Origin of the sequence: Curtobacterium pusillum (genome assembly GCF_007673235.1) — a bacterium.
Taxonomy (GTDB): Bacteria; Actinomycetota; Actinomycetes; order Actinomycetales; family Microbacteriaceae; genus Curtobacterium; species Curtobacterium pusillum_C.
The window spans coordinates 436,709-491,101 of record NZ_VDZH01000002.1 but is presented as its reverse complement, the minus strand read 5'-3'; the positions used below and the strand labels follow the sequence as shown (position 1 = coordinate 491,101).

The 54,393-nt window shown below is 72.1% G+C and carries 62 protein-coding genes (2 of these 62 only partly in view); 29 read left to right on the top strand and 33 right to left on the bottom strand.

What is annotated here, in order from left to right; genetic code table 11:
* The 4 genes from FS532_RS07075 to FS532_RS07060 all read right to left on the bottom strand — a co-directional run.
* Positions 1 to 503: the 5' portion of a DNA-3-methyladenine glycosylase I gene (locus FS532_RS07075; RefSeq protein WP_144751890.1), read on the bottom strand. The gene continues 112 nt to the left of window position 1, outside the view; the window shows 503 of its 615 coding nt (coding positions 1–503); its start codon is at positions 501 to 503; its stop codon lies beyond the left edge, outside the window.
* Between the two features lie 48 nt (positions 504 to 551).
* The gene (locus tag FS532_RS07070) at positions 552 to 968 is read right to left on the bottom strand and encodes a VOC family protein (protein ID WP_144751887.1); all 417 of its coding nucleotides are present in this window, start codon (positions 966 to 968) and stop codon (positions 552 to 554) included.
* A gap of 286 nt (positions 969 to 1,254) precedes the next feature.
* The gene (locus FS532_RS07065) at positions 1,255 to 1,584 is read right to left on the bottom strand and encodes a hypothetical protein (RefSeq protein ID WP_222121951.1); all 330 of its coding nucleotides are present in this window, start codon (positions 1,582 to 1,584) and stop codon (positions 1,255 to 1,257) included.
* A 19-nt stretch (positions 1,585 to 1,603) separates the two neighbouring features.
* On the bottom strand, positions 1,604 to 3,274 hold the full coding sequence (locus FS532_RS07060) for a sodium:solute symporter family protein (protein WP_144751884.1): 1,671 nt from the start codon (positions 3,272 to 3,274) through the stop codon (positions 1,604 to 1,606).
* 139 nt (positions 3,275 to 3,413) lie between these two features.
* Here FS532_RS07060 and aroQ point away from each other — a divergent pair, with 139 nt between their 5' ends.
* Positions 3,414 to 3,857 (top strand): type II 3-dehydroquinate dehydratase, encoded by a 444-nt coding sequence (aroQ, locus tag FS532_RS07055; protein ID WP_144751881.1) that lies wholly within the window; start codon positions 3,414 to 3,416, stop codon positions 3,855 to 3,857.
* Positions 3,858 to 3,957: 100 nt separating this feature from the next.
* On the top strand, positions 3,958 to 5,010 hold the full coding sequence (locus tag FS532_RS07050; protein ID WP_144751878.1) for a Gfo/Idh/MocA family protein: 1,053 nt from the start codon (positions 3,958 to 3,960) through the stop codon (positions 5,008 to 5,010).
* A gap of 110 nt (positions 5,011 to 5,120) precedes the next feature.
* Here the strand turns inward: FS532_RS07050 and FS532_RS07045 are convergent, their stop codons facing one another.
* Complete coding sequence (locus FS532_RS07045) at positions 5,121 to 5,717, bottom strand: NAD(P)H-dependent oxidoreductase (protein ID WP_186321944.1); 597 nt, start codon at positions 5,715 to 5,717, stop codon at positions 5,121 to 5,123.
* Between the two features lie 89 nt (positions 5,718 to 5,806).
* Here FS532_RS07045 and FS532_RS07040 point away from each other — a divergent pair, with 89 nt between their 5' ends.
* Entirely contained in the window at positions 5,807 to 6,283 is a 477-nt protein-coding gene (locus FS532_RS07040; RefSeq protein WP_144751872.1) for an MSMEG_6728 family protein, read from the top strand.
* Here the strand turns inward: FS532_RS07040 and FS532_RS07035 are convergent.
* The 7 genes from FS532_RS07035 to FS532_RS07005 form a co-directional block, all read right to left on the bottom strand.
* Entirely contained in the window at positions 6,243 to 6,533 is a 291-nt protein-coding gene (locus tag FS532_RS07035; RefSeq protein WP_144751868.1) for a hypothetical protein, read from the bottom strand. The two genes, FS532_RS07040 and FS532_RS07035, sit on opposite strands and share 41 nt — an antisense overlap.
* 225 nt (positions 6,534 to 6,758) lie before the next feature.
* The gene (locus FS532_RS07030) at positions 6,759 to 7,025 is read right to left on the bottom strand and encodes a hypothetical protein (RefSeq protein WP_133518835.1); all 267 of its coding nucleotides are present in this window, start codon (positions 7,023 to 7,025) and stop codon (positions 6,759 to 6,761) included.
* A gap of 89 nt (positions 7,026 to 7,114) precedes the next feature.
* Positions 7,115 to 8,254: a cysteine desulfurase family protein gene (locus tag FS532_RS07025; protein WP_144751866.1), complete on the bottom strand. Its 1,140-nt coding sequence runs from the start codon at positions 8,252 to 8,254 to the stop codon at positions 7,115 to 7,117.
* Positions 8,255 to 8,262: 8 nt separating this feature from the next.
* Positions 8,263 to 9,141: a carboxylating nicotinate-nucleotide diphosphorylase gene (nadC, locus tag FS532_RS07020; RefSeq protein WP_144751863.1), complete on the bottom strand. Its 879-nt coding sequence runs from the start codon at positions 9,139 to 9,141 to the stop codon at positions 8,263 to 8,265.
* Complete coding sequence (gene nadB / locus FS532_RS07015) at positions 9,138 to 10,757, bottom strand: L-aspartate oxidase (RefSeq protein WP_144751860.1); 1,620 nt, start codon at positions 10,755 to 10,757, stop codon at positions 9,138 to 9,140. The genes nadC and nadB overlap by 4 nt, the downstream gene beginning before the upstream one ends.
* 10 nt (positions 10,758 to 10,767) lie before the next feature.
* The gene (nadA, locus tag FS532_RS07010) at positions 10,768 to 12,039 is read right to left on the bottom strand and encodes a quinolinate synthase NadA (protein WP_144751857.1); all 1,272 of its coding nucleotides are present in this window, start codon (positions 12,037 to 12,039) and stop codon (positions 10,768 to 10,770) included.
* A gap of 10 nt (positions 12,040 to 12,049) precedes the next feature.
* Entirely contained in the window at positions 12,050 to 12,766 is a 717-nt protein-coding gene (locus FS532_RS07005) for an NUDIX hydrolase (RefSeq protein WP_144751854.1), read from the bottom strand.
* Between the two features lie 104 nt (positions 12,767 to 12,870).
* Here FS532_RS07005 and FS532_RS07000 point away from each other — a divergent pair, with 104 nt between their 5' ends.
* From FS532_RS07000 to FS532_RS06990, 3 genes are all read left to right on the top strand, one after another.
* Complete coding sequence (locus tag FS532_RS07000; RefSeq protein WP_186321943.1) at positions 12,871 to 13,152, top strand: acylphosphatase; 282 nt, start codon at positions 12,871 to 12,873, stop codon at positions 13,150 to 13,152.
* A gap of 146 nt (positions 13,153 to 13,298) precedes the next feature.
* Positions 13,299 to 14,777: an MDR family MFS transporter gene (locus FS532_RS06995; RefSeq protein ID WP_144751851.1), complete on the top strand. Its 1,479-nt coding sequence runs from the start codon at positions 13,299 to 13,301 to the stop codon at positions 14,775 to 14,777.
* Positions 14,778 to 14,901: 124 nt separating this feature from the next.
* A complete protein-coding gene (locus FS532_RS06990) occupies positions 14,902 to 16,149 on the top strand; it encodes an FAD-binding protein (protein WP_144751848.1) in 1,248 nt (415 codons plus the stop codon).
* A gap of 5 nt (positions 16,150 to 16,154) precedes the next feature.
* Here FS532_RS06990 and FS532_RS06985 read toward each other — a convergent pair whose 3' ends face one another.
* Positions 16,155 to 16,652: a 2'-5' RNA ligase family protein gene (locus FS532_RS06985; RefSeq protein WP_144751845.1), complete on the bottom strand. Its 498-nt coding sequence runs from the start codon at positions 16,650 to 16,652 to the stop codon at positions 16,155 to 16,157.
* A 453-nt stretch (positions 16,653 to 17,105) separates the two neighbouring features.
* Between FS532_RS06985 and FS532_RS06980 the strand changes: the two genes are divergently transcribed.
* The 3 genes from FS532_RS06980 to FS532_RS06970 all read left to right on the top strand — a co-directional run bounded on the left by FS532_RS06980 (position 17,106) and on the right by FS532_RS06970 (position 19,767).
* A complete protein-coding gene (locus FS532_RS06980; RefSeq protein ID WP_144751842.1) occupies positions 17,106 to 18,059 on the top strand; it encodes a MetQ/NlpA family ABC transporter substrate-binding protein in 954 nt (317 codons plus the stop codon).
* The gene (locus FS532_RS06975; RefSeq protein WP_144751839.1) at positions 18,059 to 19,099 is read left to right on the top strand and encodes a methionine ABC transporter ATP-binding protein; all 1,041 of its coding nucleotides are present in this window, start codon (positions 18,059 to 18,061) and stop codon (positions 19,097 to 19,099) included. The genes FS532_RS06980 and FS532_RS06975 overlap by 1 nt, the downstream gene beginning before the upstream one ends.
* 68 nt (positions 19,100 to 19,167) lie before the next feature.
* Positions 19,168 to 19,767, top strand: coding sequence for an ABC transporter permease subunit (locus tag FS532_RS06970; protein WP_144752646.1), 600 nt, complete (start codon positions 19,168 to 19,170; stop codon positions 19,765 to 19,767).
* A 316-nt stretch (positions 19,768 to 20,083) separates the two neighbouring features.
* On the opposite strand, the gene FS532_RS06965 is transcribed toward FS532_RS06970, so the two are convergent.
* Positions 20,084 to 20,860 (bottom strand): endonuclease/exonuclease/phosphatase family protein, encoded by a 777-nt coding sequence (locus tag FS532_RS06965; protein WP_144751836.1) that lies wholly within the window; start codon positions 20,858 to 20,860, stop codon positions 20,084 to 20,086.
* A gap of 147 nt (positions 20,861 to 21,007) precedes the next feature.
* The gene (locus tag FS532_RS06960; protein WP_222121950.1) at positions 21,008 to 22,411 is read right to left on the bottom strand and encodes an MFS transporter; all 1,404 of its coding nucleotides are present in this window, start codon (positions 22,409 to 22,411) and stop codon (positions 21,008 to 21,010) included.
* A gap of 121 nt (positions 22,412 to 22,532) precedes the next feature.
* On the opposite strand from FS532_RS06960, the gene FS532_RS06955 reads away from it, so the two are divergent.
* Genes FS532_RS06955 through FS532_RS06935 form a run of 5 tightly spaced genes read left to right on the top strand, consistent with a single transcriptional unit; the run spans position 22,533 to position 27,883 of the window.
* Positions 22,533 to 23,756 (top strand): alanine racemase, encoded by a 1,224-nt coding sequence (locus FS532_RS06955; RefSeq protein WP_186321942.1) that lies wholly within the window; start codon positions 22,533 to 22,535, stop codon positions 23,754 to 23,756.
* Entirely contained in the window at positions 23,756 to 24,607 is an 852-nt protein-coding gene (locus FS532_RS06950) for an IclR family transcriptional regulator (protein ID WP_144751830.1), read from the top strand. The genes FS532_RS06955 and FS532_RS06950 overlap by 1 nt, the downstream gene beginning before the upstream one ends.
* Entirely contained in the window at positions 24,604 to 25,593 is a 990-nt protein-coding gene (locus tag FS532_RS06945) for a sugar kinase (protein ID WP_144751826.1), read from the top strand. Before FS532_RS06950 ends, FS532_RS06945 begins: the two co-directional genes overlap by 4 nt.
* 47 nt (positions 25,594 to 25,640) lie before the next feature.
* Positions 25,641 to 26,297 carry a bifunctional 4-hydroxy-2-oxoglutarate aldolase/2-dehydro-3-deoxy-phosphogluconate aldolase gene (locus FS532_RS06940; RefSeq protein ID WP_144751824.1) on the top strand — a complete coding sequence of 219 codons (657 nt, stop codon included), beginning with the start codon at positions 25,641 to 25,643 and terminating at the stop codon, positions 26,295 to 26,297.
* A complete protein-coding gene (locus FS532_RS06935; protein ID WP_144751821.1) occupies positions 26,294 to 27,883 on the top strand; it encodes an N-acyl-D-amino-acid deacylase family protein in 1,590 nt (529 codons plus the stop codon). Before FS532_RS06940 ends, FS532_RS06935 begins: the two co-directional genes overlap by 4 nt.
* Before the next feature lie 24 nt (positions 27,884 to 27,907).
* Here the strand turns inward: FS532_RS06935 and FS532_RS06930 are convergent, their stop codons facing one another.
* A complete protein-coding gene (locus tag FS532_RS06930) occupies positions 27,908 to 28,309 on the bottom strand; it encodes a RidA family protein (protein ID WP_079236681.1) in 402 nt (133 codons plus the stop codon).
* Positions 28,310 to 28,508: 199 nt separating this feature from the next.
* On the opposite strand from FS532_RS06930, the gene FS532_RS06925 reads away from it, so the two are divergent.
* Positions 28,509 to 29,753 (top strand): hypothetical protein, encoded by a 1,245-nt coding sequence (locus FS532_RS06925; RefSeq protein WP_260852602.1) that lies wholly within the window; start codon positions 28,509 to 28,511, stop codon positions 29,751 to 29,753.
* 22 nt (positions 29,754 to 29,775) lie between these two features.
* Here FS532_RS06925 and FS532_RS06920 read toward each other — a convergent pair whose 3' ends face one another.
* From FS532_RS06920 to FS532_RS06910, 3 genes are all read right to left on the bottom strand, one after another.
* A complete protein-coding gene (locus tag FS532_RS06920; RefSeq protein WP_079236683.1) occupies positions 29,776 to 30,267 on the bottom strand; it encodes a pyridoxamine 5'-phosphate oxidase family protein in 492 nt (163 codons plus the stop codon).
* 227 nt (positions 30,268 to 30,494) lie between these two features.
* Complete coding sequence (locus tag FS532_RS06915; protein WP_144751818.1) at positions 30,495 to 31,124, bottom strand: hypothetical protein; 630 nt, start codon at positions 31,122 to 31,124, stop codon at positions 30,495 to 30,497.
* 100 nt (positions 31,125 to 31,224) lie between these two features.
* Positions 31,225 to 32,334, bottom strand: a complete 1,110-nt coding sequence (locus FS532_RS06910) for an LLM class flavin-dependent oxidoreductase (RefSeq protein WP_260852601.1) — start codon at positions 32,332 to 32,334, stop codon at positions 31,225 to 31,227.
* An 83-nt stretch (positions 32,335 to 32,417) separates the two neighbouring features.
* Between FS532_RS06910 and FS532_RS06905 the strand changes: the two genes are divergently transcribed.
* Entirely contained in the window at positions 32,418 to 33,326 is a 909-nt protein-coding gene (locus tag FS532_RS06905) for an SDR family oxidoreductase (protein ID WP_144751815.1), read from the top strand.
* 52 nt (positions 33,327 to 33,378) lie between these two features.
* Here the strand turns inward: FS532_RS06905 and FS532_RS06900 are convergent, their stop codons facing one another.
* A complete protein-coding gene (locus tag FS532_RS06900; protein ID WP_144751812.1) occupies positions 33,379 to 34,107 on the bottom strand; it encodes an SGNH/GDSL hydrolase family protein in 729 nt (242 codons plus the stop codon).
* A 56-nt stretch (positions 34,108 to 34,163) separates the two neighbouring features.
* On the bottom strand, positions 34,164 to 34,952 hold the full coding sequence (locus FS532_RS06895; protein ID WP_144751809.1) for an NRDE family protein: 789 nt from the start codon (positions 34,950 to 34,952) through the stop codon (positions 34,164 to 34,166).
* Positions 34,953 to 35,017: 65 nt separating this feature from the next.
* On the opposite strand from FS532_RS06895, the gene coaBC reads away from it, so the two are divergent.
* The 8 genes from coaBC (at position 35,018) to FS532_RS06855 (ending at position 41,795) form a co-directional block, all read left to right on the top strand.
* Positions 35,018 to 36,265 carry a bifunctional phosphopantothenoylcysteine decarboxylase/phosphopantothenate--cysteine ligase CoaBC gene (gene coaBC / locus FS532_RS06890; RefSeq protein WP_144752634.1) on the top strand — a complete coding sequence of 416 codons (1,248 nt, stop codon included), beginning with the start codon at positions 35,018 to 35,020 and terminating at the stop codon, positions 36,263 to 36,265.
* Positions 36,266 to 36,325: 60 nt separating this feature from the next.
* Positions 36,326 to 36,724: a DoxX family protein gene (locus FS532_RS06885; RefSeq protein ID WP_144751806.1), complete on the top strand. Its 399-nt coding sequence runs from the start codon at positions 36,326 to 36,328 to the stop codon at positions 36,722 to 36,724.
* Entirely contained in the window at positions 36,721 to 37,569 is an 849-nt protein-coding gene (locus tag FS532_RS06880; RefSeq protein WP_186321941.1) for a YqjF family protein, read from the top strand. Before FS532_RS06885 ends, FS532_RS06880 begins: the two co-directional genes overlap by 4 nt.
* Positions 37,566 to 38,000 (top strand): DUF1810 domain-containing protein, encoded by a 435-nt coding sequence (locus FS532_RS06875; RefSeq protein WP_144751800.1) that lies wholly within the window; start codon positions 37,566 to 37,568, stop codon positions 37,998 to 38,000. The genes FS532_RS06880 and FS532_RS06875 overlap by 4 nt, the downstream gene beginning before the upstream one ends.
* Positions 38,001 to 38,136: 136 nt before the next feature.
* On the top strand, positions 38,137 to 38,787 hold the full coding sequence (locus FS532_RS06870; RefSeq protein ID WP_144751797.1) for a GntR family transcriptional regulator: 651 nt from the start codon (positions 38,137 to 38,139) through the stop codon (positions 38,785 to 38,787).
* A 173-nt stretch (positions 38,788 to 38,960) separates the two neighbouring features.
* Complete coding sequence (locus FS532_RS06865; protein ID WP_144751794.1) at positions 38,961 to 39,422, top strand: MarR family winged helix-turn-helix transcriptional regulator; 462 nt, start codon at positions 38,961 to 38,963, stop codon at positions 39,420 to 39,422.
* A 283-nt stretch (positions 39,423 to 39,705) separates the two neighbouring features.
* Entirely contained in the window at positions 39,706 to 40,569 is an 864-nt protein-coding gene (locus FS532_RS06860; protein WP_144751791.1) for a phospholipase, read from the top strand.
* A 77-nt stretch (positions 40,570 to 40,646) separates the two neighbouring features.
* Positions 40,647 to 41,795, top strand: a complete 1,149-nt coding sequence (locus tag FS532_RS06855) for a low temperature requirement protein A (RefSeq protein WP_260852600.1) — start codon at positions 40,647 to 40,649, stop codon at positions 41,793 to 41,795.
* Between the two features lie 70 nt (positions 41,796 to 41,865).
* Here the strand turns inward: FS532_RS06855 and FS532_RS06850 are convergent, their stop codons facing one another.
* Genes FS532_RS06850 through FS532_RS18650 form a run of 4 tightly spaced genes read right to left on the bottom strand, consistent with a single transcriptional unit; the run spans position 41,866 to position 43,525 of the window.
* On the bottom strand, positions 41,866 to 42,174 hold the full coding sequence (locus FS532_RS06850; protein ID WP_144751788.1) for a hypothetical protein: 309 nt from the start codon (positions 42,172 to 42,174) through the stop codon (positions 41,866 to 41,868).
* Positions 42,171 to 42,812 (bottom strand): hypothetical protein, encoded by a 642-nt coding sequence (locus FS532_RS06845; RefSeq protein ID WP_144751785.1) that lies wholly within the window; start codon positions 42,810 to 42,812, stop codon positions 42,171 to 42,173. The genes FS532_RS06850 and FS532_RS06845 overlap by 4 nt, the downstream gene beginning before the upstream one ends.
* Entirely contained in the window at positions 42,809 to 43,363 is a 555-nt protein-coding gene (locus FS532_RS06840; protein WP_079236696.1) for an RNA polymerase sigma factor, read from the bottom strand. Before FS532_RS06840 ends, FS532_RS06845 begins: the two co-directional genes overlap by 4 nt.
* A gap of 9 nt (positions 43,364 to 43,372) precedes the next feature.
* Entirely contained in the window at positions 43,373 to 43,525 is a 153-nt protein-coding gene (locus FS532_RS18650) for a hypothetical protein (protein ID WP_186321940.1), read from the bottom strand.
* A gap of 162 nt (positions 43,526 to 43,687) precedes the next feature.
* Here FS532_RS18650 and FS532_RS06835 point away from each other — a divergent pair, with 162 nt between their 5' ends.
* On the top strand, positions 43,688 to 44,350 hold the full coding sequence (locus tag FS532_RS06835; protein WP_144751781.1) for an MOSC domain-containing protein: 663 nt from the start codon (positions 43,688 to 43,690) through the stop codon (positions 44,348 to 44,350).
* A gap of 39 nt (positions 44,351 to 44,389) precedes the next feature.
* Here FS532_RS06835 and FS532_RS06830 read toward each other — a convergent pair whose 3' ends face one another.
* On the bottom strand, positions 44,390 to 44,773 hold the full coding sequence (locus FS532_RS06830; RefSeq protein WP_144751778.1) for an MmcQ/YjbR family DNA-binding protein: 384 nt from the start codon (positions 44,771 to 44,773) through the stop codon (positions 44,390 to 44,392).
* Between the two features lie 62 nt (positions 44,774 to 44,835).
* Between FS532_RS06830 and FS532_RS06825 the strand changes: the two genes are divergently transcribed.
* Entirely contained in the window at positions 44,836 to 45,165 is a 330-nt protein-coding gene (locus FS532_RS06825; protein ID WP_222121949.1) for an excalibur calcium-binding domain-containing protein, read from the top strand.
* 36 nt (positions 45,166 to 45,201) lie between these two features.
* Here FS532_RS06825 and epsC read toward each other — a convergent pair whose 3' ends face one another.
* Positions 45,202 to 45,786: a serine O-acetyltransferase EpsC gene (epsC, locus tag FS532_RS06820; RefSeq protein ID WP_260852599.1), complete on the bottom strand. Its 585-nt coding sequence runs from the start codon at positions 45,784 to 45,786 to the stop codon at positions 45,202 to 45,204.
* The gene (gene cysK / locus FS532_RS06815; protein ID WP_144751775.1) at positions 45,783 to 46,721 is read right to left on the bottom strand and encodes a cysteine synthase A; all 939 of its coding nucleotides are present in this window, start codon (positions 46,719 to 46,721) and stop codon (positions 45,783 to 45,785) included. The genes epsC and cysK overlap by 4 nt, the downstream gene beginning before the upstream one ends.
* A gap of 151 nt (positions 46,722 to 46,872) precedes the next feature.
* On the opposite strand from cysK, the gene FS532_RS06810 reads away from it, so the two are divergent.
* A complete protein-coding gene (locus FS532_RS06810) occupies positions 46,873 to 47,544 on the top strand; it encodes a DUF899 family protein (protein WP_144751772.1) in 672 nt (223 codons plus the stop codon).
* 101 nt (positions 47,545 to 47,645) lie between these two features.
* On the opposite strand, the gene FS532_RS06805 is transcribed toward FS532_RS06810, so the two are convergent.
* On the bottom strand, positions 47,646 to 48,683 hold the full coding sequence (locus FS532_RS06805; protein WP_144751769.1) for a dipeptidase: 1,038 nt from the start codon (positions 48,681 to 48,683) through the stop codon (positions 47,646 to 47,648).
* 38 nt (positions 48,684 to 48,721) lie between these two features.
* Here FS532_RS06805 and FS532_RS06800 point away from each other — a divergent pair, with 38 nt between their 5' ends.
* Together FS532_RS06800 and FS532_RS06795 are read left to right on the top strand one after the other, a co-directional pair.
* A complete protein-coding gene (locus FS532_RS06800) occupies positions 48,722 to 49,297 on the top strand; it encodes a GNAT family N-acetyltransferase (RefSeq protein ID WP_144751766.1) in 576 nt (191 codons plus the stop codon).
* The gene (locus FS532_RS06795; RefSeq protein WP_144751763.1) at positions 49,294 to 49,791 is read left to right on the top strand and encodes an SRPBCC family protein; all 498 of its coding nucleotides are present in this window, start codon (positions 49,294 to 49,296) and stop codon (positions 49,789 to 49,791) included. The genes FS532_RS06800 and FS532_RS06795 overlap by 4 nt, the downstream gene beginning before the upstream one ends.
* Here FS532_RS06795 and FS532_RS06790 read toward each other — a convergent pair.
* The 4 genes in view from FS532_RS06790 to allB are tightly spaced (at most 43 nt apart) and all read right to left on the bottom strand, a layout consistent with a single transcriptional unit that may run on beyond the window.
* Positions 49,758 to 50,591: a MurR/RpiR family transcriptional regulator gene (locus tag FS532_RS06790; RefSeq protein ID WP_144751760.1), complete on the bottom strand. Its 834-nt coding sequence runs from the start codon at positions 50,589 to 50,591 to the stop codon at positions 49,758 to 49,760. The two genes, FS532_RS06795 and FS532_RS06790, sit on opposite strands and share 34 nt — an antisense overlap.
* On the bottom strand, positions 50,588 to 51,847 hold the full coding sequence (locus tag FS532_RS06785; protein WP_144751757.1) for an allantoate amidohydrolase: 1,260 nt from the start codon (positions 51,845 to 51,847) through the stop codon (positions 50,588 to 50,590). The genes FS532_RS06790 and FS532_RS06785 overlap by 4 nt, the downstream gene beginning before the upstream one ends.
* The gene (locus FS532_RS06780; protein WP_144751754.1) at positions 51,844 to 53,100 is read right to left on the bottom strand and encodes a pyridoxal-phosphate-dependent aminotransferase family protein; all 1,257 of its coding nucleotides are present in this window, start codon (positions 53,098 to 53,100) and stop codon (positions 51,844 to 51,846) included. Before FS532_RS06780 ends, FS532_RS06785 begins: the two co-directional genes overlap by 4 nt.
* A gap of 43 nt (positions 53,101 to 53,143) precedes the next feature.
* Positions 53,144 to 54,393, bottom strand: partial view of an allantoinase AllB gene (gene allB, locus FS532_RS06775; RefSeq protein WP_144751751.1) — the 3' portion only. 118 nt of this gene lie beyond the right edge of the window; only the last 1,250 of its 1,368 coding nucleotides appear in the window; its start codon lies beyond the right edge, outside the window; its stop codon occupies positions 53,144 to 53,146.

Below are 54,393 nucleotides of genomic sequence, written 5' to 3'. Positions count from 1 at the left end.
CCGCGCTTCCGGAGCGCCTTCGACAGTGCCACGGACTCGTCGGACTTCGTCGGGACCTCGGCGTACGAGTGCGGCTCGGGCGTCGTCGCCGGCCGGAACGACCAGACGAAGTCGCTCAGCCCGCCGTCGTCACGCAGGGCGATCGTCGCGTTCGCGTTCGTGATCGTCGCGAGGACCTTCGCCCGGTTCCGGACGATGCCCGCGTCGGCCATCAGGCGTGCGACGTCGTCCTCGCCGAACTGCGCCACGGTGTCGGCGTCGAAGTCCGCGAAGGCAGCACGGAACGCCGGGCGCTTCGCGAGGATCGTCCGCCACGACAGACCGGACTGGAACGCCTCGAGCGAGAGCCGTTCGAACACGCCACGCTCATCACGCACGGGCATGCCCCACTCGGTGTCGTAGTAGCTCCGGAGCAGCTCGTCCGTCGACGCCCACACCGGCCGGGCGAGTCCGTCGTCCCCGACCACGAGGTCCGACGGTGGCAGTGCGGGTTCAGCGCTCATGGCACCATCCTGGCGCGGGCCGCCGACAGCCGACGCCACGGCCCTCGGTCACTCGGCGGGCGGTCCGTCCTGCGCGGCCTGCGGGTCCATCCACACGTACTCCCAGCGGTGCCCGTCCGGGTCGACGAAGCTCCGCTGGTACATGAACCCGAGGTCCATCTCCGGGCGGTCCTCGGCGCCCCCGGACATCACCGCGGCGTCGACGATGCGGTGGACCTCGTCCTTCGACGGCGCACTGAGCGAGTTGATGACCTCGATCGTCCCCGCATCGGCGATGGTCTTGTCGGTGAACTCGGCGAACTTGGCGTGCGTGAGGACCATGACGTAGATCGTGTCGCTCACCACGACGCACGCGGCGGTGTCGTCACTGAACGCCGGGTTGATCGAGTAGCCGAGTGCCTCGTAGAACGCCTTCGAGCGCTCGAGGTCGGCGACGGGCAGGTTGATGAAGACCATCGTGTCCATGGGGAGGATCCTTTCGTCGTGGTCAACCTGGCGCGACGGAGGGCCGAGCGCAACCGTTTCATCGGCGAAGCAAGTGGAACGCAATGTACTGGACGGATGCGACATATCAATGCAGGTAGCGGTGGGTCCCGGCTGCCAACCGCGCCGCGCCGGACGTTCGCCGCCTCGACAACCGGCACCGCGCCTCCAGGCCGACCGCCGTGGAACGACGAAACCGCCGTCGCATGACAGCGGTTTCGTCGTTCCGGGTCGGGAGGAGCCACTCCACTCCACCCGACCCAAGGCGTCAGGCGAGCTCGCGCCCCTCGCCGGCAGCCTTCTGGTGCGCTTCGGCCTCGGCCTGGCCGATGATGTCCTCCGCCGGGACGGGGTTCAGCCGGTCCCAGAGGAAGAAGAGCAGCCCGCCGACGAGCATCGACAACCCGACCCACAGGTTGATGTGGATGCCGCCGGTCTTCTCCGGGTCGGTGTCCCAGTGGACGATGCCGACGATGGTCGTGATCACGCCGTACAGGACGAACAGACCACCGAGGATGCGACGCAGGTCGAGTCGGCGGGTGGAACGGACGAGGGCGGCCTTCTGCTCCTCGGTCATGGCGGTGTTGGTGTCGCTCATGGGAGATCTCCTTCGGTGATCAGAGGAACGGGAGGTAGAGGACGACGCACAGCACGAGTGCGACGGTGCCGAGCAGCGCGGGCGAGCGGTACCAGGCCGTGTCGGTCGCCACGGAGTCGCCGTGCAGGTCGATCTTGCCGATGCCGTAGACCAGGCCGCCGAGTTCCTTCTCGGCCTTCGGCTTGGTGAACATCGACACGACGAACCCGACGACGAGCACGGTGACGAACGAGATGATCGCGCCGTACAGCGTCTCGGCGGTCGCGGTGGCGAACAGCTTCGGGTTCACCAGGTAGGCGATCCAGGTGATCGTCGGCGTGACGATGCCGAGGATGTAGCCCCAGAGTGCTCCGGCGGTGGTCATCCGCTTCCAGAGCAGACCGAGGATGAACACGGCGAACAGCGGCGCGTTGAAGAACGAGAACAGCGTCTGCATGTACGTCATGATGTTCGACGCCTGTGCGGCGATGAACGCGGTCGCGATGCCGACGAGCACGCCGACGACGGTCACCCAGCGACCGGTCTTCAGGTAGTGCACGTCGGGCATGTTCGGCTTGATGTAGCGCTGCCAGATGTCGTACGTGAAGACCGTGTTGAAGGACGACACGTTCGCCGCCATGCCGGCCATGAACGAGGCGAGCAGACCGGTGACCGCGACGCCGAGCACGCCGGTCGGCAGGTACATCTGGATGAGCTTCGGGATCGCGTCGTTGTAGTCCAGCGCACCGGAGGCGAACTGGTTGCCGACGACAGCCGCGGCGATCAGGCCGGGGATGACGACGATCGCGGGGATGAAGAGCTTCGGGATCGCGGCGATGAGCGGAGTGCGGCGGGCGGCGGACATGTTCTTCGCCGAGAACGCGCGCTGGACCTCGGTGAAGTTCGTCGTCCAGTAGCCGAAGCCGAGGACGAAGCCCAGGCCGAGCACGATGGCGAGCCAGTTCGCGCCGATCGGGTTGGTGACGTCGCCGAAGCCGGTGCCGGCCCACGCCTGCAGGTGCTGCACGCCCTGGGTCTTCACGATGGCGGACGACAGGCCGTCCCAGCCGCCGACGCGGTGCAGACCGACGATCGTCAGCGGGATGAGCCCGGCGATGATCACGAAGAACTGCATGACCTCGTTGTAGATCGCGCTGCTCAGGCCGCCCAGGGTGATGTAGACGAGCACGAAGCCGGCGGAGACGACGATCGCGAGCCACTCGGGCCAGCCGAGCATGGCCTCGATGACGATCGCCATCGCGTACAGGTTGATGCCCGCGATGAGGACGTTCGACACCGCGAAGGCGATCGAGTTCACCAGGTGCGGGGCCTTGCCGAAGCGGCGGAGCATGAACTCCGGCACCGAACGGACCTTTGACCCGTAGTAGAAGGGCATCATCACGAGCCCGAGGAACACCATCGCCGGCACCGCGCCGACGAGGTAGTAGTGCAGGGTCGCCATGCCGATCTGGGCACCGTTGGCGGCCATGCCGAGGATCTCGGTCGCGCCGAGGTTCGCGGACACGAACGCCAGGCCCGTGATCCACGCGGGCATCGAGCGGCCCGACAGGAAGAAGTCCATGCTCGTCCGGACCTGCTTCCGGGCGGTGAAACCGATCCCGATGACGACCGCGAAGTACACGATGATCATCAGGTAGTCGACCCAGCCCAGATCGAGCCGGATCCCGTTGTTCGCTGCAGCGAGAACCATTCAAACTCCACGTCAGTGTGTTGCGATCGACAACTCCGCCGACCCGGACGGGAACGTTACACCGATTTGTGACCGTTCACATAGCCGAGGTATGCATCACGCCCGCAAGGGCCACGAGCGGCGTCGGTAGGCTCGCTCCATGACCGAGCAGTCGCGCATCCTCGTCCTCAACGGCCCGAACCTCGACATCCTCGGGCGGCGCGACCCGACGCAGTACGGCACGGTGACGCTCGCCGAGATCGAGGCGATCGTCCACACCGAGGCGGCGGTCCACGGCTTCGACGCCGACTTCCGGCAGACGAACCGCGAGGGCGAGCTCGTCGAGTGGTTGCACGAGGCGCTCGACGACTTCGTCGGGGTGGTCATCAACCCCGCCGCGTACGCGCACACCTCGGTCGCGCTGCACGACGCGGTCGAGGCGCTGTCCGTCCCGGTCGTCGAGGTGCACCTGTCGAACACGTGGAGGCGCGAACCGTTCCGGCACGTCGACCACGTCGCGACGGCGGCGACCGCCGTCATCGCCGGCGCCGGCCCGGACGGCTACCGTCTGGCGGTCGCGCACGTCGCGTCCCTGCAGGGCTGACCCCACTGCGGACGGGAGGCTCGGGGCGCGCCCGCCACGCGCCTCCCATCCGATGGCTGGAACGTTCCGTTCGTGAGCATCTCGCGCTAGGTTCGAATGTATGGACAAAGTGCGCATCGGTCTCGTCGGCTACGGCATCGGCGGGCGGGCCTTCCACCGGCCGTTCCTCCTCGACGCCGAGGGCGTTGAACTGGTGGGCGTCGTCGCCCGCTCGGCCGACAAGCGGGAGCAGCTCGCGGCCGACCTGCCCGGGGTCCCGGTGCACGACTCGCTCGGCGACCTGCTGGCAGCCGGGGTCGACGCCGTCGTGATCACCACTCCCCCGTCGACGCGGCGTGACCTCGCGCTCGAGGCGATCGCTGCCGGGGTCGCAGTGGTGGCGGACAAGCCCTTCGCGCCCGACCCGGCGACCGCACGCGAGATCCGTGACGCCGCAGCGGCAGCCGGCGTGGTCATCGCGCCCTTCCACAACCGACGCTGGGACACCGACCTCGCGACACTCCGTGGCGTGCTCGACGACGAGCGCGTCGGGGCGCCGCTGCGGTTCTGGTCCCGGTTCGACCTGGTCGAGCGGCACGGCATCGCGACCGGGGTCGGCGGCGGCGTGCTCTCCGACATCGGGTCGCACCTGGTCGACCAGGCGGTGTCGCTGTTCGGCCCGATCGCGCGGGTGTCCTGCACGCTCGACGTCAGGGACGCCCGCGCACTCGGACGCGACCAGGACGGCGACATCGACGCCGGGTTCACCCTGTCGGCGACGCACGTCTCCGGTGTGGAGTCCGTGCTGACGTCGAACAAGGCCGGCTGGCTGGGCGCTCGACGCCTCCGCGTGGACGGGGTCGACGGCACGTACGAGGCCTCGAGCACCGACGTGCAGGCACAGGCCGCGGTCGCGGGGCACTCGCCGTCAGACGACCGTTCCGGATGGGGCATCGAGCCGGTCGGCGGGACGCTCACGACGTCGTCAGGGACCGTCGACGTCCCTTCTGCGCAGAGCTCGTACACGGACTACTACGAGCGGTTCGCCCGTGCGGTCCGCGGGCTCGGGCCGGTGCCGGTCCCGGCGGACGACGCCGTGCACGTGGTGGACGTGCTCGACGCGGCGCGCCGCTCGGCCGCAACGGGCGAGACGGTCGCGGTCCCCGCACCCTGACGACCGACGAGGTCGCGTGACCTGCCGCTCGCGGTCGACGCGGGCGGCAGTTCGCGCGACCTCGGCGGCGGGCCCGCGGCGTGTCGTGCGACCTCGCGCTCGCCCCGGTCTCAGAAGTCGGCGGGGCGGCGGACGTCGCCGACGCCGGCCGTGGCGAAGCCGCCGCGGATGATCGGCAGGGCACGGTGCACGGCCTGGTCGATGCGCAGCTCGAGGTCGACGTTCGCGATGTCGTAGCCGCCCTCGCGCTTCGTGAAGTCCCGCTCGTTCCCGAAGACGCCGATGGGCAACGTGGTCGACTGGAAGAACCCGAACAACGGCCGCATCTGGTGCTCGACGAGCAGCGCGTGCCGGTCACTCCCACCCGTCGCGGTCAGGAGCACCGGGGTGTCGACGAGGTCGTACTGCCCGATCCAGTCGAAGAAGAGCTTGAACGCACCGGAGTACGCGGCACGGAACGCCGGGCTGCCCACGACGAGCACGTCAGCGGCCTCGACGGTCTCGAGGGCACGGCGGGTGCGATCGGACATCGCCTCGCGGGACGGCGCGGCACCGAGGTCGGCGAGCAGCGGGCCGATCTCCACCGTCTCGGTCCGGGCGTCCTCGATCTCCTGCCCGAGGCGCGCCACGGTCGCAGCCACCAGGGTGGACGTCCGCGAGGGGTCCGATGGGCTGCCGCTCACGCCGACGACGAGTTCTCCGCTCATGCGGTCGATCGTCACACGCATGCTGCCCGGGCGGCTCGGTTGTGACGACATGTGTCGGGTTCCAGCGCGCGGCGCGTACCGTCCGCGCCATGCAGACGTTCCTGCCGTTCCCGGACTTCCGCGCCTCGGCCGAGGTGCTCGACGACCGGCGGCTCGGCAAGCAGCGGGTCGAGACGCTGCAGGTGATGCGCGCGCTGACGCTGCCGGACTACGGCTGGCAGCACCACCCGGTCGTCGCGATGTGGCGTGGGTACCGTCCGGCGCTGATGGCCTACCAGGACGCGACGTGCCGGACGTGGACCGAGCGCGGGTACGCAGACACCTGTCTCGACAAGACACTCGCCGACCTCGGGCTCGTGCCGGAAGATCGCGAGGCGTACGAGCGCGGCGACTTCCCGACACCGCCGTGGAACGACGACCCGGCGGTGCACCGGTCACATCGCTCGAAGCTCGTGCAGAAGGCCCCGGAGCACTACCGGCCGCTCTTCCCCGACGTGCCAGACGACCTGGACTACGTGTGGCCGGTCAGCCCACGGGCGTCCACCGGGGCCCGTCGCGCCGGGTGACGGCGGCTGACCGGACCTCGGCGGTCGCAGCGAGTCCGTCCGCGGCGTGCGATCCGACGGCCGAGGCGATCTCGTCCGACGGTGCCTCGAACCGCACGACGGCGCACGGCACGCCCCGGAGCAGCTGGACGTCCTTCGCCTCGACGACGGTGAGTTCGGCGACCAGGCGAGCGGCCTCGGGCAGGACGGCGTCGGGGGTCGCGCCGGGAGCGAGTGCCCCGACGGCCAGGGTCACACGGTACGAGGGCATGCGCCCACGCTAGCGGGAGCACGGGCAGGATCCGGGACCCGCCGTGGGCGGAGGGGGCGGCGTCGCACAGGGGAAGCGACGCCCACGCCCACGACGGGTCGCGGGATCCAGCGGGGCACGACGATTCAGGGGGTGCCGTGCCCCGCGCCGGACGCAGATCAGGGGCAGCGTCCGGTCATCGCACCGTCGGGTCCGCAGGGGAAACGGACCCGTCGGCGCTGGTCCTCAAGGGTGTTCGGTGTCCTCTCGGTACCGGTCCGTCTCGGTCGGTGCGGGCATCGACCGTCGGGCCGCCGCGGGTCGGACCATGGGGAGGAGGGCACTCCCGATGGTCGCCAGCGCACCGACGACGGCGATCAGCCCGAGCGGGGCGGTGCCGAGGTCGTGCTGTGCGGCCAGGACGAGCGCGACGACCGTCGCTGGTGCGGGGAGGAGTTGGACCGCCCGGAAGTGGTCCTCCTGCCGGACCCGAGTCGTCATCGCGTTTGCCATGTGAACACTCTGACGCAGATCGGCTGTCCGCAGAAGGGGGGACACGACCCCACTCATGGAGTAGAACGTCTAGTACACCATGAGAGGGCTCAAGCGAGCGTCCGCACGGCCGCGACCGACTCGGCGACCGCCCCGACCACGACGGGCACCTCCGCCTCGGTCAGGCTCGCGTCGAAGGTCAGTCGGAGCGCCGTGCGCGCGACCTCGTCCGGCAGCCCGAGCGCCGTGAGCACGTGGGACGCCTCGGTGCTGCCGGCGGCGCAGGCACTCCCCGACGACGACACGACGTCACGCTGTTCCAGCTCGAGCAGCACCGTCTCGCCGTTCACGCCGGGGAAGCAGAACGACGCGTGTCCCGGCAGCCGCGCGGTCCGCGAACCGGTGACGAACGCGCCGGGGACGGCCGCGAGGACCCCGTCGAGCACGGCTTCGCGGGTCACGGTGGCCTGCGCCGCGGAGTCCGATCGCGTGGCGGCCAGCAGGGTCAGCGCCGTCGCGACCGCCACGGCACCGGCGACGTCCTCGGTGCCGGACCGCCTCCCCCGCTCCTGTCCACCGCCGTGCAGGAGCGGCTCGAGCGCCACGCCCGACCGGATCGCCAGCACGCCGGTGCCCTTCGGCGCGCCGACCTTGTGTCCCGACAGCGAGAGGGCGTCGACGCCGAGCTCGTCGAGGCCGACCGGCAGCCACGGCGCGGACTGGACCGCGTCGGTGTGGAACCGGGCGCCGACCTCGTGAGCGACCGCGGCGAGCGCCCGGACGTCCTGCACGGTCCCGATCTCGTTGTCGGCGTGCGCGATCGACACGAGCGTCGTGTCCGGGCGGAGTGCAGCTCGCAACGCCGAGGGGTCCACGACCCCGAGCGCGTCGACGGGCAGCACGGTGACCTCGAACCCGTGGAAGCGTTCGAGGTACCGGCAGCTCTCGAGCACCGCCTCGTGCTCGATCGCACTCGTCACGACGTGCCGACCCCGGGGCGACGCGAGCGCCATGCCCTTCACCGCGGTGTTCGCTCCCTCGGTGCCCCCGGTGGTGAAGACGACCTCGGCCGGTCGGCACCCCAGGACCCGGGCGACCGCTGCCCGGGCGTCGGCGAGCCCACGGGCAGCCGCGTCACCGACGCCGTGCGTCGACGACGGGTTGCCGAACGTGCCCGTCAGGTACGGCCACATGGCTTCGAGCACCTCACGGCGTATTGGGGTCGTCGCCGCCCGGTCGAGGTAGAACACGGGCCCGGTCAGACCGCGACGTCGATGTCGAGCCCGAGGTCGAGCGCCCGGGCCGAGTGCGTGAGGGCCCCGACGGAGATGACGTCCACCCCGGTCGCGGCGATCGCGGCGACGGTGTCGAGCGAGACGCCCCCGGAGGCTTCGACGAGCGCACGGCCGGCGACGAGCGCGATGCCCTCGACGAGCATGTCCGGCGTGAAGTTGTCGAGCATGATCGTGTCGACGCCGGCAGCGACGACTGGTTCGATCTGGTCGAGACGGTCCACCTCGACCTCCAGGTGGACGGTGTGCCCGAGGCGCTTCCGGGCCGCGCCGATGGCGTCGCCGATGGCCGTCCCGCCCGCCAGCAGCAGCGCGAGGTGGTTGTCCTTGGCGAGCACGGCGTCCGACAGCGAGGTCCGGTGGTTGTGGCCGCCGCCGCAGCGCACCGCGTACCGCTCGATCGCTCGGAGCCCCGGGGTCGTCTTCCGGGTGTCGACGATCCGCGCACGGGTGCCCGCGACCGCTGCGACGTAGCTGGCCGTCGCGGTCGCGATGCCGGACATCCGCTGCACGAGGTTCAGCGCGACCCGCTCGGCACGCAGGACCGAGCGGGCGTTGCCCGTCACGGTCGCGAGCAGGGTCCCAGCCGTGAAGGACGCCCCGTCGGGGACGTGCAGGACGACCTCGATCGACGGGTCGACCGTGTGCACCACGTCGACGAACACGCCGCCGCCGCTCAGTACGCCGGGTTCCCGCGCTGCGAGCGTCGCGGTCGCGGTCGCGTCGGCCGGGATCAGGGTCTCGCTCGTGACGTCACCCCAGGGCGCGTCCTCCTCCAGAGCGGTGTCGATCACCCGGCGCAGGGCGTGCGGCGGGATGGTCCCCGGATCGATCGGTGCGGTCATGCGGGTACCTCCTGCGGGACGGCTGCGTGCTGGGCGACCCACGCGTACGACGCGGGTGCGGTCGGGTCGGTGTCGGGGTGGTCGGTGCGGGCGTGGGCACCGCGGGACTCGATACGGGTCTCGGCGGCGAGCGCGACGATCCGTGCGAGGTCGAGCAGTGCACGGTCCTCGTGGTCGCGCACCCCGGTGGGGTCCGCGACGCGCAGGGCGTCGAGTTCGCGGCGTGCGGTCGCGAGTCCGGTCGCGTCGCGGAGCAGGCCCACGCGGTCCGTCATGACGGACTGGACCGCCTGGCGGACGTCGGTGACGTCGGTGCGGCGATCCGCGCCTCCAGGCAGGGTCGGACGGCAGGCGCGGATCACGTCGGCCGCACCGCTGACGGTGGTGACGTGGAGACCTGCGTCACCCCGCAGGCGCAGCCGGCCGGGGCGCGTCACGTCGAGCGCGTCCGCTGCACGGACGGCGAAGACGAGACCCTCGAGGAGCGAGTTCGAGGCGAGCCGGTTCGCACCGTGCACGCCGGTGCAGGCGACCTCGCCGACGGCGAGCAGTCCGGGGAGGCTGGTGCGCCCCTCGGCATCGGTGGCGATCCCGCCCATCGAGTAGTGCGCGGCGGGCGAGACGGGGACGCCCTCGCGGGTCCAGTCGAAGCCGGCTGCCCGGGTTGCGCGGGTGAGTCCGGGGAAGCGTCGGACCAGGAACCCGGCGTCGAGCGCGGTCGCGTCCAGCAGCACCGGCGCGCCGCCCTGGTCGCGCACCGCGGCGGCGATCCCGCGGGCCACCACGTCCCGCGGGGCGAGCTCGGCGTCCGGGTGCACGTCGGTCATGAAGCGCCGGCCGCGAGCGTCGCGGAGCACGGCGCCCTCGCCACGGACGGCCTCTGACACGAGTCCACCGCCCGGCACCGCGAGGCGGGTCGGGTGGAACTGCACGAACTCCAGATCGGCGAGGACCGCTCCGGCCCGCCACGCGGCAGCCACGCCGTCCCCCGTCGCGACGAGTGGGTTCGTCGTCTCGCGGTACAGGTGCCCCGCACCCCCGGAGGCGAGCAGGACCGCGTCGGCGTCGAGTCGCCGCGGTTCGCCGAGCAGGTCGAGCACGTCGACCCCGACCACGGCGCCGTCACGGACGACGAGGTCGGTGAGGCAGGTGCGCTCGAGGATCGTGACGTGGCGGCGGTGCAGGGCGTCGATGAGGGTGCGCTCGATCGCTGCCCCGGTGGCGTCGCCGTCCGCGTGCACGACCCGCCACCGGCCGTGCGCTGCCTCGCGCCCGCGGGCGAGGTCGTCGCCGTAGCGGTCGAGGCTCGACGGATCTGCCGTGCGGTCGAACGGGACACCGAGGGACAGCAAGTCGCGGACGCGTGCCGGGCCGTCCGTGCAGAGCACCTCGACCGCGCGGGCGTCCGCGCTGCCGGCGGCCGCGACGTGCGTGTCGGCCTGGTGGAGCGACGACGAGTCGTCGGCGCCGAGCGCGACCGCGACGCCGCCCTGGGCGTACGCGGTCGCGCTGTCGGCGAGGGCGCCCTTCGTCACCAGGGTGACGTCGTGGCGGGCGCTCGCGCGGATCGCTGCGGTCAGCCCGGCGATGCCGGAGCCGACGATGACGACGTGCACGGCCTCCGCCTCAGTCTCGCGGCTTCGCGGCGAGCATGCGCTCGAGGGCGACCTTGGCGTCGGCCTGGACGCCGGCGGGGACGACGATCTCGTTGAGGACCTCGCCGTCGACGAGCGCCTCGAGCACCCACGCCAGGTACCCCGGGTGGATCCGGTACATCGTCGAGCAGGGGCACACCACGGGGTCGAGGCAGAAGATCGTGTGCTGCGGGTACTCGGCCGCGAGCCGGTTCACCATGTTGATCTCGGTGCCGATCGCGAACGTCGTCGGTTCGGTCGCCGCCGCCACCGTCTTCCGGATGAGGTCCGTGCTGCCGGCCGCGTCCGCCGCGTCGACCACGGCCATCGGGCACTCGGGGTGGACGATCACCTGGACGCCCGGGTGGTCGCGACGGGCCTGCTCGATCTGGTCGACCGTGAAGCGGCGGTGCACCGAGCAGAAGCCGTGCCAGAGGACGACCTTCGCGTCCTGCAGGGTCTGCGCGTTGTTGCCGCCCAGGGCCTTCCTCGGGTTCCACATCGGCATCAGGTCCGTGCTGATCCCCATGGCCTTGGCGGTGTTCCGGCCGAGGTGCTGGTCCGGGAAGAAGAGGACGCGCTGGCCGCGCTCGAACGCCCATTCGAGGACGGTCGCCGCGTTCGACGACGTGCACACGATGCCGCCGTTCCGCCCGCAGAACGCCTTGAGGTCGGCCGCGGAGTTCATGTAGGTGACGGGGATGATCGGGACCCGGCCGTCCTCGTCCGGCTCGGCGCCGTAGACCGCGGTCAGCTCGGCCCAGGCGGCCTCGACGCTGTCGATGTCGGCCATGTCCGCCATCGAGCACCCGGCGGCGAGGTTCGGCAGGATGACGCGCTGGTCGTCGCGGGCGAGGATGTCGGCCGTCTCCGCCATGAAGTGCACGCCGCAGAACACGATCGCCTCGGCGTCGGGCTTCGTCAGGGCCGCGTTGGCGAGCTGGAAGGAGTCACCGAGGAAGTCCGCGTGCCGCACGACCTCGTCCCGCTGGTAGAAGTGCCCGAGCACCACGACCCGGTCCCCCAGGGTCGCCTTCGCCCGCTCGATCCGCTCGTGGAGTTCGTCCACCGGCGCGTTCTTGTACTCGTCCGGGATCACGCCCTGTCGCGGAGCGGACGTCGGGATGACGTCGGACATCGACGAGCCGGGGCCGTACCCGGGCCGGGAGTCGAAGTCCCACGTCGGCATGGCGAGGTCGGGCGTGCAGGTGCTGCCGGCGGCCTGGCCGTTGGAGATGAGTTCGATGGTCGTTGCGATGGACACTGCGGTGTTCCTATCGGTTCTGCGGTCGTGTGCCCTGCTGCAGCGGGCCGTTGTCCGCGTAGGCCAGGTCGGGGTTCGAGCGGTACAGCCGGGCCGGACGGTGCCGGTCCCCGCTCGTGGTCTCGTCGGTCGGCAGGATCGCGTCGGTCTTCTCGACCTGCCGCCGGAAGTTCGCCGGGTCGAGCGCACGCCCGAGCACGGCCTCGTACACCCCGCGGAGCTCGGCGAGGGTGAACCGGTCCCCCAGGAACGCCTGGGCGATCCGGGAGTACGACATCTTGTTGCGCAGTCGCCAGAGGGCGTACTCGACGATGCGGTCGTGGTCGAACGCGAGCGGCGGGTGCTCATCCGCCAGGAACCAACGCACGTTCCAGTCGTCGGGGACCGAGCTCGCCTCGTCCGGGTGCACCAGGGCCCAGTACACGATCGAGACGACCCGGCTCGGGGAGCGGTCGACGTCACCGAAGGCGTAGAGCTGCTCGAGGTAGCGCGGCTGCACGTTCGTCGTCTCGCGGAGGCGTGCGGCGGCGGAGTCCTCGAGCCCCTCGTCCGGCTGCACCCACCCACCCGGGAGCGCCCAGGAACCCTCGAACGGTTCGGCGACCCGGCGGACGAGCGGCATCCAGAGCGCCGGCGCACCGGTGTCGGGGTGCGGGCGCAGCGCGACGATCACGGTCGAGACCGCGACGCGGATGCGGAGATCGGTGGGTTCGTCTGTTTGTGTCATGTTGACTCGAAGTGTTCGGGTTGCAATGACACTATCACCGGGTTTCACGAGACGGAAACAGCGACGAAAACTCCTGGTCCGGCCGCGCGCCTACATTGAGCCGCATGACAACGGTGACGAGGATGCACGCCGTCGTGTCGGGGACGGTCCAGGGGGTCGGTTTCCGGTACTGGACCGCGCGGAAGGCCGACGGACTGGAGCTCGCCGGGTACGCGCGGAACCTGTTCGACGGGACGGTCGAGGTCGAGGCGGAGGGGCCTGCTCCGGCGGTCGACGCGCTGATGACCTTCATCCGGACCGGCCCGCCCTCGGCGACCGTGACGGACGTGGCGTGCCGGACGGTCGTGCCGCACGGAGACGTCGAGGGGTTCGCGATCCTGCACTGAGGTCGTCGGGTGGGTGTCCCGGTGCGGATGTCGGAGCGAAGCGGAATAATCGAATCCACTCAGGCGGTTGCCCTGTCTGCGCGTTCTGCGCACCCCGCGTTCTGCGCCCCCTCGTTCCACCAGTCGTGATCCACCAGGAGCCCCGCATGTCCCAGGCCGTCGATTCCGCACCCCGCACCGGGAGCGTCGCACAGCCCTCCCCCGGCGAGACCCGACTCGTGATCGGGCTGCTCCTCGTCTCGGCGTTCGTGGTCATCCTCAACGAGACGATCATGGGCGTCGCCCTGCCCCGGCTGATGGACGACCTCGACATCAGCGCCGCGACCGGCCAGTGGCTGACGACCGGGTTCCTCCTCACCATGGCGGTCGTGATCCCGATCACCGGGTTCCTGCTGCAGCGGTTCAACACCCGGCCGGTGTTCGTGTGGGCGATGAGCCTGTTCTCCGCCGGCACGCTCATCGCACTGCTCGCGCCCGGGTTCACGATGCTGCTGCTCGGCCGGATCGTGCAGGCGAGCGGGACGGCGATCATGATGCCGCTGCTCATGACGACGGTGCTCACGCTCGTCGAGCCAGCCCACCGCGGCCGCGTGATGGGAAACATCTCGATCGTCATCTCCGTCGCCCCGGCGATCGGTCCGACGATCTCGGGCCTCATCCTCAACGCGTTCTCGTGGCGCTGGCTGTTCGGGTTCGTCCTGCCGATCGCCCTCGCCGCGCTGGTCCTCGGCATGGTGAAGGTCGCGAACGTCTCGACGCCGCGCAAGGCACCGCTCGACGTGCTCTCGGTGATCCTGTCGGCCTTCGCGTTCGGCGGGATCGTCTACGGACTCTCGAGCATCGGCGAGATCGCGACCACCGGCCCCGTCGTGCCGGTCACCGCCCTGGTCGTCGGCGTCGTCGCCCTCGCGGTGTTCGTCCTCCGCCAGACCCGGCTGCAGCGCAGCGACAGCGCCCTGCTCGACCTGCGCACCTTCCAGACGAAGGGCTTCACGATCCCGATCGTCGCGATGGCGCTGAGCTTCATGGCGATGTTCGGCACGCTCATCCTGCTGCCGATCTACCTCGAGCGGGTGCTGGGGCTCGAGGTCCTGCAGGTCGGGCTGCTCCTGCTCCCCGGCGGGCTGCTCATGGGGCTGCTCTCCCCCGTCGTCGGCCGGATCTACGACCGTCGTGGCCCGCGCGTGCTCCTCATCCCCGGCTCGATCATCGTCAGTGCCGTGCTCTGGGCACTGTCCACGGTCGGCGTCGACACGAGCGTGTGGTTCGTCCTCGGCGCCCACGTGGTCCTGAGCATCGGGCTCGCCCTGACGTTCACGCCGCTCTTCACGGCGGCGCTCGGCGGGCTGCCCCCGAAGCTCTACTCGCACGGCAGCGCCGTCCTCGGCACGGCGCAGCAGCTCGCCGGAGCCGCCGGCACCGCGCTGTTCGTCACGCTCCTCACCATCGGCGCGTCGACGGCGGTGGCCGGCAGCGGGGCGGACGGGCTGGCCGCTGCGACCGCCTCGGGCGTGAAGACGGCGTTCCTGGTCGGCGCGATCATCTCGCTGTTCGGCATCGCGACCTCCGCGATGGTCCGGCGTCCGGCGACGCCCGAGGGCGCGCCGGCACCCTCGATGCACTGACCCACGGACGTCGGGTCGCGCGCGCTCCGGTTCGCGCCCCCTTCCGAACATCGCGCCCCGTTCCTCCGGGGCGCGATGTCCGTCCGGGGGCGCGAACCGAGCCGCTCGTGGCATCGTGGGCGCCATGCGGTCGACGACGAGCGAACTGAACTGGTCCGGCACGGTCACCTACACGGCCGAGCGGGTCCTCCGCCCGACGTCCGTCGACGAAGCAGCCGAGATCGTCGCCCGGTCGCCTCGGGTGCACGGACTCGGGACGCGGCACTCGTTCAACGACTCCGCCGACTCCCCCGGGGTCCTGCTCGACCTGACCGGGATCCCGACCGACCTCGAGGTCGACAGGGTCCACCACACCGTGACGATGGGAGCGGGCACCCGGTACGGCGCCGTCGCTCCGGAGATCGACCGCGCCGGGTTCGGCCTGCACAACATGGGCTCGCTGCCGCACATCTCGCTCGGCGGCGCGATCGCGACCGGGACCCACGGCTCCGGGAGCGCGCTCGGGTCGCTCAGCACCGCGGTGCGCTCCTTCGAGGTGCTCGGGCCGGACGGAGCCGCGCGGACGATCGACCGCGACGACCCGTCGTTCCCGGGGTCGGTACTGCACCTCGGGTTGCTCGGCATCGTCACCCGCGTCACCCTCGACGTCGAGCCGACCTACGGTATGCGGCAGGACTCGTACGGCCCGGTCCCGTGGGACGTCTTCACCGCGAACGTCGCCACGATCCACGCCGCCGCCACCTCGGTCTGCTCGTACACCGTCTTCGGTGACGAGATCAGCGAGGTCCTGCTGAAGTCGCGCGTCCCCGACGGCGCCGAGGACGTGGCCGTGCCCGAGGAACTCTTCGGCGCTCCGAAGCTGCCCGGTTCCCCCGGCGACGGACACCACACCGCCCGGGACGGCTCGGTCGGACCGTGGTGGGACCGCCTGCCGCACTTCCCGATCGAGTCGGTCCCGAGCCACGGGTCCGAGGTGCAGAGCGAGCACTTCGTCCCGATCCGGCACGCGGCAGCCGCACTCGACGCCGTCCGGACCATGGCCGATCGCATCCAGCCGCACCTGCACGTGTGCGAGCTCCGGACGATGGCGGCGGACCCGTTCTGGCTCAGCCCGACGCAGGGCGAGGACGTCCTCTGCATCGCCTTCACGTGGAAGAAGCACCCGGCCGAGGTCGCGGCGCTGCTGCCGGACCTCGAGCAGCGGCTCGCCCCGTTCGACGGGCGACCGCACTGGGGGAAGATGAGCTCCGTGGGACGCGACGCGATCGACGGGCTGTACCCGCGCCTCCAGGCCTTCCGCGACCTCGTCGCCGCAGCCGACCCCGACCGGACGTTCGCGTCCGCGTTCGGCGAGCGCGTGCTCGGGGTCTGACCGACTCAGCCGATCGGCGTCACCGTCCGCGTCTCCCCATCCCAGTGCCGGACCCCGGCGACCTGCAGGGTCGACGGCAACGGGGCGTCGCGGAGCGCTTCGACCGCGCGGGGCAGGTCGGCGTCGCGCACCCGGCGGGCGAAGGAGACGTGCGGCGACCAGCGACCGGGCAGCGTGGTGTCGAGGGCGTCCGGCGTGGTCCGGTGCAGCGCGGCGTGGAACGCGGCGAGCACCGGGTCCAGCACGACCGACCGGACGAGGACCGACCTGCCCGGGCCGGCGGGGAAGAGCAGCACGCCGCCGAGCAGCAACGAGTCCGGCACCGGTGCGTCGAACGTCGTGGGCACGGGCAGCGTCGCCCCCGCCGCGAGCGTCACGTGCGGAGCGTTCGACGGCGACGGGTGCCGACCGAGGCTCGGGAGCCCGGCATCGACGAGCGCGGCCCACACCGCCCGCACCGCAGCGTCGGACGAGGGTTCGAGGACGAGTTCGATGCTCCGCACGCCTCCAGTGAACCGCCCGACTGCCCTGCGTGCTGCGCCGAGCGGCGCATCGTGACCGCTCGACGGCCGGCGGGCGGACGTGTTCCGGGCAGTTCCCACCACCGGACTGGAGGCGCGGGTCGGCCCCGCCCCGCGCCTCCAGTCCGTCACCCGGTCGCCGCCGCCTGACGCCCGCCGCCCGCCGCCGAACGGGCGATGTACGTCGCGCTCGCGCCGCCCGCGCGGCGTGTGCCGCCCTCTCGGCGAGACCCGCGCGGCGTGTTCCGCCCGCTCGCGGACGGAACGGACCGGCGGGACAGCGGGGCGGCCCGTGTGACACGGATGTAACACGGCGGAACGGAACTCGCACGGCGCCGGGCGGCCCGTCACACTCGACTGCACGCCGCGGACCACCGCGGTCACGGCCGCGGCCACCGCGGCACCCCCACAGCACTGCCCACGAGGAGCACCAGCATGTCCGCAGCACCCGCACTGCCCGAGAAGCCGAAGGGCAAGCGCCCGATCGGCTGGATCATCGCCGCCGCGGCGGTCGTCGTCGCGATCGTCGTCGCCCTCATCGTCGGAGCCGTCCGTTCGGGCAGCAACGACGACGGAGCCGGCGCGTCCGGTGACGCGCCGAAGACCGTCACGATCGGCGTCGCGGACAAGTCGCTCTCGTACTGGAGCACCTACACGAAGCTCGCGAAGTCGAAGCTCAACGTCACGGTGAAGCTCACGAACTTCGCGGACTACTCGCTGCCGAACCCGGCACTCAAGGACGAGCAGCTGGACCTCAACCAGTTCCAGCACATCCAGTACCTCGCGGACTACAACGTCACCTCGAACGACGACCTGCAGCCGATCGGCTCGACCGCCGTCTACCCGCTGCCGCTCTACGCGACGAAGTACGACAAGGCGTCGGCGATCCCCGAGGACTCGAAGATCGCGATCCCGAACGACTCGATCAACCAGGCGCGAGCGCTCCTCGTGCTGCAGGGCGCGAAGCTCATCACGCTGAAGGACGGCGGCTCGGCCTTCTCGACCACCTCGGACATCGAGACGAAGAAGGTAGACGTCGAACCGCTCGAGGCCTCGCAGACCGCGAACGCCCTGCAGCAGGGTTCCGTCGCCGGCGCCGTCGTGAACAACAACTTCGCCACGGCCGCCGGTCTCCCGACGAGCGACATCGTGTACCAGGACGACCCATCCAGCGCGAACGCCGCCCCGTACGTGAACGTCTTCGCCGCCCGCGACGCGGACAAGGACAACAAGACGTACCTCGCCCTCGCGAAGCTCTTCCAGGACGACGCCGTGCAGAAGGTCTTCCTCAAGGACAACCCCGACGCGGTCGTCCGCGACGAGAGCGCCTCCTCGCTGCAGGACGAGCTCGCCAAGGTCGAGAAGGACGCGAAGGCGGCCAAGCAGTAGTGACAGTCCTCGTCGAACTCCGCGGCGTCTCGAAGCACTACCGCCGCGCCGACACCGGCGAGACCGTGGTGGCCGTCGAGGACGTCTCCCTGGACGTGCACCAGGGAGAGGTCCTCGGCGTCATCGGGTACTCCGGTGCCGGCAAGTCCACCCTGGTCCGCCTCGTGAACGCCCTGGAGCTGCCGAGCTCCGGGAGCGTCACCGTGGCGGGCCAGGAGCTGACGGCGATCCCCGAGCGGGATCGCCGTCTGGCGCGTCGGCGTATCGGGATGATCTTCCAGCAGTTCAACCTGTTCCGCTCCCGCACCATCGCCGGCAACGTCGCGTACCCGCTCAAGGTCGCAGGTGTGGCGAAGGCCGAGCGAGAGCGACGCGTCGCCGAGCTGCTCGACTTCGTCGGCCTGCTCGACCGCGCGTACGCCTACCCGGAGCAGTTGTCCGGCGGTCAGAAGCAGCGCGTGGGCATCGCCCGCGCGCTCGCCTCGAACCCGGAGCTCCTGCTCGCCGACGAGGCCACGAGCGCCCTCGACCCGGAGACCACCTCGGAGGTCCTCGCGCTGCTGCGCCGGGTCAACCGAGAACTCGGCGTCACCATCATCGTCATCACGCACGAGATGGACGCCGTCCGGCAGATCGCCGACCGGGTCGCCGTCATGGAGCAGGGCCGCGTGGTCGAGGTCGGGGACGTGTACGACGTCTTCTCGACCCCGCAGACCGACGCCGCCCAGCGGTTCGTCCGCACCGCGCTGCACGACCGACCCTCCCCCGAGACGCTCACACGTCTGCGGGAGCGGCACCCCGGTCGGCTCGTCACGGTGCAGATCACCGACGAGGCCGGGCTCCAGAACCGCATCGACGCCGCGTTCCGCGCCGCCGGTGTCACCGCCGAGCTCGTCTACGGCGGGGTCGGGGAGATCCGGGAGCGGCGGATCGGCTCGCTGACGTACGAACTCAGCGCGGCCTCTCCGACCGGTGTCGACGATGCCATCGACGCCCTCCGCTCCGCGGGCGTCACGACCGACGAGGAGGCAGCAGCGTGAACAACAGCTTCCAGAGCGTGATCGACACGTTCGACGTCTTCCTCACCTCGATCCGCGACACCATCGTGATGTCGCTCATCTCGCTGGTGATCGCCGGGATCATCGGGCTCGCACTGGGCCTGCTCCTGTACGCGACCCGTCCGGGCAACCTGCTCGGCAGCCGCACCGGGTACACGATCCTCAACGTGGTCGTGAACCTGGTCCGCCCGATCCCGTTCGTGATCTTCCTCGCGGCGATCGCCCCGCTGTCCCGGGTCGTCGTGCAGACCACGATCGGCGTGCCGGCGGTGACGTTCGCGATCTCGCTCGCGGCGTCGTTCGCCGTGGCGCGGATCGTCGAGCAGAACCTCCTGGCGATCGACCCCGGCGTCGTCGAGGCGGCTCGGGCATCGGGCGCGCACCCGGTGTCGATCCTGCTCACCGTGCTCATCCCCGAGGGCCTCGGCCCGCTGATCCTCGGCTACACGTTCATCTACATCGGCATCGTCGACATGACGGCGCAGGGTGCGCTGATCGGTGGCGGTGGCCTCGGCGAGTACGCGATCACGTACGGATCGCAGCGCTACGACTGGTGGATCGTCTACGTGTCGGTGGCGGCGATCGTCGTCATCGTGCAACTCGGCCAGTTCATCGGCAACCGGTTGGCCCGCGCGACCCTGCGTCGCTGACGCGGGCCGCGCGCTGCGCGGTGGTCGAGGTCGCACGAAGTGCCGCCTCGGCCGCCGCGCAGCGGCACTTCGTGCGACCGGCGCGTCCACGACACGGCGCGTCCTGCGACCTCGGCACGTGCCCTGGACGCAACCGCCTGGAGGCCCGGTGCCGGTTCCTGGAACCGGTACCGGGCCTCCAGTGCGTGCGCTGGCGCGGGGCGCACCCATGGTGACGCGCGGTCGACGACGCGAGATCGCACGTCCTGCCGCGATCGCGCGGCGTGGACGGCGCTTCGTGCGACCTCGGCGAGGCGCCCTCGGACGGGCGGGCGCGTCAGGCGGCCGGGGACTCCACGGTCGCGACGGTGCCCGTCGCGCCGGGGTGCTCGTAGTGCGCGCGCACCAGGATCGGCCGGTGGTCGGAGATGCCCGCGGGCAGGGTCTCGACGCCGGCGATGTGCAGGCCGACGCTCGTCGCGAAGTCGAAGTGGCCGGTGAACTTGCGGTAGCGCAGGTACGTCGGCTGGTCGGAGAGCGACAGCGCGAAGCCGTGCTCCTCGATCTTGCGGCGCAGGTTCGTCTGGAACCAGGGGTAGTTGAAGTCGCCGACCATGACGGCGGGGGCCTCGGTCGAGAGGTCCCGGACGAACTGGTGCGCGGCCTCGATCTGCTTGCGGCGCAGGGAGTTCGTCGCGGTCAGGGGCGAGGCGTGGAAGGACGCGACGATGACCTCGGCGTCGGCTTCGGTGTCGCGCAGGTGCATCGCGATGAGCCGCTCGTGCGCGGGTGCGAGGACCCGGTCGTGCAGCGACTTCTGCAGGGAGTGGATCGTGAAGTCCTGGACCTCGAAGCGGTCGTCGCGCTTGTAGATCGCGAGCCCGAGCCGGTTGCCCTTGGTGGATGCGGCGAGCGAGAGCCCGGCGACGGACGGCGCCAGGTCGTTGCTGTCGCACTCCTGCACGCAGATCACGTCGGCCTGCGAGGCCTCGGCCAGGGCGGCGAGTTCGCCGTTCGCGGTGTGCTCGCGGAGGTTGTAGCTGACGACACGCAGCCCGGTCGGTTCCACGGCCGTGTCGGCTGCGATCGTCCCCTGCTGCTGTGTCGCGGCCATGCTGCCTTCCTGTTCCGGGTGTTTCCGGTCACCCTGCCGCGGGCAACCGTACTCGGCGATCGCAAACAGTTGCTGAGACTGTAGCGCGGCCCGGGTTTCGCGCGTGTGACCGTGTCGAAAACGGACGACGACGCCGGATCGCCCTCGTCAGGCGCGGACTCGGCGCGCTGGTCGGACCGTGTCTCCGGCCGTGCGGCTCATCAGGAGTCCCTCGACGCAGGCGACGACGAGCAGCACCGCGATCACCCAGAACGCCGCGTCGTACGGCCCGGACCCGCCGAGTCCGGCGGCGGCTCGGATGACCACGGCGGCGACCGCGACACCGAAGCCCGCGGCCGTCTGCTGGAGGGTCGACGACAGGGTGTTCGCCGGGGTCATGTCGGCCTGCTCGACGTCCGCGAAGGCGATGGTGTTGTACGCGGTGAAGCCGACGGACCGTGCGGCGCCGCTCACGACGAGCAGCACGGCGAGGAGCCAGAACGGGGTGTCCTCGGTCATGAACACCATCGCGACGACGCTCAGTGCGGCGATCGCACTCGACACGATGATGACCGGGCGGTACCCGAACCAGCGGAGGAACGGCGTCGTCATGGGCTTGATCCCGAGGTTGCCGACGAAGACCCAGAGCACGGCCGACCCGGCGAGCACGGCGCTCCAGCCCCAGGCGTCCTGGAACAGCAGCGGCAGGACGAACGGCACCGCGGAGACGGCCAGGCGGAAGAGGCTTCCGCCGGCGTGCGACACCCGGAAGGTCTCCAGCCGGAACGAGTCGAGCCCCATGATCGGGTGTGGTGCCCGGCGGAAGTGCCAGACCGCGAGCCAGCAGCACACCGCGCCGAGGATCCCGGACAGGATCACCGCGACGACCGGGATCGTGTCGAGCGCCAGCAGGGACGCCATCACGACGAGCGAACCGAGGCCGAAGCAGGCGAGCAGCGACCCGAACCAGTCGAACGGCACCCGCTCCGCCGCACGCTCCTGCGGGACGAGCACGAGCGCGGCGACGAACGCGATGACGCCGAGCGGGATGTTGATGAGGAAGATCCAGTGCCAGGACAGGGTGTCGACGAGCACCCCACCGATGAACGGCGCGATGATCGGTGCCGCGAGGGCCGGCCAGGTCAGGATCGCGATGGCCGTGACGAGCTGCTCCCGCCCGGCGCTCCTGAGCACCACGAGCCGCCCGACCGGGACCATGAGCGCGCCACCGAGCCCCTGCAGGATGCGCCACAGCGTCAGGTCGACGAGCCCCGTCGACAGCGCGCAGAGTGCCGAGGCGATCGTGAACAGCGCGATCGCCCCCGCGAAGACGGTGCGGGAGCCGATGCGGTCGGTCAGCCAACCGCTCACGGGGATGAACACCGCCAGCGTGACCAGGTACGCGGTGATCGCGACGCCGACCGCCGCGGAGTCGACCCCGAGGTCGCGTCCCATCGCCGGCGCCGCCGTGGCCAGGATCGTGCCGTCCAGGAGCTCCATGAAGAAGGTGCCCGCGACGAGCACGGCCACCGCCGTACTGCTCCGTCGTCGTGTCGTCATCGTCGTCGCCATGTCAGGCCAAATGCTATGCCCAACCGAGGTTTTGCACTGCAGAATGGCGGGGACGAGGACGTTGCCCCGCCCGACGCGACACCGGGAACGTAGGGGCACCGCACGACGCACAGGAGGTTCGATGACGACCACACCCGGCACGGTCACGACGAAGGGCGCCCCCGACCCGGCAGCCCCGGCGACCCGCCACGTCCTCGACCACGCGCACCTGCCCGTCATGACGCTGCGCGAGTCCGCGTTGGCGAACAACACCGCCGTCATGCAGGCCTACGTCGAGCGGCACGGGCTCCTGTTCGCGCCGCACATGAAGACGCACATGGCACCGGCACTGGCCGCTCGGCAGGTCGACGCCGGCGCCTGGGGCGTCACCGTCGCGTCGGTGCAGCAGGCGATGGTCGCCTGGGAGCACGGCGTGCACCGGATCCTCGTCGCGAACGAGGTCCTCGACCCCGCCGGACTCGCGTGGCTCGCATCCCGTCGCGCAGCCGACCCCGCCGCGGACGTCCTCTGCTACGTCGACTCCCCCGCGGGCGTCGAGGCGGCCCGTGCCGCGCAGGCCGAGGTCGCGGGCGACCTGCACGTCCTGGTCGAGGTCGGGTTCCCCGGTGGTCGCACCGGCGTCCGTACAGCTGAGGAAGCGCTCGACGTCGCCCGGGCCGCGCACGACGCCGGCCTCTCGCTGCGCGGCGTCTCCGGGTACGAGGGCGGTCTGCCGGGCGTCGACGCCGCCCGCGCGTACGTCGAGGGCGTGCTCGCCGTCGCCGCCGCGGTGCGCCCGCTCGTCGGCGCCCCGCGCGCGCTGTTGAGCATGGGCGGGAGCGCCTGGTTCGACGGGGTCGTCGACGCCGTCGCCTCGCGCCCCGACGACCTCGACGTGCTGCTCCGGTCCGGCGCGTACCTCACCCACGACGACGGCTTCTACGCCGAGCGGACGCCCTTCGGCCGCCATCCGGAGGAAGGTTCGCTCGTCCCCGCGATCGAGGTCTGGGGGCGCGTCACGTCGTGTCCCGAGCCCGGACTCGCGCTGGTCGCGGTCGGCAAGCGGGACATCTCGTTCGACGAGGGACTCCCCGTGGTGCGTTCCGTCCGGCACGTCCGGCACATCCGGCCTGGAGGCACGGGTGACGTCGTTCCGGTCACTCCGGCCCCCGGGGCGGTCACCGTCACCCGCCTCGACGACCAGCACTGCTACCTCGCGCTGGCGGACGGGGCGCCCGGGCTGACGCCCGGCGATGTCGTCGTGTTCGGCATCTCGCACCCGTGCACGGTCTTCGACAAGTGGCGGCAGGTGGTCGTCCTCGACGACGACGAGACCGTCCTCGACACGATCGCGACGTGGTTCTGATGCGCGCCACCACCCCGGTCGCATCCGTGACGGACGACGGCGACCCCGCAGCGGCCCGCAACGCCGCGCTGTCACTGCGCCGCGGTCTCCGACTCCTCGACTGCATCGCGGACCGCACCCGGAACGGCGAGCCCGCGGTGTCGCTCACCACGCTCGCGACGGAACTCGGCACTTCGAAGTCCACCGTGCTGCGGCTGACGGCCCCGATGGTCGAGAACGACCTGCTGCGCCGGACGCCCGACGCGGGCTTCACGCTCGGGCTCGGGGCGCTGCTGCTCGGGCAGAGCTACCTCGAGGGCATCGACCTCCGCTCGGCAGCCGCACCGTTCCTCCGCCGCACCGCGGAGAAGACGGGGCTGACCTGCCACCTGGTCGTCCCGGACGGCACGGACATCGTCTACGTCGACAAGGTCGAGATGCGCGGGACCGTCCGTATGGGCTCCCGGATCGGCAACCGCCTGCCGATGCGCAACACCGCGTCCGGCAAGGCGATGGTGGCGTTCGGTGAGCCGGAGCTGCTCGAACGGGTGCTCGCGGAGCCGGCGACCGCGATGACCGAGCACTCGATCGTCGACGACGACCGCTGGCGTGCGGAGGTCGACCGGACGCACGGCCGCGGGTACGGCATCGACGACCGCGAGAACGAGCCGGACATCCGGTGCGTCGCCGCCCCCGTGCTCGACCACGCGAACCAGGTGGTGGGCGCGATGAGCATCTCGGGTCTGGCGTCCCGGTTCCCCGCCGCGGCCGTCCGCGAACTCGGCGACGGCGTCGTCCGGACCGCGCTCGAGATCTCCGTGGCGCTCGGGTCGTCCTCCGCCCAGCTGGCCCTGTCGAAGGGCACCCGGTGACCGGGGAAGGCGTGAGCCGCGTCCTGACCTTCGGCGAGACGATGCTGCTCCTCACCGGCCGCGACACGGGTGCCGTCCCGGACCTCGAGCACATGCGCGTGGACACCGGCGGCGCCGAGAGCAACGTCGCGATCGGCCTCGTCCGCGCCGGCGTGCCGACGACGTGGGTCGGCCGGGTGGGCACCGACCCCGCCGGCGACCGCGTCACCCGCGACGTCCGGAGCGAGGGCGTCGACGTCGTCGCGGTGCCGGACCCCGACCGGTCGACGGGCATCATGATGAAGGAGCGGCTGGCCGACGGACGCACCCGGGTCACGTACCACCGCCGTGGTTCGGCGGGTTCGGCCCTGAGCTGGTCCGACCTTCCGGCGAGCATCGTCGAGCAGGCCGCGCTCCTGCACGTCACCGGCATCACGCTCGCGCTCTCCGACGAGGCCCGCGCGACCGTCGAGTCCGCGATCGACCGCGCCGACGCCGCCGGGGTCCCGGTGTCCTTCGACGTCAACCACCGGCCGAAGCTCATCGACGCCGACACCGCACGGGAGCGCTACCGGGACGTCGCCCGGCGGTCGTCGATCGTGTTCGCCGGCGACGACGAGGCCCGGCTCGTGCTCGGGCTCGCCGACGACGAGGGCGACGACGAGACCCTCGCACACGACCTCGCCGCGCTCGCCCGGGGCCGCGCCGTCGTCAAGCTCGGGTCGCGCGGCGCCGTGGCGTCCGTCGACGGGGAGTTCCTCCGTCGGCAGGCCACCCCGGTGCGGGTCGTCGACCCCGTCGGGGCCGGTGACGCCTTCGTCGCCGGCTGGCTCGCGGCGGCGCTCTCGGGTGCCACCACGGCCGAGGCCCTCGACCGGGCGGCCGACGCCGGCGCGCTCGCGTGCACCGTCGAGAGCGACTGGCGCCGACCGGACCCGGCCGCCCTGCACGACACCACCACCCCCTCGGACGTCGACCACGCCGTCCACGACCGCGTCGACCGCTGACCGGTCGCCCGCTGACCTGTCGCACGCTGACCACGAGGAACGAGCACATGACGAACACCACCAGCACCGACCCCGCAGCTCCCGCCCGGCACCGGCACGCGGCCGGCCCGGCGATCGCCATCCTCCGCGGCGGCACCGGCGAGCACGTCGAGGACGTCATCGCCACGCTCGTCGACGCCGGCGTCCTGGCGATCGAGATCACCACGAACACGCCGCGCTGGCGAGAGGGGATCGCCTGGGCTGCCGAGCGCTACGGCACGGCGGCGTCGATCGGCGTCGGGACCGTGCTCGAACCGCGGCAGCTCGACGAGGCAGCGGCGGCCGGCGCGGTCTTCGCGGTGAGCCCGCACCTCGACGCCGACATCGGGGAGCGCGCGCACGAACGCGGCCTCGGGTGGTACCCGGGGGCGGCGACCCCGACCGAGATCGTCCGCGCCTGGCAGCTGGGCGCCCGCGCGGTGAAGGTGTTCCCGGCCGCGCAGCTCGGCGGCCCGGCGTTCCTCAAGCAGGTCCTCGCCCCGCTCGACTTCGTGGACGTGATCCCCACGGGCGGCATCGGTGTCGACGACGCGTCCGAGTACCTGGCGGCCGGAGCGGTCGCGGTCGGGCTCGGCTCACCGCTCGTCGGCGACGCCCTGACGAGCGGCGACCTCGACTCCCTCCGGAGCCGTGCCGAGCGACTCGTGGCCGGGCTCGCACGGTGACCACCACGGCGCAGGTCCTCCTCCGCGGTGGCAGCGTCGTCGGTGCCGACGGCGCCGTGCGCGCCGACGTGCTCGTCGCGGGCGGACGGATCGCCGCCGTCGGCACCGACCTCGACGTCCCGACAGACGTCGCGACGATCGACTGCGGCGAGCGCCTCGTGCTCCCCGGATTCGTGGACGCGCACTCGCACGGTGGGTCGCTCGTGTTCGACGAGGCCGTGCAGACCGCGCTGCTCCGGCAGGGCGTCACGACCATCGTCACCGGGCAGGACGGCGTCGGACCTGCACCGGGCGACGGCGCCTGGGCCGACCGGTACTTCGCGGCGATCGACGGACCCCACCCCCGGTACGACGGAGGGGGCGTGGGCGCCCTGCTCGCGACGTACGACGGCACCACGCCGGTCAACGTGGCAACCCTGGTACCCGCCGGGACGGTCCGGCACGAGGTCATCGGCGATGACGACCGGCCCGCGACCCCCGACGAGCTCGAGGCCATGCGTGCCCTCGTCCGCCAGGGCCTGGACGAGGGTGCGACGGGCCTCGCGACCGGTCTCGACTACGTGCCGGGTCTGTACGCCGACACCGCGGAGCTCGCGGCGCTCTGCACGGAAGTCGCGGCCGCCGACGGACTGTACGTCTCGCACATGCGCGGCGGCTACGAGGGGAACGCCCGCGCGGGGTTGGACGAGATCGCCGACATCGTCCGGGCCTCCGGCGTGCGGGCGCACGTGTCGCACCTGCACGCGCCGGTGGAACTGGCGGTGTCCGCCCTCGCCGAACTCGCCGCGGCCGGGGCACCGATGTCCTTCGACGCCTACCCGTACTCCCGCGGCTGCACGATCCTGTCGATGCTGCTCCTGCCCGCCGAACTCGCGCGCCCCGGCACCGAGGACCTCGCCCGGGCGCTCGCCGACGATGCGGGCCGCCACCGGGTCCGGGGTGCCGTGCTGGCACGGGTGCTCGGTCGCGCCGACCTCGGGACGGACTGGGCGGACCAGATCACGCTGTCGCACGTGCCGGCCGCCGAGTTCCACGCACTGCAGGGCCGGACGCTCGCCGAGGCCGCTGCTGCCACCGGCACGGACCCGGTGGACCTCGCGCTCGACGTCCTCGTCGACTCCGCTCTGCAGGTCACCGTGGTCATGCGGGTCCCCCGGCCCCGCACCGCCGACGAACTCGCGCCGCTCTTCCGGCTCCCCGGGCACACGGCCGGGTCGGACGGCATCTTCGTCGGCACACATCCGCACCCGCGGGCGTACGGCACGTTCGCGCGCTACCTGCAGGAGTACGCGGTGACCGGGCGGCTCGGTTGGTCGGAGACCGTCCGGCACCTGTCCACCACGAGTGTCGAGCGCTACCGGCTCGGTGCACGCGGTGTGGTCCGGTCCGGAGCGGTCGCGGACCTCGTGGTCGTCGACCCGGACGGGGTCACGGCGGGCTCGTCGTACGCCGAGCCGATGCGGCTGGCCGAGGGCATCGACGACGTCCTGGTCGCGGGGGTCCCGGTACTCGCCGACGGCACGCTGACGCACGCGACCCCCGGCGCGGGGCTCCGTCGGGACGGCTCGGGCGCCGGGGGTCGGTGAGGCTTCACTCAGCCAGCGCTTGGGTCACTCCGCGGTCGGGAGCACCGCGACGACGTCGATCTCGACGAGGATGTTCGCGAGGTGCGACTGCACGGTGGTGCGGACCGGGTACGGCTGCGAGAAGTGCTTCGCGTACTCCTCGTTGAAAGCCGGGAAGTCGCGGTCGGAGTGCTCGAGGTGCACGGTCGACTTCACGACGTCGTCCAGGGTCGCACCGTGCTCGGCGAGGACGGCGGCCACGTTGGCCAGCACCTGGGCGGTCTGCCCGGCGACGTCGTCGGCGATCGCACCCGTGGCCGGGTCCTGCGGGCCGAAGCCGGCGGTGTAGATGAAGCCGTTCGCGACGATGCCCTGGCTGTACGGGCCGGCGGGCTTCGGGGCGTTGTCGGTCACGATGGCGGTCTTCGGCGCGGTGTTGTCCGGCACGGTGGCTCCTCACGGGTCGGTGGACGTGGCCTCCAGGCTAGGCGGCGGCGCGGCGGTGGAACCGGCCACGCTCCCGAGCCGTTCCGTCCTGCACAACGCGATCCGTTCCTCCAGGCCGCGTGGTGAGGAACACACAAGCGTTGCGCGTCTACGCTCGTACCGTGCCCCCTGCCATGCCCGGACATCGCGGAGCGCCGCGGTGAGTCGACTGGACGGGACCCTGACGGAGTCGATCGCGAGCGGCCGTCGCCGGCTGCTCGACCTCGTGACGAGCCTGCCGGCGTGGACCGCCGTGCTCCTCGTGTGGACCGGCGGACGCATCGTGTCGACGTTCTGGCTCGCACTGGCGTTCCCGCTCATCGGGCGCGCGCTGCCGGAGAACGCGATCTGGGGCAACGGCCACGGCTTCCTCAACTTCCTGACGGCGTGGGACGGCCAGTACTACGAGCAGATCTCGGTGCACGGCTACCCGACGACGCTCCCGCTCGACGCCGCGGGCCACGTCGCGCAGAACGCGTGGGCGTTCCTGCCGGCGTTCCCCTTCACGATCCGGATGCTCACCGCCTCGACGGGCGTGCCGTTCGACGTCGGCGCACCCGCGATCGCCCTGCTCGCCGGCCTTGTCGCGACCTACCTGCTGCACCGGTTGGTTCGCGACCGTGCCGGGTCCTCGGCGGCGATGTGGGCGGTGTTCTTCTTCACCTGCGGGCCGCTGTCGTTCCTGCTGCAGGTCGGGTACGCCGAGAGCACGTTCCTCGCGCTGACGTTCGGGGCGCTCCTCGCGCTCGAGCGTCGGCGGTACGGCCTGCTGACCGTCCTCGGGGTCGTCGCCGCCTTCACCCGGCCCGGCGCGCTCGCGATCCCACTCGTGCTCGGGGTCGTCGCCCTCGTGCGGTGGATCAGCGCCCGACGGACCGCCGGTGTCCGCTCCCTCGACGTGTTCCCGGTGGCCGAGCGCGTCCGGGTCGTCGCCGCCGGCCTCGCGATGGTCGTCGCCGGGTTCGCCTGGCCGCTCATCGCCGCGCACGTGACGGGTGCACCGAACGCCTACCTCGAGACCGAGATGTCCTGGTGGGTGAACTTCATCGGCCGGGTCGACTTCACGCCGCTCACCCCGTGGTTCCTCATCGCCGCACGCTGGCTCGGCGTGGGCGGGGTCCTCATCGTGGTGTTCCTGCTCGTGGCGTACCCGGTGTGGCTGCTCCGCCGGTCCACCCGTCGGCTGGGGTTCACGACCGTGGTGTTCTCGGCGGCGTACGCGCTGTACATCTTCGCGGTGTCGCTCCCGATGGCGTCCACGCCCCGGTTGCTGATGCCCCTGGCGCCGTTGTTCGGCTCGCCGGAACTCGTCTCGAAGCCGTGGATGCGGTGGACCCTGGTGGTCTGCGCCGTGCTCGGGCAGCCGGTGCTCGTCGCCGTGCTGTGGCTGCTCGGCCCGCCGTGACGCACGGGCCGAGCAGCGACCGCTAGAGCTCGACGGTGCCGTGGTCGCCGGTGTCCGGCTGGCTCTGCTTGCCGAGTGCGGCCTTGAGGGTCTGCACGAGGCTCCCCACCGGCCCGGTGTCCTGCGTCCAGTACTCGACCGAGTCGCCCTCGACGGTCAGCAGTCGGATCGTCGGGTCCTCGCGGCCGTCGGGGAACCAGGCCTCGGCGAACGGTGACCACAGCTCGTCGATCACCGTGTCGTCCTGCGTCACCGTGGCGGTGCCGGCGATGGACAGGTAGCCGCCCTGCGACTCGATGGCCACGTTGACGTGCGGGTTCCGGGCGATGTCCTCGACCTTCTCGCTGCCGTCCTGCACGAGGAAGCGGAGCGTGCCGTGGAACGTCTTGTCCTGCACGGCGAGGGGCCGTGCGTGCAGCTGGCCGTCCTCGCTGACGGTCGTCAGCAGGGCCGTGTGGGCTCCGTGGACGATGTCCGAGATGGCTGCGCGCTGGTCTGCCTCTGTGTCGGTCATGGTGCTCCTCTCGCGTCGTGCGCCCCGTTGTGCTCGACGTGCGGCCGGGTCTCCCCGGGGCGCGTTCCGTTACAACCAGTCTGCCCCTCGATGCTGGGCGCGTCCGGGTCGGCGCCGGCACGGGTGGGTGTCGTTCGGCGTCGTTCAGTGAGCAGAAGACGTCGGGTGCGCGCGGGCGACCCGACGTTTTCTGCTCAGTCGACGGGCGGACGGGGACGGGCGGACGGTCAGGCGGGTTCGCGGATCGTCGTCTCGACGTCGACGACCTGCGGGACACGCGGCATCGAGGCGAAGCCGAACGCCACGGGTGGGTCGAGCGGCGCCAGGGAACCCAGCGGCTCCCCCGCCCAGGTCCCGCGCACGCCGGTGACGTCGTGCGCCCCGGTCACGCCGTAGTACTCGCGCCGGCCGTTCCCGGCGGAGCCCGCCGTCCCGGACCCGGGCGCCAAGAGCCGGGCCACCGGGTCGATCACCGCGAGCCACCGGGGGTCGCGGGCGATCCGCTTCGGGACGATCCGGAGCACCCGGCCGAGCGGGGAGATCGTGCCGACGTCGATCGAGGCCTGCAGCGCGCCGGCGGACAGCTCGATGCCGCGCGCGGTCCGCCGCGCGGACACGTCGACGACCGAGACCGTGTCGAACCGGTAGGTGCCGGAGACGTACGCGGCGACGATCTCGTCGGGGGCCAGTAGGACGCTCGTGCCGTCGGGCAGCTCGAGGAACACGTCGGTGAAGGCACCGAACGGCGAGCGCTCCCACATGCCGACGACGATGCGCACGCCGGACGTCGTGCCGACGCCCGTGATCCGGCCGCGGAACCGACGCTCGACGGGAGACGGGGCGGGGGTGGGCGACATGCCCTGGACCGTACCCGGCGCCCCCGTGAGCGGCGTCGGCGACCCGGCCCGTGCCTCCAGGCCGACCTGACGGACAGTCAGTGGTGCGGCAGCAGGAGCCTCAGGCGACGGGCACCGGCTCCGCCAGCAGCTCCCGCACCCGCGGGGCGACCTGCGTGCCGTACAGCTCGATCGACCGCATCATGTCCTCGTGCGGCAGACGACCCGTCGCGTACCGCATGTCGAACCGGCTGACGCCGAGGATCCGCATGTTCCGCGCGACCTTCCGGGCGACCGTCTCGGGCGACCCGACGTAGAGCGACCCGCCGGCCGACAGGCCCGCGCGGTACCCGGCGACGTCGAGGGGCGGCCAGCCGCGCTCGGCGCCGAGCCGGTCGGTGACGGCCTTGTGGTAGGGCCAGTAGCGCTCGGCGGCCTCTTCGTCGGTGGCGGCGACGAAGCCGGGCGAGTGCATCGCGATCGGCTGCTGCGGCAGGTCGAGCTGCGCGAGCGCCTGCCGGTAGAGGCGCGAGAACGGGGCGAACTGCGCGGGCTGCCCGCCGATGATCGCGAGGAACAGCGGCAGACCGTAGGACGCGGCACGGATGACGGACTGCGGGGAGCCGCCGACGCCGATCCACGTGGGGATGGCGCCGTGTTCGAGCTTCGGGAAGACGTCCTGGTCGGTGAGCGGTGCCCGCTTCGTGCCGGACCAGGTGACCGGGTCGCCGCCGCGGAGTGCGGCGAAGAGCTGGAGCTTCTCCTCGAACAGGACCTCGTAGTCGGCGAGGTCGTAGCCGAACAGCGGGAACGACTCGGTGAAGGACCCGCGGCCGAGGATGACCTCGGCGCGGCCGTTCGACAGCGCGTCGACGGTGGCGAACCGCTCGTAGACGCGGACCGGGTCGTCCGACGACAGGACGGTGACGGCGCTGCCGATGCGGATGTCGGAGGTGCGAGCGGCGATCGCGGCGAGGACGACCTCGGGCGCGCTCACGACGAAGTCGGCGCGGTGGTGCTCCCCCACGCCGATGAAGTCGAGGCCGACCTGGTCGGCGAGGACCGCCTGGTCGACGACGTCGCGGATGCTCTGCGCGTCGGTCTTGACGCTGCCGTCGGGGAGCTCGGTGACGTCGCCGAACGTGTCGAGGCCGAGCTGCACGGGGCCGATCCGCTCGGGTGCGGGCGGCGGCACGTCCGAGGGACGGTCGGTGCCGAATGCGTTGCTCATGAGCCCTCCACGGATCGATGCGTTTGCATAAATCTACCATGCGTGCCGCGGCACCACCAGGCTCCGCGTGTACGGTCCCCCGCATGCCGCAGATCCCCGACCAGACCGGCCGCCGCATCGTCGTCACGGGCGCGAACAGCGGAACCGGCAAGGAGACCGCCACCCGCCTCGCCGCCGCCGGTGCGTCCGTCGTCCTCGCCGTCCGCACGCCCGCGAAGGGAGAGGACGCAGCCGCCGCCATCCGCGCGGCCTGCCCGGAGGCCGACGTCGAGGTGCGCGAGCTCGACCTCGCGGACCTCGCGAGCGTCCGCCGGTTCGCGTCCGGCATCCTCGCCGACGACCGGACCCTCGACGTCCTCGTCAACAACGCGGGCGTGATGGCCCCGCCGAAGCGCTTCGAGACCGTCGACGGCTTCGAACTGCAGTTCGGCACGAACTTCCTCGGCCCGTTCGCCCTGACCAACCTGCTGCTCCCAGCGCTCCTGCGTTCTCCCGACTCCCGCGTCGCGACGATGTCGAGCATCGCGGCAGTCCCCGGTCGGATCCGGTTCGACGACCTGCAGTGGGAGCGCGGCTACAACGGCTGGCGTGCGTACGCCCAGTCGAAGCTCGCCGACCTCCTGCTCGCGCTGCACCTGCACCGGCTGTCCGTGGAGCTCGACTGGCCGCTCATGAGCACGGCCGCGCACCCCGGCTACACGCGGACGAACCTGCAGTCGGCCGGTCGGTCGTTGGGTCGCTCACAGCCCGTCAGGTCCTGGAACCTCGCCCTGCCGTTCACCCAGGACGTCGAGCAGGGTTCGGAGCCGCTGCTGTACGCGGCCGTCGGTCCGAACGCGACCGGAGGGGCGTACTACGGGCCGTCGGGTGCGTTCGGGCTGACCGGGCCCACCACCACGGCGTCCATCCCGAAGTCGGCTCGGAAGGCCGACCTGGCGCGCTCGCTGTGGGCCGTGGCCGAGGACCTGACAGGGACGACGCCGCCCGCCTGACGCGCGCAGCGCTCACGGCCTGGAGGCGCGGCTCGGCTCCGCCCCGCCGCCTCTAGAACCGCACGTGGGCGCGTTCGAAGGCCGTACGCACCGCCGCCTCGACGGCTCGCTGGCCGCGGGCGGTCGGGTGCACGTCGTCCGCCTGCATCCAGGCCGCGTGCCCGCGCAGCGGCTGCCCGATGTCGACCGTGGTCCCGCCGTCGCGTTCGACGGCGGACCGGAGCGCCGCCGAGATCGTCGCGAGCTGGGCGGGCGGAGCGTCCTCGTTCCAGATCGCGCTCAGGCCGACGACGCGGGCCCGGGGCAGCAGCCGGTGGACCTCGGCGACGAGCTGTTCGGTCGCACCGGCGAGTTCGTCGTCGTCCTGCCCGAGGTCGTTCGAGCTCGCCTGCACGAGGACCACCGCCGGGCGGAGGTCCACAGCGCGCTCGACGAGTTGCTCGTACGTGCTGCCGCAGTCGTCGTCGTCCCCCTCGGTCAGCACGCCGGCGCCGTCGCACGACAGGTTCGTCAGCTGCCACCGCTCACTCCGGGCGAGGAGCTCGGGCCAGGCCTGCTCGGCGGACAGCCCGTGCCCGCCGCTGATCGAGTCGCCGATCACGACGACGCGTGCACCGGGGGCGTGGTCCCACGCCCGGGCAGTGCGCGAGGAGGTCGACGTCGGGGCCGCGCCCGACGTCGATGCCGCAGCGACGGACGCGTCTTCGGAGCACGCGCTGAGTCCGAGCACCGCGACGACCGCCACGACGGCGGTCAGCACGGAACGCGTCCCGGGGAGCACGCCCGAACGCTACGCGCGGCGGCCATGACGTGGCCGGTCGCCCGCTGTGGGCCGGTTCAGGCGTGGTGCAGCTCCACCGACCCGTCGAGCCGTCCCGGTTCGGTGAGCCGCGCGTGCTGCAGGACCGTCCGCCCGGGTCCGACCGCCGCTGCCACGATCGACAGCGTCGCGAAGTGCCCGTCCCGCTCGTGCGCGTCGCGGAGGATCGCGTCCGGGTCGTCCGCGGGCAGCACGGCCGACTCGGCGAGCAGCCCGAACCACCCGCTCCACCCGTCGCCCGCGTCGTCGCCGGCGTCCGCGGTGCGGAGCTCGTCGAAGGGCCCGAGCACGGGCGGCCCGGTCGGCGGCTCGACGCCCCGGAAGGCCTCGAGCCACCGACCGATCCGCGGCGCCGCGGGGTCGTCGGGTTCGCCGTGCGTGACCATGTGCACACCAGGACCGAGCTCGGACGTGCGGACTCGTTCGCCGTCCCACGTCAGGACCTCGGCGCCCGCTGCCGTCGCGCGGACCAGGTTGAACGCCCGCGTGGTCGGCAGCGTGCCGTCGTGCCCCGGGAGCACGCCACCGACGGCGTCGAGCGGCACGATCCCGCGCGTCGCCCAGGTGCCGTCCGCGGTCGGGACGTCCTCGCCGCGGTTCAGGACGACCGCGAGCCCCGCCTCGTCGGACGCCGCGAGCCACGCGCCACCGGCCGAACGGTCGCGGACGCCGCGGATCCCCGGGTCACGCTCCGGCCACCACGCCGCCGGCGGGTCCCACGGACGGTCGGGCGACTCGTCGCGCAGGGCGAGCATCGTGACGGGCCACGCGGACCCTGGGTCGACGCGGACGACGACGGTGCACATGGGATCGATCCTCGCACGTGACCCCGGGTAGCGTGACGGGCGTGAACGCAGCAGCAGAGCGCCGCCTGACCGTCGTCGTGGGCATCACCGGGGGCATCGCCGCCTACAAGGCCGTCGGGGTCGTCCGCGACCTCGTGACGCGCGGCCACGACGTGCACGTCGTCCCGACCGAGGGCGCGCTGCGGTTCGTCGGCCTGCCCACGCTCGAGGCGCTCAGCCGGAACCCGGTCACCACGAGCGTCTTCGAGGACGTCGCCGAGGTCCGGCACGTGTCACTCGGCCGGCGCGCGGACCTGGTCGTCGTCGCCCCGGCCACCGCCGACACCCTCGCCCGGATGACCGCTGGCCTGGCGGGCGACCTGCTCGGCACGACCCTCCTGGCCACCGAGGCGCCCGTCGTGGTCGCCCCCGCCATGCACCCGCAGATGTGGGAACACCCGGCGACGACGGCCAACGTCGCGGTGCTCCGGGAGCGCGGCGTCCGGTTCGTCGGCCCGGTCGTCGGTGCCCTCACCGGCGACGACGCGGGCATCGGCCGGATGGCGGAACCCTCGGACATCGTGGAGGCCGCGCTCGCCGTGGTCGGGAACGACACGGGTGCCCCGGCGGCCCCCTCCGGCGCGGTCGCACGGGGCGAGCAGGGCGACCTCGCCGGCGTCAGCGTGGTCGTCAGCGCAGGCGGCACCCGGGAACCGTTCGACCCCGTCCGCTTCGTCGGGAACCGCTCGAGCGGACGGCAGGGCCTGGCCATCGCCGCGGACGCCGCCGGTCGTGGCGCCACGGTGACCGTGGTCGCGGCGAACGTCGACGCCGGGCTCACCGCGGGTCTCGACGCGACGATCGTGCCCGTCGGGTCGGCGCTCGAGCTCGCCGAGGCGGTGCACGCGGCAGCCGCCGAGGCCGACGTCGTCGTGATGACCGCCGCGGTCGCCGACTACCGCCCGGCCGAGGTCCGCGCGGACAAGCTCAAGAAGGAAGCACAGGGCGACACCATGACGCTCGAGCTCGTCCGGAACCCCGACGTCCTCGCCGACCTCGTCGCCGCTCGGCGCACCGGCCAGATCATCGTCGGGTTCGCCGCCGAGACGGAGCCCGACCGTGCCGCCCGTCTCGAACTCGGCCGCGCGAAGATCGCCCGGAAACCGGCGGACCTGCTCGTGGTGAACCACGTCGGCTGGTCGGCGGGGTTCGAACGCGAGGAGAACGCCATCGAGGTGCTCGTCCCCGGTGGCGAGGTCGTCCGCGAGACGTCCGGCACGAAGGCCGAGGTGGCGACGGCGATCCTCGACCTCGTCGCGACGGCACTGACCTGAGCAGGCACTGACCTGAGCGCTCTCCGGACGCGTCGAGGGTCGCACGGGCACGATGGGTGCATGCGACGACGCGAACGCCAACGACGCGCCACCCGGACCGCCACCCTCCTCGCCGTCGTGCTGGGCGGCGCCGGTGTGACCCACTTCCTGCGGCCGAAGGGCTACGACCGGATCGTGCCGGACACGCTGCCTCCGCGGCTGACGACGCTGGCCTCCGGCGCCGCCGAACTCGGCATCGCCACCGGCCTGGTGATCCCGGCGACGCGTCGGGCGGCGGGGTGGGCAGCAGCGGCGCTCTTCCTGGCGGTCTTCCCCGCGAACGTCAAGATGGCGAACGACCTGCTCGACAGCCCACGCTCGACCCGGGCGATGCGGCTCGGGTCCGTCCTCCGGCTGCCGCTGCAGGCACCCCTCGTCGCCTGGGCCGTGCGCGTCGGCCGCCACGCGCCGAAGCGGTGACCGAGCCAGCCCGTGCCCGAGCCGCGGTGCCGCTGTTGCACCGCCCCGTCACGGTGCACGCCTGGGAGGACATCGTGTTCGCTCACTGGCGTCACGACCCGGAATCGCTCGCACGGCTCGTCCCGCGCGGCACCCGCCCGGACGTGGTCGACGGCAGCGCCTGGGCGGGGCTCTCGGCGTACGTCTTCCGTGAGACCCGGGTGCCGCCGTTCCCGCCCTCGGGTCGACTCGGCACGATGACCGAGGTCACGATCGAGATCCTGACGATCGACGACCGTGGCCGCCGCGGGGTCGCGTACCGCACGGTGGACACCGCGAACGTGCCCGCCATCGTCGCCGCGCACGCACTGCTCGGGGTGCCGTACACGTTCGCGCACGCGCGGGCCCGCCGCCGCGGGGACACCATCGCGCACCACTCGGTCCGCCACCCGGCACGTGGACTGCACCCGATCCGTTGGCTCCGCGGTCGCGGCACACGGCCTGGGCCCACTCCGCCGGTCCCGGACGGACGCGCCAGCGGCCGGCCGGCCGTGCCGGTGGGGAGAGGGACGGTGCAGCCCCGCCACGACGCCACCGTCCGTGTCGTGGCCGGGCCGGTCGTCGACAGCCCGCTCGCGACGGAGCTCACGACGCGCGAGGGCATCCACGCCCGGCACCTCGCGCAGACGGTCTTCTGGCAGCGCCAGCACCCGCCGCTCGAGATCCGGTCGGCGCGGCTCGAGCGGCTCGAGGGTGACCTCCCCGACGCGGTCGGCATGCCCGGGCTCCTCGACCGGGAGCCCGACTCGCTGCTCGTCGTGGACCGCACGACCGTCCGGTACGGCTGGGGAGACGTGGTCCGGTGACCGACGATCCGCACCACCTCGAACGCTTCGTCCGCGCGCAGGACGGCGTGCACGCGGCCGCGCTCACCGAGCTCCGCGCCGGACGCAAGACCTCGCACTGGATGTGGTTCGTGTTCCCGCAGCTCACCGGACTCGGCCGAAGCCCGATCGCGCAGCAGTACGCCCTCGACGGCATCGCGGAAGCCCGCGCCTACGTGGCACACCCCGTCCTCGGCCCGCGGCTCCTGGAGGCGACCGAGGCGGCGGCGACGGCACCGGCCCGCTCGGTCGACGAACTCCTCGGCGGCATCGACGCACTGAAGCTGCGGTCGTCGATGACCCTGTTCGCCAGGGCGACCGACGACCCCGCGCCGTTCCGGGTCGTCCTCGAACGCTGGTACGCCGGTTCGGAGGACCCGGTGACGCTCCGGCTGCTGCGACTCGACGAGTGAACCCGACCGACCCCGTGACACGCACCGATCCGAGCAGAACGCCGTTCTTATATCAGGTACGGTGAAGCATGCGTCCGCACTGAACGGTCGGTCGCCCAACCCGTCCCCCTCCACTCTCGATCCCGAAGGAACCCGCATGCCGGTCCCCAGCAGCGCACCGACCGAGCACCAGCTGCTCCGCGACACCGTCCGTCAGAAGATCCACGACGCGATCATGGACGGCACGCTGGAGCCCGGTGAGCGCCTCAACGACGACGAGCTCATCGCCTGGCTCGGCGTCTCCCGCACCCCCATCCGTGAAGCCCTGAGCCAGCTCGCCCGGGCCGGCCTCATCGAGATGGCACCGAACCGGTACACGCGCGTCACCACGCCGAACCCGACCGAGGTCGTCGAGGCACTGCAGACCCTCGGCGTGCTGTTCGGCGGGGTCGTCCGCCTGGCGGTCCCCCTGCTGGGCGCGAGCGCGAAGAAGAAGATCCTCGCCCAGCTCGACGCCACCATCAAGGACTACGAGGCGCACGACGTGAAGGCCGTCAACCACGACGCGCTCGGCGTGTTCGCCCTCTACGTCGACGAGTGCGGCAACGAGAACCTGCAGCGCGTCTGCCGGGACACGATGGACGGACTCGCGTTCCGCCTGCGCCTGCCGAACCTCGACGAGCTCGTCGACTGGGACCAGATGACCGAGGACTTCCGCCGTCTGCGCGAGGCCACAGAGTCCGGCGACAACATCGCGGCGGAGCTCGCGACCGAGGCGATCCACCTCCTCCCGGGCGAGAAGCGCTGATCGGCTGAACTCCCGTACAGGAACCCGCCCGTCTCGCACACGCGAGGCGGGCGATTCTCGTTCCCCGCGCCTCCAGGCAGTCGCCGTCCCCACCAGCACGACGCTCCCAGTCATGCGCCGCGGCGAGCCGATAGCATCGGCGCGACCACCCGTCAGACCACCCGGAGCACCGTATGAGCCACCGCCAGCCGGACCGTACCGAGATCGCCGCGCGCCTCGCCGCTGCGGTCGGCCGGATCAACCGACGGGCGCGCACCGACTCGGCCGCGCTCGGCTACGGGATCGTCTCCGCACTCGCCACGATCCAGCGCGAGGGTCCCCTGCGCCCCGGCGACCTGTCGCGGATCGAGGTCGTCACGAAGCCGACGATGACGCGGATCCTGACCGAGCTCGAACAGCGCGGGTTCATCGAGCGCGAGGCCGACCCGCGGGACGGTCGCGCGTTCATGGTGAGTGCCACACCGGAGGGCATCGCGGCCGTCGAGCGGGCACGCTCCGATCGCACGGGCATCGTCGCCGAACTCATCGCGGAGCTCCCCGAGCCGGACGTCGACGCGATCGCCGCGGCGCTCGACGCCCTCGAGCGCGTGGCCCAGGGCGACCGTACCCAGGAAGCTCACACCTCCGAGGCCTGATCGAGTCGTTACCGAACCGTTACCAACGGGTGGACGGACGGTTCTGCCAGTCAGTCTGGACGGTGCGTCCAGGATGACGGGTCATCGTGTCGACTTCGCCCATCGGCGACCACCCCACGGTCGCCGGCCGGCGGACGGACGGGCCCCACACCACCGTCCGGTCCTCCCCCGGCTCGCGAGCCCCTGACGACGGACGTCCCCACGTCCGTCACCCCTGCGCGCTCCCATCACCGCGTGCAGCGTCAGCGGCTGCGCACCACGAGCCGGCCGACCACCGGAATCGATGACAGGACGCAACACCGACCTCCCGACCACCACCGCCTCGACTCGACGTGAGGCCCTGAACTCCCCGAACCGGCGCCTCCGCCGAGCGCTCCGCCGTCCCACCACGCTCATCGTGGGCGGAGCCGCGGTCCTCGCGGTCGCCGGCGGCATCGCGACCGTCGGCACGCAGCCCGCGATCGGCGAAGCGCTCGGCATGCCGACCGCCAGCGCCACCAGCGCACCGGCACTCGAGGGCACCGCGCTCGACCGGGCCCAGGCGGCGGCGACCATCGCCACCGCGCAGACCATCGTCGAGTCCGCGAACGACAAGACCGACACGGCGACGCTCGAGCGCCGGATCGACTCGCTCGACGACTACCGGAAGCTCTCCGGCGCAGCTCTGACGTCGCGGATCTCCTCGACGGTCGACGCCACCACCGACGTCGCGAACGCCAGCGCCACCCAGGACAAGCGCGACGCCGACGCGAAGGCGGCCGCTGAAGCCGCAGCACGAAAGGCAGCGGCCGAGCGCGCAGCGGCAGCCGAGGCGGCACGCAAGCAGGCCGCAGCGAACACCGTCGAGGGTGCGAAGGCCACGGCCAGCTCCCTCGCCGCGTCGAAGTACGGCTGGGGTTCCGACCAGTTCCAGTGCCTCGACAACCTCTGGACCAAGGAGTCCGGCTGGAACTACCAGGCCGTCAACGCGAACGGCGGCGCGACCGGCATCCCGCAGGCCCTCCCCGGCTCGAAGATGGCGACCATCGCGGCGGACTGGCGCACCAACGCCACGACGCAGATCACGTGGGGGCTGCAGTACATCAGCGCCGCCTACGGCACGCCCTGCGCGGCATGGGCGCACTCGCAGGCGTCGAACTTCTACTGAGTCGACTGCTCCTGCACAGCACGCACAGAACGGCCCCGGGACGACTCCCGGGGCCGTTCGTCGTGTAGGCATACCAGGTGACCACCATCGGACTCCGCCGCATGGCGCCCCGGGACCCCGCCGAGGGACACCGCGCCGCCAGCCCCCTCGAGCTCCTCTTCGACCTGGTCTTCGTCGTCGCCGTCGGGTTCGCCGCGTCGAACCTGCACGAGATCGAGGCGGAGGGGCACGTCTCGTCGGCCGTGGTCTCGTACGCCTTCGTGTTCTTCGCGATCTGGTGGGCCTGGCTGAACTTCACCTGGTTCGCCACCTCGTTCGACACGGACGACTGGCTCTACCGCGTGATGACGTTCGTGCAGATGGCCGGCGTGCTCGTCCTCGCCGCCGGGGTGCACGCCGCCATGGTGGAGGGGTCGACGACGATCGTCGTCGTCGGCTACGTGGTGATGCGGCTCGCGCTGGTCGGCCAGTGGCTCCGCGCCGCAGCGTCCTCGCCCGAGTACCGACGCACCGCCCTGCGGTACGCCGCGGGGATCGTGGTCGTCCAGGTCCTGTGGGTGCTCGCGCTGCTGCTGCCGCACGACGTGGGGTGGGCGGTGATCCCGGTGCTCATCCTGCTCGAGGTGCTCGTGCCGCCGTTCGCCGAGACCGGCGCTCGCACCACTCCCTGGCACACCCGACACATCGCCGAGCGGTACTCGCTGTTCACGCTCATCGTCCTCGGTGAGGGGCTCGTCGCCTCGGCCAACGCGGTCATCGACGGCATCGCGCACGCCGACCACCTGGCGTCGCTCCTGGTGCTCGCGGCTTGCGGGCTGGTCATCGTCGCCGGCCTCTGGTGGATCTACTTCTCGCGGGAGCAGCACGACCACATCCGCTCGCTGCCGACCGCGCTCGTGTTCGGCTACGGCCACTACCTCGTGTTCGCCGCGGCTGGGGCACTGCCCGCCGGCATCGAGGTCGCCGTCAGCGGCGACGCGGGCGAGGCGGACCTGTCGCACACGACCGTCGCCGCCACCATCGCGGTGCCGGTCGCGGTGTTCGTGCTCGCGATCTGGGCACTCGCGCTGCGACCGTCACTGACGACGGGGTGGAACGTCGTCGTCGTGGTCCTCGCGCTCGCGGTGCTCGCGAGCATCGCGGTACCCACGGTCTCGCTGGTCGCGACGGCGGTGCTCGTCACGGCGATCGTGGTGGTCCTGGAGGTCGCGGACCGCACGGGGTGACGCCGTGACGGCCTGGAGGCACGTGGCGGCGCCGCCACGCGCCTCCAGGCCGTCGGGTGGTGGCGGACCGTCAGCCGACGCGCGCGACCCGCACGTCCACCCGGCTGAGCGGGAGACCGTGCGCGGTCGCCGCCGCGAGCGCAGCGAGGTGCGCGGCACGCGCCGTCTCCGGCGCGGGGACCGATCCGTCGGTGCCGATCACGATGCGGAGGACGTCGTCGTCGAGGACGACCCGCGCGATCGTCGACCGGGTCGCGAGGTTCTTCGCCGCGGTCACGGTGCTGCCGAGGGTCGGACGTGCGCGGTAGAGGTCGGCGACACCGGGGACGGCCAGCACGGCTTCCTCGACGGCGGCGAAGGTCTCGTCGTGGGTGCTCATGCCGGGTCCTCCTCGGTGTCGTCGTGTGCGGCGGTGTCGTCGCTGGTCGGCGGTGGCAGCAGGTCGCGGACGACCACGTCGACGGCCTCCACCAGCAGGTCGGTCTGGGTGGCGAGGACCTGCCCGACCGTCTCGCGGACGTCGGCGGCGACCCGCTGGATCGTCGAGCCGGCGCGCACCGCGATCTCGACGACGACGTGGACCGGAGCGCCGAGCTCGGTGACGTCGCCCTCGAGCGTGCACCGTGCGATGAGCGCGTCGGGGACGGCGTCGCCGGCGGTCCGGACGAGGGAGCGGATGGCGCCCTCGGTCATCACGGGTCGCTCCGTCGGCGCCGCCGGGCGGAGCGGGACGTCGCGACCGGCGCGGGCCTCGAGCGAGATGTTCGCGAGCACCCCGCTGATCCAGGACTCGTCGGCCGGTGCTTCCTGCTCGGCTGCGGCCTCGAGCGAGCCGAGCGAGGAGTGCCGCAGCCGCACGATCGCGGCGAGGGCGTTCTGACAGGCTGCGGAGTCGTCGATGCTCGGGTCGGCCGGCTGCATGCCGGCGTCGAGGTAGTCGGCGAGCTCGTCGATCGTGTGCCCGTCGAGGTCGTCGGGCTCGAGCGACTCGAGCCGGACGGTGTCGCGGTCGGTCATCGCCATCCCTCCATCAGACGGATCATGTTCTTCCTCGCCCGGGACAGCAGTCCGCGGACCGTCGAGGCGGGGAGGTCCAGTTCCTCCGCGATCGCCTCGTACGAGTACTCGAGCACTTCCTTCATCACCCAGCACCGTCGCTGCGCCTCGGGCAGTTCGGCGAGCGCCGTCTCCACCGCCTCTTCGCGGGAGCGTGCCTCGGCGACGCGTTCCGGGGCGTCGGCGGCCGGTGCGGCGACCTCGAGCTCGGTGACGTCGTCGTGGAACCGGCGCGCTCGGATCCGGTCGATGCACTTCCGGCTGAGGATGCGCATGAGCCACGCCTTGACGCGCGCACCGTCGTCGAGCCGGTCGAGCCGGTTCCACGCGGTGATGAAGGTCTCCTGCACGACGTCGTCGAGCTCGTCGGTCGAGCCGAGGGTCCGTCGTGCGTAGGCGCGCAGCAAGGGTGTGTAGCGGCGGATGAGGACCTCGAACGCCCGGACGTCGCCGTCGGACGATCGACCTGCGAGGACGGCGTCGTCGAGATCGGTGAGGGGCTGGTGGTGCACGCTTTCCTTCTACTGGTGGTGGATGGGGTTCAGCTGGGCACGGACGACCTTCAGCGGTCCGACGGGCCGCGCCGAGAGCGAGCGGACCCGGGCCTGGGCGAGCAGGTGCTGCGGTGCGATCCGTCCGTGGGACGTCGTGTGGCGCGCATCGGTGTCGGTCATCTGGGCTCCTCGGGTGGACCGCGGGTTCCGGGTCCGCGGGTGGACCGCGGGTTCGGGGTCCGTGGATGGACCGCGGGTTCGGGGTCCGTCACCGGTGAGACGTGTGCCGGGGGTGGATCGTCACACGTTCCGCGATCGCCGGTTCTGCGGCAGGCTGGGGGCATGTCCCTCGTCACCGCCGTCTGCCGCGTCGACCGCCTGCTGCCCGACTCGGGCACGATCGGGATCACCGCGATCGACAAGCGTCCCGTCGACGGCGCCGTCCGGGTGCGTCCGCTCGGGCTGCACGCCGACGTGCAGGCAGACCGGAAGCACCACGGCGGCGAGGACCAGGCCGTGTACGCCTACGCCGACGAGGACGCCGCCTACTTCGCGGAGATGCTCGACCGCGACGTCCCGCCGGGGCTGTTCGGTGAGAACCTGCGGACCTCGGGCGTCGACGTCACCGGTGCGGTCACGGGTGAGCGGTGGCGCATCGGCGAGACCCTCGAGCTCGAGGTGACGATCCCGCGGAACCCGTGCGGCACGTTCGCCCGGCGCATGCGGGTCGACAAGTGGGTGAAGCGGTTCACCGAGGAGGGGCGTCCCGGGGCGTACCTCCGCGTGCTGCACTCCGGACCGGTGTCGGCCGGTGACCCGATCGTCGTCACGCACCGACCGGACCACGGCGTCACGATCGGGCAGATCTTCAGCGGGTTGACACCTGAGCAGGCGCAGGCGGTGCTGTCGTCCGGCAGTGGGGCCGACGGCGGACCCGGCACGGGTGGACTCGCCCCGAAGGTGGTCCGGGACGTGTCGAAGGTGCTGGCCCGCGCCGGGGCCTGAGTGCCCGCGCCGGGGTCTGCGTCCGCGCCTGCGGTCTGGTCATCCGCCCTGCGTGCGTCGGAGCGGGTCGATCGGACGCTTCGCCCTCGGGAGTCCCGCCACCACGAGTTCGTAGGCGTTGGCGACGAGGTCCTCGACCAGGGTCTCGTCGATGCCGCCCCCGGGCGACAGCGTGATCCAGTGCTGCTTGTTCATGTGCCAACCCGGCGTGATCTCGTCGTTGTCGCGCACGAGCGCGGCACCGTGTGGCGGCGCGCACTTCAGGTTGACGATCGGCACGCCCCGCAGCTCGGACGTCATCACGAACATCTTCCCGACGACCTTGTAGACGAACGCGCCCTCACCGAAGGGCTGCGTCTCCGCCACCGCGGGCAGACCCATCGCGGTGCGGATCGCGACCTCGTGCAGCGTCTCGCCGTCCATGCGTCCAGCATGCCTCGTTCTGGGGTGGGAGGAGCCGCGCGTTGCTGACGTACCCTCAGGCCGTGAACCTCACCCGAACCCGCTCCACCCGAACCCGTCTCGTCCGCTCGTTCGGCATCGCCGCCGCCGCGACCGCACTCGCCGCTTCCGTCGTCGTCGGCGGGGCCTCGACCGCGCAGGCCGCCCCCACGGTCTACAAGAACTGCACGGCCGTGCAGAAGGTGTACTCGGGCGGGATCGCGAAGAAGTCCGTCACGCAGAACAAGGTGACGTCGGGTGGCAAGACCACCTACCGCGCGCTCAAGGGCACGGTGAAGAAGGACGACGCGCTCTACAACGCGAACAAGAAGATGGACGCGGACGCCGACGGGATCGCCTGCGAGAAGAGCTGACCGCCGCCGCGGTCGCGCGCCGCGGCGGGCCGCCCGTCAGAGGGTCGGGACGCCTTCGTGTCCCGAGCGCGGGCGCGCCGTCCCGGCCACACCGGTGACGACCGACCCCGCGGGCACGTCCTTCGTCACCACGGTGTTCGCGCCGACGACCGAGTCCGCACCGACCGTGATCGCCCCGATCAGCGACGACCCCGCGCCGAGCACCACCCGGTCCCCCACCGCGGGGTGCCGGCGAGCGCCCGGTCCGTGGTCGCCACCGCGGCCGCCCAGCGTCACACCGTGGAAGACCACGACGTCGTCGCCGACCACCGCGGTCTCCCCGATCACGACCCCCATGCCGTGGTCGATGAAGAAGCGTCGGCCGATGCGCGCGCCGGGGTGGATCTCGATCCCGGTCACCGACCGTGCGACCTGGCCGATGATCCGCGCCGCGAACCGCGACCCGGGGAGCCCCCGCGCGATCCACAGCCGGTGCGTCAGTCGGTAGGTCCAGATGGCGTGCAGCCCCGAGTACACGATCGCGTTCTCGAGGTCACCACGGGATGCGGGGTCACCGCGGCGTGCTGCGGCCAGGTCCTCCCGGACCGTCCGCAGCACGCCTCGTCGGACGGGACGACTCACGCAGTGAGCCCCTCGAACAGCACGGTCGACAGGTAGCGCTCACCGGTGTCGCACACGATCGCGACGACCCGCTTGCCGGCGTTCTCGGGGCGTGCGGCGATCTCGATCGCGGCGTGGATGATCGCGCCGGAGGAGATGCCCGCCAGGATGCCCTCCTGCGTGCCGAGGTCCCGCGCGACGCGGAGTGCGTCGTCGAGCTCGACGTCGAACACCTCGTCGATGACCGACTGGTCGAGGACCTCCGGGATGAAGTTCGCGCCGATGCCCTGGATCTTGTGCGGACCGGCCTTGCCCTCGGTCAGCAGCGGAGAGTCCTTCGGCTCGACGGCGACGATCTGCACGCCGGGCACCCGCTCCTTGAGCACCTGACCGACGCCGGTGATCGTGCCGCCGGTACCGACACCGGCGACGAACACGTCGACGTGCTCCTCGGTGTCGCGGAGGATCTCCTCCGCCGTGGTCTTCCGGTGGATCGCGGCGTTCGCCGGGGTCTCGAACTGGTGGGCCAGGATCGCGCCGGGCGTCTCGGCGACGATCTGCTCGGCCTTCGACACTGCGCCCTTCATGCCCTCGGAACCCGGCGTCAGGACGATCTCCGCCCCGTACGCCCGGATCAGGGCCCGACGCTCGACGCTCATCGTCTCGGGCATCGTGATGACGACCCGGTACCCGCGCGCTGCGCCGACGAGTGCGAGTGCGATGCCGGTGTTGCCGGAGGACCCCTCGACGATCGTCCCGCCGGCCTGCAGCTCGCCGGATTCCTCGGCCGCGTCGATGATCGCGACGCCGAGGCGGTCCTTCACGCTCGCACCGGGGTTGTAGAACTCGAGCTTCGCCAGGATCTCGGCCCCGCCCGCCTTCGGCAGGCGGTTCAGCCGGACCAGCGGCGTGTTCCCGAACGCCTGCGAGATGTTGTCGTGGATCGTGCCGCTCATCGGTACCGTCCTCTTCGGGTCAGGTCGCGTGCCTCCCCCACTGGAGGCACGGCGTGCGCTGTGATCCTAGCGATCCGACCCAGGGTGTCCCTGTCCGGTGACGCACGCGCGTTCCGCGCGTACCGTGCTCCGCAACGACGAGGAGGTCGCCATGTCCAAGGAACAGCAACCCGACGTCGCTCCACCGGTCGTCGACCGCGATGCGTTCGACGAGGCGCTCGCGGCGCAGGTGCAGGACGAGAAGGAACTCACCCGCCACGGCGACCGAGTCTCCGCCGCTCGCCGACGACTGCCGATGGTGCGTGTCGACGACTACGAGTTCACCGGAGTCGACGGCCCCGTGCGGCTCACCGAACTGTTCGGGGAGCGGTACCTGCTCCTCGTGCAGAACGTCATGTACGGACGGGACTGGGACGCCGGGTGCCCGAGCTGCACGTGGGCCGTGGACAACCTGCCCGCCGACATGGGCCGACTCGACGACGAGGGGATCGCGTTCGCGATGGTCTCCGAGGGACCGATCGAGAAGCTCGAAGCCTGGCGGGCCCAGCACGGATGGCCGCACACGTGGGTGTCCTCTGGCGCGACGAGCTACCACGACGACTGGGGCTGGACCGTGCACAGCGACGACTGGGACGGCCCCGTGCCCGGGTACTCGTACTACCTGCTGCGCGACGGTGTGCCGTACCTGACGTACGCGACCGGTTCGCGCGGCACGGAGGCGATCCTGCCCGTGGCGCACATCATGGACCGCACGGTGTACGGGCGGCAGCAGGACTGGGAGGACAGCCCCGAGGGCTGGCCGCAGTACCCCACCTACGGCTGACGGAGCCGTCACCAGCTGGCCCCCGACGTTTCGCGCTGAGCGACAGTTCTCGCGGTCAGGCGCCCGAGAAGTGTCGCTCAGCGCGAAACTCGGCCAGACCCTCAGCGCACGAACGCCGTGCGCGCGAAGCGCTCGTCCGTCGCCTCGAGCACCCGCAGCACGTTGCCGCCCGCCAGCGCCCGCAGGTCCCCCGCACCCCACCCGCGCCACTGCAACTCCGCCGCGAGCACCGGGTACCGCGACACGTCCCGCAGGTCCGCCGGCAGCACCGGGGTGCCGTCGTAGTCCCCGCCGAGGCCGATGTGCGCCGCGCCCGCGACGTCCCGTGCGTGCTCGACGTGGTCCGCGACGTCGGCGACGGTGACCGGCGGCGGCGAACCAGCTGAGCCAGCAGCGAGCCACGAGGCGTACGCCGCGGAGACGAACTGCGGCACGAACGTGATCATCACGACGCCGCCGTTGTCCGCCAGCCTGCCGAGCACGTCGTCCGGCACGTTCCGCGGGTGGTCGTTGACGGCGACCGTGGACGAGTGGCTGAAGACCACGGGCTGCGTCGCGACGTCGAGGGTGTCGCGCATCGTGGTCGGCGCGGTGTGGGACAGGTCGACGAGCATGCCGATCCGCTCCATCTCGGCGACGACCTCGCGCCCGCGGTCGGTCAGTCCGCCGTGCGGGTGCGACCCGGTCGCCGAGTCGGCCCAGGGGGTGTCGTCGTTGTGCGTCAACGTCATGTACCGGACGCCGAGCCGCGCGAGGTCGCGCAGGACGGCGAGGTCGTCCCCGATCGCGTGCCCGCCCTCGGCGCCGAGCAGCGACGCGATCCGGCCGGAGTCGATCGCCGCACGGACCTCGGCGGCGGTGCGTGCGAGCGCGAGGGTGTCCGGGTACCGCTCGATGATCCGGTGCGCGACGTCGACCTGCTGCAGGGTCGCCCGCACGGGGTCGGGCTCGTCGCAGGGCACGAACACCGACCAGAACTGCCCCACGACGCCGCCGGCACGGAGCTTCGGGAGGTCGGTGTGGAGCGAGCCCTCCTCGGAGTCGATGCCCTCGACCCCGGAGTCGTGGGTCTCGCGGCGTTCCCAGGGCAGGTCGTTGTGGCCGTCGATGACCGGGAACGGGAGCGCGTCGAACGTCATCCCCCGACGCTACCGCCCGTCCTCGTTAGGCTCGGCGGATGGACCCCGTGACGCTCCGCACCGAACGACTCGTGCTCTCGGTGCCGGAACCCTCCGACGCCGAGGACGTCGTCGCCTACGCGAACGACCCTGACGTCATCGCGTACACCCCGGTGCCCGTCCCGTACGGCCACGCCGAGGCCCGGCAGTGGATCACCGAGGTCGTCCGCACGGGCTGGGCGGCCGACACCCGGTACGACTTCGGGATCCGCCGGGCGGACGACCCGCGGCTGCTCGGCACGATCGGCCTGTTCGGCCTCGTCGACGGCGCCGCGGAGATCGGGTACGCGGTGCACCCGGACGGCCGTGGCCACGGGTTCGTGACCGAGGCCGCGGCAGCCGTCCTCGACTGGGCGCTCGCACCCGCCCCCGACGGCCTCGGGTTCGTCCGCGTGCAGTGGCGCGCGATCGCGACGAACACGCCGTCGGCCGCGATCGCGCAGCGACTCGGGCTGCGCTACGAGGGGCGACTCCGGTCCGGCGTGCACCACCGCGGGCAGCGTCACGACCAGCTCATCGCCGCCGCGCTCCGTGACGACGACCGGTCGACGCCCACGGTCTGGCCGACGTCGTGACGGTCGCGTTCCGGGTCGTCACCGAACTGGACGCGCCGCCGGAGCGCGCGTTCGCCCTGTCGCTCGACATCGGTGCGCACGAACGCTCGATGGCCGCCACCGACGAGCGCGCCGTGGCCGGCACGACCACCGGCACGATCGGCCTCGGTGAGAGCGTCACCTGGCGCGCGCGGCACTTCGGGATCGTCTGGCGGATGACGAGTCGGATCACCGCCCTGGAGGCGCCCCACCGGTTCGTCGACGAGCAGGTGCGTGGTCCGTTCGCCCGCTTCCACCACGTCCATCACTTCGAGCCGTCGGCTCGCGGAACACGGATGGTCGACGAGATCGAGTTCCGCGCCCCGCTCGGACCGCTCGGCGTGCTCGCCGAGCGGATCGCCCTGGCGCGGTACCTCCCCCGCCTCATCGCCGAGCGGAACGCCTCACTCGCGGCCGAGCTCCGTGCGGACGGACACGGCGGTCAGGGCGCGGCGAGTTCGCCGAGCGCCTCGTAGGCCTTCGCGACCGCGTCCACCCGCGTCCGGCCACCCGGGCCGGACGCCTCGTAGACGTCGTTCGCGATCGCGGCGACCACCGCGAAGAGCGCCGCCATCGAGTCGAACGCCGAGGGCGAGTCGACCGGGCAGAGGATCGCCGTGTTCGCGGGCGCCGCGATGACGGCGGCGGTCGGGTCGCCGAGGACGACGACGTCGGCACCGGTCGAGACGCAGTGCCGCACGGCCCGGTCCACCCCGGCCGCGTGCCGCCGCACGGTGACGAGGACGACGAGGTCGCGGCGGTCGAGGTCCGCCACCTCTTCCCCGAGACGCTGTCCCGGGGCGGGTCCGACCCGCACGTCCGGTCGGACCTGGGCGAGCTGCGCGCGGAGCTGGAGGGCGATCGGGTACGCACCGCGCTCCCCGATCACGAGCACGCGACGGGCGCGGACGATGCGCCGCGCGAGCCGGGGTCGGTCGGCGCGGGCGAGCGACGCGAAGGCTGCGTCGAGGTTCCGCGATTCGACGGCTCGCTGGTCGACGTGGGCGGCGTCCTCGGCAGCCCAGGGCAGTCCGGTGCCCCGCGCGGACATGAGGCTCTGCCGGACCTCGGCGGCGTCCTGGAACCCCAGGGAGCGGACCAGCCGCGAGACCGTGGCCTTCGAGGTCCCCGACTCGGCGGCCAGTTCGGCCGAGGTCCCGACGAGCAGGAGCTCCGGGTCGTGGCGCACCATCGCGGCGACCCGTCGTTCGGCGGGCGAGAGCTGCTCCCACACCGAGTCGATGCGGGCGCGGACGTCGGGTCCGGCGGTGCTCATGTCCGCGCCACCCGTTCGACCGCGACGGCGAGGGCGTCGAGTCCGAGGGCGATGTCCTCGGTCGAGACGAACTCGTCGGGGTGGTGGCTGATGCCGTCCGGGTTGCGGAGGAACAGCATCGCCACGTCGGTGATCAGCCCGAGCGACATCGCATCGTGCCCGGCACGGGAGAACAGCTCCATCGGGGCAGCCTCACCCGTCGACTCGATGCCCGCACGGACGGCGTCCATCAGCCGCGGTGCACAGAACACGGCGGGGGCACGGTGCACCTCGGTGGGCTCGACGCTCACCCCGCGGCGCTCCCCGATGAGGGCGAACGCCTTGGTGATCTCGTCCCAGACCTCGTCGCGTCCCTCGTCGAACTCCCCGCGGAGGTCGACCGAGAACCGCGCGAGCCCCGGGACGACGTTGACGGCGCCGGGCTCCACGGTCATGGTGCCGACCGTGCCGACGTGCTGCGACGCCCGGCAGATCCGTTCCACGGCGAGCGCGGCCTCGGCGGCGGCGAGCAGTGCGTCGTGCCGTCGCTCGTACGGGGTGCCGCCGGCGTGCCGGGCCTCGCCCACGGCCTCGACCGTGAAGCGCCGGGCGCTCGCGATGCTCGTGACGACGCCGAGTGCCTGCCCGGCCTGCTCGAGGTACGGCCCCTGCTCGATGTGCGCCTCGAGGTAGCCCGCGAGTGTGGCCGGGTCCGCCGCGGCCTCGCCGACCCGTGACGGATCGAGCCCGAAGTCCTCGAACGCCCGACGGAGGGTGACCCGGTCGCCGTCGGCCAGGTCCCACCACGACTCGTCCCAGACGCCGGCGACCGCGGAGGACCCGAGCAGCGCCTTGCCGAACCGGGTGCCCTCCTCGTCGGAGAACGCGATGACCTCGAGCGCGACGGGCAACGGCCCGGCCGCGGTCAGGCGGGCGACGGTGCGGACGGCCATCAGGACCCCGACGATCCCGTCGTACCGGCCGGCGTCGACCACGGTGTCGAGGTGCGAGCCGAGCAGGAGGACCGGGGCGTCGGCCGTGGCACCGTCGACGCGGCCGTGCAGGTTGCCGGCGGCGTCCTGCCAGGTGGTGAGCCCGGCGTCCTGCATCCACCCGGCGACGATCGCGTTGACCCGGGCGTGCTCGGGCGACAGGTAGACACGGGTGATCCGGCCGGTCTCCGCGGTGACGAGGGCCAGTTCGTCGCACCAGCGCGCGACGAGTTCGGCGTCGGCGGTGGCCAGCTCGGTGGCGCGCACCACGGCTGCGGCGCTCACGCGGGGACCCCGACGGGCGAGCCGGAGACACCCGCAGACACGGCACCGGCGTAGACGTCGAGCGCCGCGTCGACGCCCCCGCCCTGCGGCACCGCGTGACCGGCCCGGCGGAGCGCGTGCTCGAGCGCGGCGAGCGTCGTCACGACGGCGTCCTTCCGGGCGTTGTAGCCCATGGTCCCGATCCGCCAGACCTTGCCGTGCAGCGGCCCGAACGACGTGCCGATCTCGATGCCGTGGTCGTCGAGCATCGACGCCCGGACCTGGTCGCCCACGACGTCGGACGGGATCTCGACCGCGACGACGTTGTGCATCTTGTGTCCGAGGTCCCCGAAGACCCCGAGCCCGAGGGCCTGCACGCCGGCGAGCATGGCGCTGCCAGCGGTCTCGTGCCGGGCGATCACCGCGTCGCGGCCTTCCTCGAGCAGGATGCGGGCGCACTCGTTCGCGGCGTAGAGCATCGACGCCGCCTCGGTGTGGTGGTTGAGCCGACGCGGGCCCCAGTAGTCGAGGATCATCGCCAGGTCGAGGTAGTTCGACCGGATCGGCTCGTCGGAGACCTCGTCGCCGGGTTCGCGGATGCCGGCCTCGACGCTGCGCCGCTGGTCGAGGACCTCGACCGCGCGCGGCGACACCGTGAGCGGCGCGCTGCCGGACGGGCCGCCGAGGCACTTCTGCAGCCCGGCGCTCACCGCGTCGATGCCCCACGCGTCGACCTCGAGCGGGTTGCCCCCGATGGTCGCGGTGGCGTCGGTGTAGAACAGCACGCCGTGCCGGTCGCAGATCGCGCCGAGCTCGTCGAGCGGCTGGTTCATCGTCGTCGAGGTGTCGCCCTGCACGATCGCCAGGACCTTCGGACGGACACGGACGATCGCGTCCTCGATCGCGGACGGCGTGAACACCTGCCCCCAGTCGGTCTCGATCGTGTGGACCTCGGCTCCGGCACGCCCGGCGATCTCGGCGAGCAGGTGCCCGAAGCGCCCGAACACCGGCACGAGCACGCGGTCCCCCGGTGCGAGCAGCGACACCAGCGCCGCCTCGATCCCGGCGCGCGAGGTCCCGTCGACGAGGACGGTCGCGTCGTTGTCGGTGCCGAACACCCGCCGGTACAGCTCCTGCGTCTCGTTCATCGTGGTCGTCATCCACGGGTCGTACTGCCCGACGAGCGGGGTCGACAGGGCACGGAGCACGCGCGGGTCGGCGGTGATCGGCCCCGGTCCCATGAGGAGACGGGCGGGCGGGTTCACAGGGAGCATGGTCGGTCCTCTCGTTCCGGTCAAGATCGTATCGGAACGATCGTTACAAGGGTGTTTCGACGAGCACGTCGACGGGCCGTGTGACCAGCCGACCGGCGACGGACGTGACGCCGGCGTCCGAAGACGCGACCAACCGCCCGCGCAACCAGGTCTCGGTGACTCGGCCCCGTGCCTCCAGGCCGGCGAACGCGGAGACCGGGTTGCGGTGTTCGAGCCCGGCCACGTCGATGACGGCCGTGGCAGACGGGTCGAACACCGCGAAGTGGGCCAACGCGCCGGGCGCGATCACGCCGCGGTCGGCGAAGCCGGCGAGCGCCGCAGGGCCGGTCGTGAAGAGCGGCAGGAGGTCCTCGAGGGCGATCCCGCGGCGCGAAGCCTCGGTCCAGACCGCGCGGAACCCGACCTGCAGGCCGGCGATCCCGCCCCACGCGAGGCCCCAGTCGTCGGTCTTCAGGTCCGCGGTGGAGGGCGAGTGGTCCGACACGACCATGTCGATCGTGCCGTCGAGCACGCCGGCCCACAGGGCGTCACGGTTCGCGTCGTCACGGATCGGCGGGCAGCACTTGTACTCGGTCGCGCCGTCCGGGATCGTGCCCGCCTCGAACGCGAGGTAGTGCGGACAGGTCTCGACCGTCAGCCGGACCCCGTCCGCCTTGGCCGCGCGGATCATGGGCAGCGCCCCGGCGTCGGACAGGTGCAGGATGTGGACCCGCGCGCCGGTGGCCCGTGCACCCTCGATGACGCGGGCGATCGCGGACCGCTCCGCGTCGACCGGGCGGGTGACGAGGAAGTCCTGGTAGTGCCCGCCGAGCGCCTCGTGGTCGACCAGGTACTCGGGGTCCTCGGCGTGCACGATGAGCAGGGCGTCGATGCGCGCGACCTCCTCGATGGCGGCACGCAGCTGCGAACCGTCGAGGTGCGGGAACTCGTCGACACCGGACGGCGCCGTGAAGCACTTGAAGCCGAAGACGCCGGCGTCGTGCAGCCGGTCGAGGGATCCGAGGCTCGCGGGGATCGCCCCGCCCCAGAAGCCCACGTCGACGGCGACGCGGCCCTCGGCACTGGCGCGCTTGACGTCGAGCGCCTCGACCGTGGTCGTGGCCGGGATCGAGTTGAGCGGCATGTCGATGATCGTCGTCACGCCGCCGAGCGCGGCGGCCCGGGTTGCTGAGGCGAAGCCCTCCCACTCGGTCCGTCCGGGTTCGTTGACGTGCACGTGGGTGTCGACGAGGCCGGGGAGCAGCACCTGTCCGTCGGGCACACGGCGGTCGTCGAGCGCGGCGACGTCCGCGT

Coding starts and splice junctions, on each gene's coding strand:
- FS532_RS07070 (WP_144751887.1), bottom strand. CDS start 968: ATGGACACGATGGTCTTCATCAACCTGCCCGTCGCCGACCTCGAGCGC.
- FS532_RS07065 (WP_222121951.1), bottom strand. CDS start 1,584: ATGAGCGACACCAACACCGCCATGACCGAGGAGCAGAAGGCCGCCCTC.
- FS532_RS07060 (WP_144751884.1), bottom strand. CDS start 3,274: ATGGTTCTCGCTGCAGCGAACAACGGGATCCGGCTCGATCTGGGCTGG.
- aroQ (WP_144751881.1), top strand. CDS start 3,414: ATGACCGAGCAGTCGCGCATCCTCGTCCTCAACGGCCCGAACCTCGAC.
- FS532_RS07050 (WP_144751878.1), top strand. CDS start 3,958: ATGGACAAAGTGCGCATCGGTCTCGTCGGCTACGGCATCGGCGGGCGG.
- FS532_RS07045 (WP_186321944.1), bottom strand. CDS start 5,717: ATGAGCGGAGAACTCGTCGTCGGCGTGAGCGGCAGCCCATCGGACCCC.
- FS532_RS07040 (WP_144751872.1), top strand. CDS start 5,807: ATGCAGACGTTCCTGCCGTTCCCGGACTTCCGCGCCTCGGCCGAGGTG.
- FS532_RS07035 (WP_144751868.1), bottom strand. CDS start 6,533: ATGCCCTCGTACCGTGTGACCCTGGCCGTCGGGGCACTCGCTCCCGGC.
- FS532_RS07030 (WP_133518835.1), bottom strand. CDS start 7,025: ATGGCAAACGCGATGACGACTCGGGTCCGGCAGGAGGACCACTTCCGG.
- nadC (WP_144751863.1), bottom strand. CDS start 9,141: ATGACCGCACCGATCGATCCGGGGACCATCCCGCCGCACGCCCTGCGC.
- FS532_RS07005 (WP_144751854.1), bottom strand. CDS start 12,766: ATGACACAAACAGACGAACCCACCGATCTCCGCATCCGCGTCGCGGTC.
- FS532_RS07000 (WP_186321943.1), top strand. CDS start 12,871: ATGACAACGGTGACGAGGATGCACGCCGTCGTGTCGGGGACGGTCCAG.
- FS532_RS06995 (WP_144751851.1), top strand. CDS start 13,299: ATGTCCCAGGCCGTCGATTCCGCACCCCGCACCGGGAGCGTCGCACAG.
- FS532_RS06990 (WP_144751848.1), top strand. CDS start 14,902: ATGCGGTCGACGACGAGCGAACTGAACTGGTCCGGCACGGTCACCTAC.
- FS532_RS06980 (WP_144751842.1), top strand. CDS start 17,106: ATGTCCGCAGCACCCGCACTGCCCGAGAAGCCGAAGGGCAAGCGCCCG.
- FS532_RS06970 (WP_144752646.1), top strand. CDS start 19,168: ATGTCGCTCATCTCGCTGGTGATCGCCGGGATCATCGGGCTCGCACTG.
- FS532_RS06965 (WP_144751836.1), bottom strand. CDS start 20,860: ATGGCCGCGACACAGCAGCAGGGGACGATCGCAGCCGACACGGCCGTG.
- FS532_RS06960 (WP_222121950.1), bottom strand. CDS start 22,411: ATGGCGACGACGATGACGACACGACGACGGAGCAGTACGGCGGTGGCC.
- FS532_RS06955 (WP_186321942.1), top strand. CDS start 22,533: ATGACGACCACACCCGGCACGGTCACGACGAAGGGCGCCCCCGACCCG.
- FS532_RS06950 (WP_144751830.1), top strand. CDS start 23,756: ATGCGCGCCACCACCCCGGTCGCATCCGTGACGGACGACGGCGACCCC.
- FS532_RS06940 (WP_144751824.1), top strand. CDS start 25,641: ATGACGAACACCACCAGCACCGACCCCGCAGCTCCCGCCCGGCACCGG.
- FS532_RS06920 (WP_079236683.1), bottom strand. CDS start 30,267: ATGACCGACACAGAGGCAGACCAGCGCGCAGCCATCTCGGACATCGTC.
- FS532_RS06915 (WP_144751818.1), bottom strand. CDS start 31,124: ATGTCGCCCACCCCCGCCCCGTCTCCCGTCGAGCGTCGGTTCCGCGGC.
- FS532_RS06910 (WP_260852601.1), bottom strand. CDS start 32,334: ATGAGCAACGCATTCGGCACCGACCGTCCCTCGGACGTGCCGCCGCCC.
- FS532_RS06905 (WP_144751815.1), top strand. CDS start 32,418: ATGCCGCAGATCCCCGACCAGACCGGCCGCCGCATCGTCGTCACGGGC.
- FS532_RS06895 (WP_144751809.1), bottom strand. CDS start 34,952: ATGTGCACCGTCGTCGTCCGCGTCGACCCAGGGTCCGCGTGGCCCGTC.
- FS532_RS06885 (WP_144751806.1), top strand. CDS start 36,326: ATGCGACGACGCGAACGCCAACGACGCGCCACCCGGACCGCCACCCTC.
- FS532_RS06870 (WP_144751797.1), top strand. CDS start 38,137: ATGCCGGTCCCCAGCAGCGCACCGACCGAGCACCAGCTGCTCCGCGAC.
- FS532_RS06865 (WP_144751794.1), top strand. CDS start 38,961: ATGAGCCACCGCCAGCCGGACCGTACCGAGATCGCCGCGCGCCTCGCC.
- FS532_RS06860 (WP_144751791.1), top strand. CDS start 39,706: ATGACAGGACGCAACACCGACCTCCCGACCACCACCGCCTCGACTCGA.
- FS532_RS06850 (WP_144751788.1), bottom strand. CDS start 42,174: ATGAGCACCCACGACGAGACCTTCGCCGCCGTCGAGGAAGCCGTGCTG.
- FS532_RS06845 (WP_144751785.1), bottom strand. CDS start 42,812: ATGACCGACCGCGACACCGTCCGGCTCGAGTCGCTCGAGCCCGACGAC.
- FS532_RS18650 (WP_186321940.1), bottom strand. CDS start 43,525: ATGACCGACACCGATGCGCGCCACACGACGTCCCACGGACGGATCGCA.
- FS532_RS06835 (WP_144751781.1), top strand. CDS start 43,688: ATGTCCCTCGTCACCGCCGTCTGCCGCGTCGACCGCCTGCTGCCCGAC.
- FS532_RS06830 (WP_144751778.1), bottom strand. CDS start 44,773: ATGGACGGCGAGACGCTGCACGAGGTCGCGATCCGCACCGCGATGGGT.
- cysK (WP_144751775.1), bottom strand. CDS start 46,721: ATGAGCGGCACGATCCACGACAACATCTCGCAGGCGTTCGGGAACACG.
- FS532_RS06810 (WP_144751772.1), top strand. CDS start 46,873: ATGTCCAAGGAACAGCAACCCGACGTCGCTCCACCGGTCGTCGACCGC.
- FS532_RS06805 (WP_144751769.1), bottom strand. CDS start 48,683: ATGACGTTCGACGCGCTCCCGTTCCCGGTCATCGACGGCCACAACGAC.
- FS532_RS06800 (WP_144751766.1), top strand. CDS start 48,722: ATGGACCCCGTGACGCTCCGCACCGAACGACTCGTGCTCTCGGTGCCG.
- FS532_RS06790 (WP_144751760.1), bottom strand. CDS start 50,591: ATGAGCACCGCCGGACCCGACGTCCGCGCCCGCATCGACTCGGTGTGG.
- FS532_RS06780 (WP_144751754.1), bottom strand. CDS start 53,100: ATGCTCCCTGTGAACCCGCCCGCCCGTCTCCTCATGGGACCGGGGCCG.